The sequence below is a fragment of the Octadecabacter dasysiphoniae genome (genome assembly GCF_021532615.1).
Lineage (GTDB): Bacteria > Pseudomonadota > Alphaproteobacteria > Rhodobacterales > Rhodobacteraceae > Octadecabacter > Octadecabacter dasysiphoniae.
The window spans coordinates 399,960-457,630 of record NZ_JAKGAQ010000001.1; the positions used below are offsets into that span (position 1 = coordinate 399,960).

At 57.7% G+C, this 57,671-nt stretch carries 54 protein-coding genes (2 of these 54 cut by a window edge); 31 read left to right on the forward strand and 23 right to left on the reverse strand.

The window, feature by feature from the left end:
- The 5 genes from L0664_RS01910 to L0664_RS01930 all read left to right on the forward strand — a co-directional run.
- On the forward strand, positions 1-158 hold the 3' portion of the coding sequence (locus L0664_RS01910) for a M16 family metallopeptidase (protein WP_235223934.1). 1,108 nt of this gene lie to the left of the window's left edge; the window shows 158 of its 1,266 coding nt (coding positions 1,109-1,266); its start codon lies beyond the left edge, outside the window; its stop codon occupies positions 156-158.
- Positions 158-742, forward strand: a complete 585-nt coding sequence (locus L0664_RS01915) for a GNAT family N-acetyltransferase (protein ID WP_235223935.1) — start codon at positions 158-160, stop codon at positions 740-742. Before L0664_RS01910 ends, L0664_RS01915 begins: the two co-directional genes overlap by 1 nt.
- A gap of 122 nt (positions 743-864) precedes the next feature.
- Complete coding sequence (locus L0664_RS01920) at positions 865-2,271, forward strand: FAD-binding oxidoreductase (RefSeq protein WP_235223936.1); 1,407 nt, start codon at positions 865-867, stop codon at positions 2,269-2,271.
- A gap of 71 nt (positions 2,272-2,342) precedes the next feature.
- Positions 2,343-3,581, forward strand: coding sequence for an aspartate kinase (locus L0664_RS01925; protein WP_235223937.1), 1,239 nt, complete (start codon positions 2,343-2,345; stop codon positions 3,579-3,581).
- Entirely contained in the window at positions 3,578-4,015 is a 438-nt protein-coding gene (locus L0664_RS01930; protein ID WP_235223938.1) for a GNAT family N-acetyltransferase, read from the forward strand. Before L0664_RS01925 ends, L0664_RS01930 begins: the two co-directional genes overlap by 4 nt.
- Here the strand turns inward: L0664_RS01930 and L0664_RS01935 are convergent.
- Positions 4,012-4,797 (reverse strand): LysR family transcriptional regulator, encoded by a 786-nt coding sequence (locus L0664_RS01935; RefSeq protein ID WP_235223939.1) that lies wholly within the window; start codon positions 4,795-4,797, stop codon positions 4,012-4,014. The two genes, L0664_RS01930 and L0664_RS01935, sit on opposite strands and share 4 nt — an antisense overlap.
- A gap of 80 nt (positions 4,798-4,877) precedes the next feature.
- Here L0664_RS01935 and L0664_RS01940 point away from each other — a divergent pair, with 80 nt between their 5' ends.
- Both L0664_RS01940 and ptsP read left to right on the forward strand, forming a co-directional pair.
- On the forward strand, positions 4,878-5,861 hold the full coding sequence (locus L0664_RS01940; protein WP_235223940.1) for an aldo/keto reductase: 984 nt from the start codon (positions 4,878-4,880) through the stop codon (positions 5,859-5,861).
- An 80-nt stretch (positions 5,862-5,941) separates the two neighbouring features.
- The gene (ptsP, locus tag L0664_RS01945; RefSeq protein ID WP_235223941.1) at positions 5,942-8,182 is read left to right on the forward strand and encodes a phosphoenolpyruvate--protein phosphotransferase; all 2,241 of its coding nucleotides are present in this window, start codon (positions 5,942-5,944) and stop codon (positions 8,180-8,182) included.
- Here the strand turns inward: ptsP and L0664_RS01950 are convergent.
- Complete coding sequence (locus L0664_RS01950) at positions 8,179-8,988, reverse strand: EcsC family protein (RefSeq protein ID WP_235223942.1); 810 nt, start codon at positions 8,986-8,988, stop codon at positions 8,179-8,181. The genes ptsP and L0664_RS01950 overlap by 4 nt on opposite strands.
- Before the next feature lie 31 nt (positions 8,989-9,019).
- Entirely contained in the window at positions 9,020-9,493 is a 474-nt protein-coding gene (locus L0664_RS01955) for a GNAT family N-acetyltransferase (protein ID WP_235223943.1), read from the reverse strand.
- A 69-nt stretch (positions 9,494-9,562) separates the two neighbouring features.
- Here L0664_RS01955 and L0664_RS01960 point away from each other — a divergent pair, with 69 nt between their 5' ends.
- Complete coding sequence (locus tag L0664_RS01960; RefSeq protein ID WP_235223944.1) at positions 9,563-10,165, forward strand: flavin reductase family protein; 603 nt, start codon at positions 9,563-9,565, stop codon at positions 10,163-10,165.
- Positions 10,166-10,223: 58 nt separating this feature from the next.
- On the opposite strand, the gene L0664_RS01965 is transcribed toward L0664_RS01960, so the two are convergent.
- Both L0664_RS01965 and L0664_RS01970 read right to left on the reverse strand, forming a co-directional pair.
- The gene (locus tag L0664_RS01965) at positions 10,224-11,867 is read right to left on the reverse strand and encodes a SulP family inorganic anion transporter (protein WP_235223945.1); all 1,644 of its coding nucleotides are present in this window, start codon (positions 11,865-11,867) and stop codon (positions 10,224-10,226) included.
- A gap of 108 nt (positions 11,868-11,975) precedes the next feature.
- Positions 11,976-12,305: a hypothetical protein gene (locus L0664_RS01970; protein ID WP_235223946.1), complete on the reverse strand. Its 330-nt coding sequence runs from the start codon at positions 12,303-12,305 to the stop codon at positions 11,976-11,978.
- A 372-nt stretch (positions 12,306-12,677) separates the two neighbouring features.
- Here L0664_RS01970 and L0664_RS01975 point away from each other — a divergent pair, with 372 nt between their 5' ends.
- From L0664_RS01975 to L0664_RS01985, 3 genes are read left to right on the forward strand one after another with little or no spacing between them, the layout of a single operon-like run.
- Entirely contained in the window at positions 12,678-13,547 is an 870-nt protein-coding gene (locus tag L0664_RS01975; protein WP_235223947.1) for an S-methyl-5'-thioadenosine phosphorylase, read from the forward strand.
- On the forward strand, positions 13,544-14,197 hold the full coding sequence (locus L0664_RS01980; RefSeq protein ID WP_235223948.1) for a DUF2927 domain-containing protein: 654 nt from the start codon (positions 13,544-13,546) through the stop codon (positions 14,195-14,197). The genes L0664_RS01975 and L0664_RS01980 overlap by 4 nt, the downstream gene beginning before the upstream one ends.
- A gap of 21 nt (positions 14,198-14,218) precedes the next feature.
- Entirely contained in the window at positions 14,219-14,761 is a 543-nt protein-coding gene (locus L0664_RS01985) for an adenine phosphoribosyltransferase (protein ID WP_235223949.1), read from the forward strand.
- 4 nt (positions 14,762-14,765) lie between these two features.
- Here the strand turns inward: L0664_RS01985 and L0664_RS01990 are convergent, their stop codons facing one another.
- A complete protein-coding gene (locus L0664_RS01990; RefSeq protein ID WP_235223950.1) occupies positions 14,766-15,182 on the reverse strand; it encodes a DUF1178 family protein in 417 nt (138 codons plus the stop codon).
- A gap of 1 nt (position 15,183) precedes the next feature.
- Positions 15,184-15,645: an NUDIX hydrolase gene (locus L0664_RS01995; protein WP_235223951.1), complete on the reverse strand. Its 462-nt coding sequence runs from the start codon at positions 15,643-15,645 to the stop codon at positions 15,184-15,186.
- 82 nt (positions 15,646-15,727) lie between these two features.
- On the opposite strand from L0664_RS01995, the gene modA reads away from it, so the two are divergent.
- The 3 genes from modA to modC are packed head-to-tail and all read left to right on the forward strand — an operon-like array spanning position 15,728 to position 18,200.
- Positions 15,728-16,471, forward strand: coding sequence for a molybdate ABC transporter substrate-binding protein (gene modA, locus L0664_RS02000; RefSeq protein WP_235223952.1), 744 nt, complete (start codon positions 15,728-15,730; stop codon positions 16,469-16,471).
- A complete protein-coding gene (gene modB, locus L0664_RS02005) occupies positions 16,468-17,163 on the forward strand; it encodes a molybdate ABC transporter permease subunit (protein ID WP_235223953.1) in 696 nt (231 codons plus the stop codon). Before modA ends, modB begins: the two co-directional genes overlap by 4 nt.
- Complete coding sequence (gene modC / locus L0664_RS02010) at positions 17,163-18,200, forward strand: molybdenum ABC transporter ATP-binding protein (RefSeq protein ID WP_235223954.1); 1,038 nt, start codon at positions 17,163-17,165, stop codon at positions 18,198-18,200. The genes modB and modC overlap by 1 nt, the downstream gene beginning before the upstream one ends.
- On the opposite strand, the gene L0664_RS02015 is transcribed toward modC, so the two are convergent.
- The 13 genes from L0664_RS02015 to L0664_RS02075 all read right to left on the reverse strand — a co-directional run bounded on the left by L0664_RS02015 (position 18,197) and on the right by L0664_RS02075 (position 33,581).
- On the reverse strand, positions 18,197-19,201 hold the full coding sequence (locus tag L0664_RS02015; RefSeq protein ID WP_235223955.1) for a P1 family peptidase: 1,005 nt from the start codon (positions 19,199-19,201) through the stop codon (positions 18,197-18,199). The two genes, modC and L0664_RS02015, sit on opposite strands and share 4 nt — an antisense overlap.
- 9 nt (positions 19,202-19,210) lie before the next feature.
- Positions 19,211-20,653 (reverse strand): aldehyde dehydrogenase family protein, encoded by a 1,443-nt coding sequence (locus L0664_RS02020; RefSeq protein WP_235223956.1) that lies wholly within the window; start codon positions 20,651-20,653, stop codon positions 19,211-19,213.
- A gap of 1 nt (position 20,654) precedes the next feature.
- A complete protein-coding gene (locus tag L0664_RS02025; protein WP_235223957.1) occupies positions 20,655-22,268 on the reverse strand; it encodes an ABC transporter ATP-binding protein in 1,614 nt (537 codons plus the stop codon).
- On the reverse strand, positions 22,265-23,080 hold the full coding sequence (locus L0664_RS02030; RefSeq protein ID WP_235223958.1) for an ABC transporter permease: 816 nt from the start codon (positions 23,078-23,080) through the stop codon (positions 22,265-22,267). Before L0664_RS02030 ends, L0664_RS02025 begins: the two co-directional genes overlap by 4 nt.
- Positions 23,077-24,021, reverse strand: a complete 945-nt coding sequence (locus L0664_RS02035; RefSeq protein WP_235223959.1) for an ABC transporter permease — start codon at positions 24,019-24,021, stop codon at positions 23,077-23,079. Before L0664_RS02035 ends, L0664_RS02030 begins: the two co-directional genes overlap by 4 nt.
- Before the next feature lie 142 nt (positions 24,022-24,163).
- The gene (locus tag L0664_RS02040) at positions 24,164-25,639 is read right to left on the reverse strand and encodes an ABC transporter substrate-binding protein (protein ID WP_235223960.1); all 1,476 of its coding nucleotides are present in this window, start codon (positions 25,637-25,639) and stop codon (positions 24,164-24,166) included.
- 14 nt (positions 25,640-25,653) lie between these two features.
- Positions 25,654-26,943 carry an acetylornithine deacetylase/succinyl-diaminopimelate desuccinylase family protein gene (locus tag L0664_RS02045; RefSeq protein ID WP_235223961.1) on the reverse strand — a complete coding sequence of 430 codons (1,290 nt, stop codon included), beginning with the start codon at positions 26,941-26,943 and terminating at the stop codon, positions 25,654-25,656.
- Positions 26,944-26,988: 45 nt separating this feature from the next.
- Positions 26,989-28,659 (reverse strand): sensor domain-containing protein, encoded by a 1,671-nt coding sequence (locus L0664_RS02050; protein ID WP_235223962.1) that lies wholly within the window; start codon positions 28,657-28,659, stop codon positions 26,989-26,991.
- A gap of 145 nt (positions 28,660-28,804) precedes the next feature.
- Entirely contained in the window at positions 28,805-30,085 is a 1,281-nt protein-coding gene (locus tag L0664_RS02055; RefSeq protein WP_235223963.1) for an FGGY-family carbohydrate kinase, read from the reverse strand.
- On the reverse strand, positions 30,082-31,047 hold the full coding sequence (locus tag L0664_RS02060; RefSeq protein ID WP_235223964.1) for a class II aldolase/adducin family protein: 966 nt from the start codon (positions 31,045-31,047) through the stop codon (positions 30,082-30,084). Before L0664_RS02060 ends, L0664_RS02055 begins: the two co-directional genes overlap by 4 nt.
- Before the next feature lie 3 nt (positions 31,048-31,050).
- Positions 31,051-31,890 carry a TIGR01459 family HAD-type hydrolase gene (locus L0664_RS02065; protein ID WP_235223965.1) on the reverse strand — a complete coding sequence of 280 codons (840 nt, stop codon included), beginning with the start codon at positions 31,888-31,890 and terminating at the stop codon, positions 31,051-31,053.
- A gap of 3 nt (positions 31,891-31,893) precedes the next feature.
- Positions 31,894-32,826 carry an N-acyl homoserine lactonase family protein gene (locus L0664_RS02070; RefSeq protein ID WP_235223966.1) on the reverse strand — a complete coding sequence of 311 codons (933 nt, stop codon included), beginning with the start codon at positions 32,824-32,826 and terminating at the stop codon, positions 31,894-31,896.
- An 86-nt stretch (positions 32,827-32,912) separates the two neighbouring features.
- Entirely contained in the window at positions 32,913-33,581 is a 669-nt protein-coding gene (locus L0664_RS02075) for a GntR family transcriptional regulator (protein ID WP_235223967.1), read from the reverse strand.
- A 131-nt stretch (positions 33,582-33,712) separates the two neighbouring features.
- On the opposite strand from L0664_RS02075, the gene L0664_RS02080 reads away from it, so the two are divergent.
- From L0664_RS02080 to L0664_RS02115, 8 genes are all read left to right on the forward strand, one after another.
- Positions 33,713-34,801, forward strand: coding sequence for an ABC transporter ATP-binding protein (locus L0664_RS02080; RefSeq protein ID WP_235223968.1), 1,089 nt, complete (start codon positions 33,713-33,715; stop codon positions 34,799-34,801).
- A gap of 30 nt (positions 34,802-34,831) precedes the next feature.
- Positions 34,832-36,172, forward strand: a complete 1,341-nt coding sequence (locus L0664_RS02085; protein ID WP_235223969.1) for an extracellular solute-binding protein — start codon at positions 34,832-34,834, stop codon at positions 36,170-36,172.
- A 110-nt stretch (positions 36,173-36,282) separates the two neighbouring features.
- The gene (locus tag L0664_RS02090; protein ID WP_235223970.1) at positions 36,283-37,197 is read left to right on the forward strand and encodes a carbohydrate ABC transporter permease; all 915 of its coding nucleotides are present in this window, start codon (positions 36,283-36,285) and stop codon (positions 37,195-37,197) included.
- Between the two features lie 4 nt (positions 37,198-37,201).
- Positions 37,202-38,137 carry a carbohydrate ABC transporter permease gene (locus tag L0664_RS02095; protein WP_235223971.1) on the forward strand — a complete coding sequence of 312 codons (936 nt, stop codon included), beginning with the start codon at positions 37,202-37,204 and terminating at the stop codon, positions 38,135-38,137.
- A gap of 3 nt (positions 38,138-38,140) precedes the next feature.
- Complete coding sequence (locus tag L0664_RS02100; protein WP_235223972.1) at positions 38,141-39,265, forward strand: Tm-1-like ATP-binding domain-containing protein; 1,125 nt, start codon at positions 38,141-38,143, stop codon at positions 39,263-39,265.
- 10 nt (positions 39,266-39,275) lie between these two features.
- Positions 39,276-39,950, forward strand: coding sequence for a class II aldolase/adducin family protein (locus L0664_RS02105; RefSeq protein WP_235223973.1), 675 nt, complete (start codon positions 39,276-39,278; stop codon positions 39,948-39,950).
- Between the two features lie 199 nt (positions 39,951-40,149).
- Positions 40,150-40,710 (forward strand): hypothetical protein, encoded by a 561-nt coding sequence (locus tag L0664_RS02110; RefSeq protein ID WP_235223974.1) that lies wholly within the window; start codon positions 40,150-40,152, stop codon positions 40,708-40,710.
- A 15-nt stretch (positions 40,711-40,725) separates the two neighbouring features.
- The gene (locus tag L0664_RS02115; protein ID WP_235223975.1) at positions 40,726-44,223 is read left to right on the forward strand and encodes a hypothetical protein; all 3,498 of its coding nucleotides are present in this window, start codon (positions 40,726-40,728) and stop codon (positions 44,221-44,223) included.
- 45 nt (positions 44,224-44,268) lie between these two features.
- On the opposite strand, the gene L0664_RS02120 is transcribed toward L0664_RS02115, so the two are convergent.
- The 3 genes from L0664_RS02120 to L0664_RS02130 form a co-directional block, all read right to left on the reverse strand.
- Positions 44,269-46,776, reverse strand: a complete 2,508-nt coding sequence (locus tag L0664_RS02120; RefSeq protein WP_235223976.1) for an ATP-binding protein — start codon at positions 46,774-46,776, stop codon at positions 44,269-44,271.
- Positions 46,777-46,818: 42 nt separating this feature from the next.
- A complete protein-coding gene (locus L0664_RS02125; protein ID WP_235223977.1) occupies positions 46,819-47,322 on the reverse strand; it encodes a putative pterin-binding protein in 504 nt (167 codons plus the stop codon).
- Between the two features lie 121 nt (positions 47,323-47,443).
- Positions 47,444-48,331 (reverse strand): UTP--glucose-1-phosphate uridylyltransferase, encoded by an 888-nt coding sequence (locus L0664_RS02130; protein WP_235224882.1) that lies wholly within the window; start codon positions 48,329-48,331, stop codon positions 47,444-47,446.
- Positions 48,332-48,556: 225 nt separating this feature from the next.
- Between L0664_RS02130 and L0664_RS02135 the strand changes: the two genes are divergently transcribed.
- The 9 genes from L0664_RS02135 to L0664_RS02175 all read left to right on the forward strand — a co-directional run.
- Positions 48,557-49,171, forward strand: coding sequence for a response regulator transcription factor (locus L0664_RS02135; RefSeq protein ID WP_235223978.1), 615 nt, complete (start codon positions 48,557-48,559; stop codon positions 49,169-49,171).
- 352 nt (positions 49,172-49,523) lie between these two features.
- A complete protein-coding gene (locus L0664_RS02140; RefSeq protein ID WP_235223979.1) occupies positions 49,524-50,726 on the forward strand; it encodes a PP2C family protein-serine/threonine phosphatase in 1,203 nt (400 codons plus the stop codon).
- Positions 50,704-51,048 (forward strand): STAS domain-containing protein, encoded by a 345-nt coding sequence (locus tag L0664_RS02145; RefSeq protein WP_235223980.1) that lies wholly within the window; start codon positions 50,704-50,706, stop codon positions 51,046-51,048. The genes L0664_RS02140 and L0664_RS02145 overlap by 23 nt, the downstream gene beginning before the upstream one ends.
- 17 nt (positions 51,049-51,065) lie before the next feature.
- Positions 51,066-51,467, forward strand: a complete 402-nt coding sequence (locus L0664_RS02150) for an ATP-binding protein (RefSeq protein ID WP_235223981.1) — start codon at positions 51,066-51,068, stop codon at positions 51,465-51,467.
- On the forward strand, positions 51,464-53,191 hold the full coding sequence (locus L0664_RS02155) for a DUF3131 domain-containing protein (RefSeq protein WP_235223982.1): 1,728 nt from the start codon (positions 51,464-51,466) through the stop codon (positions 53,189-53,191). Before L0664_RS02150 ends, L0664_RS02155 begins: the two co-directional genes overlap by 4 nt.
- A complete protein-coding gene (locus tag L0664_RS02160) occupies positions 53,188-54,336 on the forward strand; it encodes an acyltransferase (protein WP_235223983.1) in 1,149 nt (382 codons plus the stop codon). The genes L0664_RS02155 and L0664_RS02160 overlap by 4 nt, the downstream gene beginning before the upstream one ends.
- Positions 54,337-54,339: 3 nt before the next feature.
- Positions 54,340-56,166 carry a glycosyltransferase family 2 protein gene (locus L0664_RS02165; protein WP_235223984.1) on the forward strand — a complete coding sequence of 609 codons (1,827 nt, stop codon included), beginning with the start codon at positions 54,340-54,342 and terminating at the stop codon, positions 56,164-56,166.
- Positions 56,163-57,488: a DUF3131 domain-containing protein gene (locus L0664_RS02170; protein WP_235223985.1), complete on the forward strand. Its 1,326-nt coding sequence runs from the start codon at positions 56,163-56,165 to the stop codon at positions 57,486-57,488. Before L0664_RS02165 ends, L0664_RS02170 begins: the two co-directional genes overlap by 4 nt.
- Positions 57,488-57,671, forward strand: partial view of a peptidoglycan-binding domain-containing protein gene (locus tag L0664_RS02175; RefSeq protein WP_235223986.1) — the start only. 518 nt of this gene lie beyond the right edge of the window; 184 of the gene's 702 nt are visible here — the first part of the coding sequence; its start codon is at positions 57,488-57,490; the stop codon falls past the right edge of the window. The genes L0664_RS02170 and L0664_RS02175 overlap by 1 nt, the downstream gene beginning before the upstream one ends.

Genomic DNA, 57,671 nt, shown 5'->3' on the forward strand with positions numbered 1-57,671 from the left:
TTGAAGACACGATCGAGCGTATTGACGCCGTGACGACAGGGGATGTGCGCAGCTTTGGCGAAGGTCTGATCACGAACGCAGGGTCTGCGATGGCGCTTTATGGTCCTGTGGATGATGCACCCGCGCTGGAGGCATTGCGGCGTAGGCTGGCTGCATAATGCTGCGGAACCGTAACAAAATCAGGCTCGAGACGGAGCGCTTGACGTTGCGCCCGCCCGCACATGCGGATTTTCGTCAATGGGCCGCACTGAGACAGGACTCCAAAGCGTTCCTGACACATTGGGAACCGACTTGGGCGCCAGATCATCTAACGCGCAAGAGTTTCACCAATCGGGTCTATTGGGCACAGCGTTCCATTGCCGCAGGTACAGCAGTGCCTTTGTTTATCGTGCGACGCAGCGATGAGACCGTAATGGGGGCGATCACGCTTGATCATATCCGGCGCGGGCCCGCCCAAGCAGGGACGACCGGATACTGGATCGGTGAAGCGCATGCGCGTCAGGGATATATGCGCGAGGCGATCGAGGCTGTCGTGCATTACGCATTTACCACGCTAGACCTGAGCCGGATCGAAGCGGGGTGTTTGCCGGAAAACACACCGTCGCGTGGATTGTTGGAGAGCTGCGGCTACAAGTATGAAGGCGTGGCGCAGGCCTATTTGCAAATCAACGGACGGTGGCGGAATCATGTTTTATACGCCAACTTGCGCCATGATCGACGTGGTAAGACGGACGTGGGATGACCTTTGGTCAGCGCGTGCCGCGGGCGGGGGCGCCCCTGCGGGGCACATATAGGGGCTCTGCCCCTCGGCCTGCGGCCTCACCCCAGAATATTTAGAAACCAAAGACAACAGGAGCGGCTGAGATGGTTTTGCAAGAAGCGAACGGTGCGTTTTTGGACCATCTAAAGGCGATTTTGCCTGCAGCTGCGTTTGCCGCCGATCCGGCAGGTTTTCTGACGGAGCCGCGCGGGCGGTGGAGCGGGCGCGGTGTCGTGGTGTCACCGGCCAGCGTTGATGAAATGTCGGTGGTGATGGGCGCGTGTCATGGCGCACAGGTGCCCGTGGTGCCCTATTCGGGCGGTACAGGATTGGTCGGGGGCCAAATTGTCGAAGATTTGGTGCCTGTGGTTGTGTCCCTTGCGCGGATGAATCGTGTGCGCGGGGTTTACGCAGACGAGAATGTGATGGAGGTCGATGCGGGCGTCATTCTGGCCGATGTGCAGGCCGCCGCAGCGGACGTGGGCCGGTTGTTTCCATTGTCGTTGGCGTCTGAAGGATCGGCGCGCATTGGTGGATTGTTGGCGACCAATGCCGGTGGGTTGAATGTGATCCGCTATGGAAATGCACGCGCGCAGGTTCTGGGGGTGGAAGTGGTGCTTGCTGATGGGACCATCTGGAACGGGATGAGCCGTCTGCGCAAAGACAACACCGGATATGATCTGCGTGATCTTATGATCGGGTCCGAGGGGACGCTGGGTATTATCACAGGGGCATCGCTGCGTATGATGCCACGTCCCGCACAGGAGGCGACGGCGATGTTTGTGGTGCCGTCCCCAAAGGCGGCGGTGTCGCTTTTGGCTTTGGCGGGTGAACACCTTGGCGAAACGGTGACAGCGTTTGAACTGATCCATCGGCAGGGCTTTGATTTCCTAGAGGAGGCGGGGCTGGCCTACAAAGCACCGTTCAAAGATGTGCCTGAATGGTCTGTCTTGATGAAGGTGGGGCTGCCAAAGGGCCAATCGGCGCAAGGCGCGTTGGAGGCGTTGTTTGAAGCGGCTGGCGATCTGGTACTGGATGGCGTGATCGCGCAATCCAGTCAGCAGGCCCGCGATTTGTGGAACATTCGTGAAACCATACCGGAAGGCAATCGCCGGATCGGATCTGTGTCGTCCCATGATATTTCCGTACCCATTTCCTGCGTGCCCACGTTTATCGAACGCGCCCCCGCAATCATTGCCGAAATCGGGGAATTCAGGATCAATTGCTTTGGCCATTTGGGCGACGGAAACCTGCATTATAATGTGTTCCCCCAAAAAGGGCGCACGCGCGCGGATCATGAAAATCAGCGCGATGTGATCAAAACGGCGGTGCATGATCTGGCCCATTCGTTTGGCGGGTCTGTCAGTGCCGAACATGGGATTGGTCGCCTTAAGGTGGCTGATTTGGAAACGTATGGTGATCCCGCAAAGCTGGCGATGATGCGTGCGATCAAGGATGCGCTGGACCCGCGTGGCATTATGAATCCTGGCGCAGTCCTGCGCGCCTTGTAAATCACGGGCGGTGTTGCGCCTGCGTCCGTAGCGCCGTAAGAGGGCGCGGACTAAGATTTTAGGACAGACCCATGCCCGTTTTGGTGATGAAATTTGGTGGCACAAGCGTTGCGACCGTGGACAAGATCAAGCGCGCGGCCAAGAAGGTCGGCGTGGAGGTGGCCAAGGGCTACGATGTGATTGTTATTGTGTCGGCCATGTCCGGTGAGACGAATAAGCTGGTTGGTTTTGTCAATGACACGTCGCCCCTGTATGATGCGCGCGAATATGATGCGATTGTGTCCAGTGGTGAAAACGTGACGGCGGGCTTGATGGCGCTGACGTTGCAGGAAATGGACGTGCCCGCGCGCAGTTGGCAAGGCTGGCAGGTTCCGGTGATGACGACCAGTGCGCACAGTTCGGCGCGGATCGAAGAAATCCCAACCGATAATATCAACGCCAAGTTTGGCGAAGGTATGAAGGTGGCCGTCGTTGCAGGGTTCCAAGGCGTCAGCCCCGAAGGACGTATTACAACGCTGGGGCGCGGCGGGTCTGATACGACTGCCGTGGCCTTTGCAGCAGCGTTTGAGGCAGATCGTTGTGATATCTATACCGACGTGGACGGGGTTTACACGACAGACCCTCGAGTGACCGACAAGGCCCGCAAGCTCGATAAAATCGCGTTTGAGGAAATGTTGGAATTGGCGTCACTGGGCGCGAAAGTCTTGCAGACCCGCAGCGTGGAATTGGCGATGCGATACAAGGTGCGCCTGCGCGTGCTTTCATCATTTGAAGAACAATCTGACACGGCGGGAACGCTTGTGTGTGCGGAGGAAGAAATCATGGAATCCAATGTGGTAGCAGGCGTCGCGTTCAGCCGTGACGAAGCGAAAATGACCCTGATTTCGGTGGCCGACCGCCCCGGAATTGCCGCCGCGATCTTTGGCCCACTGGCCGAGGCGGGTGTGAACGTTGACATGATTGTTCAGAACATCTCTGAGGAAGGCCGCACGGACATGACGTTCAGCTGCCCCATCGATCAAGTGGCGCGCGCGCAAAAAGCGATGGACGAAGCCAAGGCGCGTGACGACATCAACTTCCACGATCTTGTGGCTGATACGGATGTTGCCAAAGTGTCTATCGTCGGCATCGGAATGCGATCCCATGCGGGTGTGGCTGCAAAAATGTTTGCGACCCTGCGCGATGAAGGCGTGAACATCAAAGTCATCACCACATCCGAAATCAAGACATCCGTTTTGATTGATCGCAAGTACATGGAATTGGCGGTTCAAGCGCTGCACGACGCGTTCGAGCTTGAAAAAGCGGCATGATTGTTCGCGCTGCCACGGATGCGGATCGCCCGGAGTGGGACGCATTGTATGACGCCTATGCGCAGTTCTACGAGGTTCCCCAAACGCCAGAAATGCGCGCAAAGGTCTGGGGTTGGATTGCCGATCCTGCCAATGAAGTGAACGCCTTTGTGGCGGACGCTGATGGCGTGCTTGTCGGTATTGCCCACTACCGCGCGTTTATGCGGCCGCTGGCGGCGGCGTCGGGCCTTTTTCTTGATGATTTGTTCGTGTCACCTGCGGCGCGCGGGTCTGGTGCTGCGGCTGCGTTGATTGGCGCGGTAAAGGATGCGGCAAAATCGCAGGGCCATTCCGTTGTGCGCTGGATCACGGCCGCTGACAATGCGCGGGCGCGGGGGCTTTATGACAAAGTCGCGCAAGCGGGCGACTGGGTGACCTACGACATCAACGTCTAGAGTTTCAGAACACTGACAAGGCGGTCAATCGTGCGCCGAACCTCGGGAATAAAGCGGTCTGTATTGTGGCTGACGACCCACTGATCGTGGGTCAGGGCGGCAATATCACGGCTTTGGCGGGTTAGGTTTGGTTCAGTTTCACCGATAAATGTAGGCAACACCGCCTGCGCTGCCCCTGCGCGGGCAAGGTCGAGCGCATGGGTTGGGTGCGTCACCTCGATCGTGCCATGTGGTGCGTTGTCTTTGACCCAAGCCGCCGAAGGTGTCGCCCCGACCACCTGAACCCAAGGCGTGCCCGCTTGCCCATAGCGCGCGAATTTGATCGAGGCGACCCGTTGACCCGCAAGGCCGACGTGATCGGGGCGATGATTGCGCACGCCGATCAAGGCCTCGCGGTGTGGAATATCAAGCACGTGATCTGCCGCCACAAACCGCAACGTCACATTGTTCTGCGCAAGGGCAGCCGCGTTTTCGCACAGCAATCGTGTCGTCCAGACCCCCGCTGAAATCTTGACCAAACGATTGTCGCGCGCTGTGGTCATCCCATCGATTTGCCCGGCAAGCCCTGTAGTCTGGTGCAATAATTCTGTGCCCTGCGTGGTCAGGTCATAACCCTTGGCATGGCGCACAAACAGCTCCTGCCTGAGGGCGCGTTCAAGCGTCAGCATACGCCGCCCCAATGTCGGCGCGCTTAGGCCTGTCGTGCTGGCAGCGCCGGACAATCCGCCCGCATTTGCCACGGCGATAAACAGACGCAGATCGTCCCAGTTCATTTCATTCATGTTCTTATCATTACATATTCAATCATTTTTGTAATGGCTTTGTCCTGCGATGATGGCGTTCTAATCACGAGGAGACCATCATGAAAATATCATCAGACACCCCGCGTCTTGGCCTTGGCTGTTGGCCGCTTAGTGGGCCGTTCTATCAAGGCAACCGTGCTTTGGGTTATGCTAACGCTGACCCCGCCGAAAGCCTGCGTGCACTTGATGCCGCTTATGCCAATGGCATCCGGATTTTCGATACGGCCGCTGTCTATGGCGCCGGAAAAGGAGAACGTCTGGTCGGGGCGTCCATCGCGCAAAAACCGGACACGACCATCATCAGCAAAATAGGGCTGAAATTTGATGAGGACAGCGAACAACTGATCGGTCCGGACAGTGATCCGGCCAACGTGATGGCCGCGATTGACGCCTGTTTGGCGCGTCTGAACTGTGATCATATCGATTTGATGTTGCTGCACCAAAACGAACTGCCTGTGGAAGACGCCGCGCCCCTTTTCGACGCGATGGAGGCTGCCCGCCAAGCGGGTAAAATCGGCACCTTTGGGTGGAGTACGGATTTTCCCGACAGCGTCGCGGCGATGGCCCCGCGCGATGGATTTAGTGCGGTTGAACACGCCATGCATGTTTTCCTGCCCGCGAGCGATGTCAGAAAAGAAATTGAAAACAATGGCTTGATATCGCTTGCGCGGTCTCCCTTGGCGATGGGGCTGCTGTCGGGGAAATACGGCGCATCGACGAAATTGGCGCAGGACGACGTGCGCACGGGCGATGAAGATTACAACGACTACTACGTCGATGGCCGTGCTAACCCTAAATACCTTGATCAGATTGCGACGGTGCGTGATTTGCTGCAAACGGGCGGGCGTAGTCTGGTTCAAGGCGCATTGGGATGGGTTATGGCCGCAGGGGGAACCACGGTGCCATTGCCCGGTGCACGCACCGTGGCGCAAGTTGAAGAAAACGCCAAAGCCTTGGTGCATGGCCCGCTGCCGGATCAGATCATCGCAGATATCGAAGCGGTATTGACCCGCCCAACAGAAGGACCAGCGCGAGCGCGGTAAATGTCACAACCCTGTCGTGTGTTCGCCATTGCGACCCCGTCAGCGCGCGGGTAGTCTTGTGCTGCGCGGTGGGGGAACAGATGCCAGAGCTTTTCGAGACACAAAGCCGCAAATTGTTAGGCCGCCTGCGCGATGTCATGGCAAGTGGCGAAGCAGGGCAGGCGCGCCTGAATGAAATCGTGCGCCTGATCGCGTCTTCGATGCGCGCCGAGGTGTGTTCGATCTACCTGTTTCGAGACGCTGAAACGCTTGAACTTTGTGCAACCGAAGGTCTGGAACAAGAAGCGGTGCACCAAACGCGGATGCGTCTTGGTGAAGGTCTGGTGGGCCGCGTCGCCAAGACAAAAAGGGTGGTAAACACTGCCGATGCGCCAAATTCCAAGGGCTTCCGCTACATGGCGGAAACGGGCGAGGAACGGTATTCAAGTTTCTGCGGTATTCCCGTGCAGCGTTTGGGCGAAACGATGGGCGTGCTTGTTGTGCAATCGCTTGAGTCCCGCGAATTTACCGCAGATGAGGTCTATGCGCTGGAAGTGGTCGCCATGGTGTTGGCCGAAATGAACGAACTTGGTGCCTTTGCGGGCGAGGGTGCGGCCTTGCGGGCCCGTCACCAAGATCCGCTGATGGTGCGTGGCACCGTGGGCCAAGAAGGTGCGGCGGGTGGCAATGTGTACCTGCATGAACCGCGCGTTGTTGTGACCAATCTGATCGCCGATGACCCTGACGCCGAACTTAGCCGTTTGCGCGAAGCCGTCGACACATTGCGCTTTTCCGTTGATGAAATGCTGACCCAGACGGCGACCGTGAACAAAGACCAAAAGCAGGTGCTTGAGGCCTACCGGATGTTCGCAAATTCACGTGGTTGGATGAAACGGATGGAGGCGGACATCGCCCAAGGTCTATCCGCCGAAGCCGCAGTTGAAAAAGAACAATCACTGGCCCGCACGCGGATGGGGCAGGCCGATAGTTATCTGCGCGACCGTCTGCATGATCTTGATGATCTGTCCAACCGTTTGCTGCGGATTTTGACAGGCCAAGGCAGCAACACGGGGGCGGAAATGCCCGAAAACCCGGTGCTGGTTGCGCGCAATATCGGCCCCGGAGAGCTGTTGGAATATGGCAAAGCCCTGAAGGGTATTGTGCTTGAGGAAGGGTCTGTTGGCAGTCACGCGGCGATTATCGCGCGGGCATGGGCGATCCCGCTGGTGATCCGCGCCGAAGGGATCGTGACGGCGGCGTTGAACGGCGATCCCATCCTCGTGGACGGCGAACAGGGCATCGTGCATTTGCGCCCTGATGACACCGTTCAGGCAGCCTTTCGCGACAAAGTCGCAATGCAAACAGAGGCGCAGGCGCGGTACGCCAATCTTCGCGAATTGCCCGCACAGGCCAAATGCGGATCTGTTATTGATCTGCATATGAATGCGGGCTTGATGGCTGATTTGCCGTCGCTGGAAAGTTCCGGCGCGGAAGGGGTCGGGCTGTTTCGCACGGAATTACAGTTTCTTATTCGCAGTCAGATGCCAAAACGTGCTGAGTTATCGGCGCTGTACGCCCGTGTGATGGATGCGGCCAAGGGGCGGCGCGTGGCGTTTCGCACGCTTGATATCGGATCAGACAAAGTGCTGACCTACATGAAGCCGAACGACGAACCCAACCCCGCGATGGGCTGGCGTGCGATCCGCGTCGGCCTTGAAAAACCCGGTGTGCTGCGCATGCAGTTGCAGGCACTCATCCGCGCGGCAAATGGTCGTTCGCTGACGGTCATGTTCCCGTTTGTGGCCCAGCTCGAAGAGTTCCGCATGGCACGTGCCGAGTTTGACAAAGCGATGGAGCGTGAACGTATCCTCGGTCATCCGCTGCCCGCAGATGTGCAAATTGGCGCGATGCTGGAAACGCCGAGCCTTGCGTTTGCACCAGATATTTTCTTTCAAGAGGTCGATTTTATCTCGATCGGGGGCAACGACCTCAAGCAGTTTTTCTTTGCGGCGGATCGTGAAAACGAACGTGTGCGGCGGCGCTACGACACGCTGAACGTCAGCTTTCTGACATTCCTTGAACAGCTGATTGCACGCTGCAAGGCCCACAACACCCCCGTCAGTTTTTGTGGCGAAGACGCCGGCCGCCCGATCGAAGCGGTTGCATTTGCGGCCCTTGGTCTGCGCAGTTTGTCCATGCGGCCCGCGTCCATTGGGCCCGTAAAACACTTGTTACGGCGTTTGAACCTGGATGAGGTGAAGGTCGTGATTGATGAGGCCCGCAGGCGGGGTGATCAATCGGTGCGTGGTGCCATCAGTGACTACCTGCGCACGCAGGTTTAGGCTTTCATAAGCGGACGTTTGAGCAGGGCAAGGTCTGCGTGAAACGCATCAACAACGGCCTCTGTTCCGTGGATACGCGCCAATGCCCGCAGACCGAAATGCACATGCGCCATGTCAGTGTAGTAACTGACGAAGGTGTAATTTGTGCCCGCCCCAGCAGCGGCCCCAAGGATCGGAACCGTCTGCGAGGCGAGCTTTTGGCCCAAAACCGTTGCGAATTTCGGCGCGACTTTGCTGATCAATTTGTTGATCGCAGCACCGGACAACCCGATGCGCGCGCCAACAAAACTGGTATCCACACCGTCATCGCCATCCTCAGGCCCGCCCTTGCCAAAGACGTGCAGACATTGGGCGCGGGTTTCAACCGTCAAAGGATCTTCGCCATGTTCTGCCGCGATGCGTTGGACCGCGCGGAAGATGACAGTGGTGGCCAGCGGCAGTTCTGCGAGGGCGGTTGGAAGCCCGCCAAACCCGCCAATGGCACCTGACATCGACGCCAAAGCTTTGTGCGCGCGGTCCGTTGCGATAAATCGGCCCATGCCGCCCATACTGCGCCCCGCGGCATCATAGCTTGCGCGCAAACCGCGTGTGGCAGCCGCGTCTAGTCGTGCGCGGGTACTGTCAGGCAGCAGTTTTAGCCCGTCTTCGACCTGCCCGCCAAGGAAGGACACGACCTGCATCAAAACACCTGATGCCGCGTGTTGGCGCTGCGCAAGGGCTTTGATCTGAACGCGCGCGGCGTCCGTTAGCGGGGCAGGCGGATCAACTGGATTGATCACGCGCATGAAATCGGGGTCTTTCGTCATATGATCGATATGGGGGCTGGCTTGTGGTTTTTCAATCAAGGCTCTTGCGGACGCGGCCGCGAATACCGGCCCACGCCCCATGTCCCAGCACGCGGTCCGGGTTCGTGGGCGGCGGCATGACGACGCCGTTCAGCCGGTTGAATCCAAAGCGTTCGTAGTACGGCGCGTCCCCGACCAGTAGCACGCGGGGCCATCCTGCGGGGGCGGATCGTTCCAACACATCGCGGATCATCAGTGATCCCAGGCCTTCGCCTTGACGGGTCGGGTGCACGGCGACGGGGCCTAGCAGGAGGGCGCGGTGGTCTTCAATTCTGATGGGCCAGCAACGGATCGCGCCACCGATGCCGCCATCGTCGTAACGCACCACGCGGCAGAACGCAGGCACAGCAGGCACATCATCGCGCAAACGATAGGACGACAACGCCTTTCGGCCCGGCGCGAACGTCAGATCATAGAGAGCTTCAATCGCCCACCAATCGTCAGGGGTTTCATCTGCGAGTTCCATGGGTTCGGTTGAACCTGTGTTTTGCTTTCAATGCAAACAGGATATTGGAGCGGCAAAAGGGAACCTGAAATGTTTTACGAACCAAAAAACGGCCACGGATTGCCGCATAATCCGTTCAATGCAGTTGTAACCCCGCGCCCAATCGGTTGGATTTCGAGCCGCGGCGCGGATGGGACCGACAACCTTGCACCCTACTCGTTTTTCAATGCGGTGGCGTATGAGCCGCCCCAGGTGATGTTTTCGTCCACCAGTGTGAAAGCGGATCGCGGCGATACGAAGGACAGCGTTGCCAACATTCGCGAAACAGGTGTGTTTGCTGTGAATATCGTCGAATACGCGATGCGCGATGTGATGAACCGCACATCGGGGCTGTGGGGCCGTGAGGTTGATGAATTCGTCGATGCAGGGATTGAAAAGGCGGCGTGCCGTATGATTGATTGCGCGTCTGTGGCGGGCGCGCCTGCGGTGCTGGAATGCCGTATGACGCAAATCATCAAGATCGAAGGAGAGGCGAATTTCGCGGTCTTCGGCGAAGTTGTCGGCGTAAATTTACGTGATGATTGTATGGTGGATGGGGCGTTTGATGTGACGACGTTCCACCCCCTCGCGCGCGGGGGATACAAAGACTATTCGGTGGTGCGGGACGTCTTTCAACTGGAACGGCCTGAATAGAAGGTATGGCGGGGCGGGACTGTTTGGCTATGCCAAATGCGCCCGCCCGCCAACCCGATCAGTGCCCGCCGATGATTCCGGTCCTAACCGAATAATCGACAGCGATTTCGTAATCCGGATCGTCATCACTATCCACGACCAAGTGACCGGCTTTGGACAGCAGCGCGTGGCAATCATGGGTCAGGTGGCGCAACTGGATGGCTTTGCCTGAATCCTCGTATTTTAGCGCGACCGCTTCGATGGCTTGTAGGGCGGACTGGTCTGCCACGCGGGAGCCTTCGAAATCGATGATAACAGCCATCGGGTCGTTTTCTGCGTCAAACAGCTCCATGAAACCTTCAGCTGATCCAAAGAACAGCGGGCCGTTGATCTTATACACTTTGGCGCCTTCCGGTGTGACGTAGGTCGATGCATAAATCCGCGTGGCGTTGGACCACGCATAGGCCAGCGCGGACACGATCACACCGACAACAACGGCTGTCGCAAGGTCTGTCATGACTGTCACGACCGTCACCAACACGATCACAAACGCGTCCATGCGTGGTACTTTGGTCATGATTTTGAACGAGTTCCACGCGAACGTGCCGATCACGACCATGAACATGACACCCACCAATGCGGCCAGAGGGATTTTCCCGATCAGGCCGGACGCAAACAGAATAAACGCCAGAAGGAACAACGCAGCGGCGGTGCCCGCAATCCGGGTACGTCCGCCAGATTTTACGTTGATCATCGATTGACCAATCATCGCACAACCGCCCATGCCGCCAAAGAAACCTGTCACAGTGTTGGCCACGCCTTGCGCGATACATTCTTGGGACGCCCCACCGCGTTTGTTCACGATCTCACCGACGAGATTCAGCGTCAAAAGGCTTTCGATCAGGCCGATGGCCGCGAGGATGAAGGCATAGGGCGCGATGATATACAGGGTTTCCAACGTGAAAGGGACGGACGGGATATGAAACGCGGGCAGGCCGCCTTCGATGTCCGCCAGATTTTCGACGACCAAGATGCGTGTGCCGAAATTGAAATATTCGAGGGCGATTGCGATCAGTGCAACAATACCGATGCCAGCCAAAGGGGCCGGAATCAGGTTTGTGACCTTTGGCCAGACCCAGATGATTGCCATGGTCAGCGCTGTCAGCGCGAGCATCACATAAAGCTCTGTGCCATGCAGCCAGTCCCCGGATGCCATGCCGTGTCCGCCACTCGCGCTTGCTGAGCCGGGTTCTTGAAACTGCCCCAATTGTGCAAGGAAAATCACAATAGCGAGTCCATTTACAAAGCCCAGCATAACAGGATGCGGCACAAGGCGGATGAACTTCCCCCAGTGCATAAACCCGACGACAAGTTGGATCAGCCCCATCAACACCACGGTCGCAAACAGATATTCCACGCCGTGCACCGCCACGAGGGACACCATCACAACGGCCAAAGCACCTGTTGCGCCGGAAATCATGCCCGGACGCCCGCCAATCAATGCGGTGATCAGTCCGACGATAAAGGCCGCGTACAAACCGACAAGTGGATCAACCCCGGCCACAAAGGCAAAGGCCACCGCTTCGGGGACCAGCGCCAAGGCGACAGTCAGGCCGGACAGAACCTCAATACGCAGGCGGTCCGGAGTGAGGTTGGCCGCAGACGGCTTAAGATCGGCATCTTCAAGACGGCCTACGAGATTAGCGAAAATGGACTGACGCAAAACGGGTCACCTGAGGGTTTGAGTGGATTTGTTGCCCTCCTAGCGGAGCCATCGCGCAGTGTCACCCCCGCGCGTTGGATTAGCTGCGTGCGCCGTCGTCCGGTTGTGTTAAAGCCAAAGAACCACGACCCATGCATTCAGTAAATAATAGACAATTACGCCCCCTGACATCAGCGCGACCCAAGCCACGATCGCGCCTTGCCCGATCAACGCAGCAGATGCCAACGCAAGGACCAAATGGCCCGCCGCAAGGATGGTTTGAGTCCCTTCAAGGTGCTGCCCCATGCGTGCAAATTTGTTGGGCATTCGCGGCAAGTCTTCGGGTGAAAAGACGACAAACCACAAGATGCTAATGCCTTGAAATGCAATGAAAACAGTAAACGCTATTTGCGCGATCCGATCAGACCCGAAAACAAGCGCATTGAACGGCCAACCCATTATCAAGACCATTGCCCAGAGAACATAGCGCCTGTCGGTTGCCCATTGCCGCTTCACTCGGGGGTTCAGTGTGAAATTCAGGATCGCTTGGGCACCAAAGCGCGCAAGTCATCCCAAAGCGACGGGCGCCAGTGCCTGTCCGAATGCGACTGGTTGCAGTTGGTCGGCCAACCACCAGACACACCAAGGCAACAGCGCCAGGGCGACACTTACAACGCCGGGCATCGGCACCAGCCGAAAAGAACGCAACACCTTCATAATTGGGGCATAATCCCCCCAGTTGGCGAAATTATGACTCAGGTTCGGGGTAATCGAGCCTTCACAACCGTCGCTGCGCACGGCAAAGTTGCAGAGCGGATCAGGGGATTTGGTATGAAAGCGAAAATTGGAATCATCGGCGGGTCGGGTCTTTATGACATTGACGGGCTGGAGGGGGCCGAGTGGGTCAGCGTTGAAAGCCCATGGGGTGCCCCGTCTGATGCGATTTTATGCGGCACGCTGAACGGGGTGGACATGGCGTTCTTGCCCCGTCATGGGCGCGGGCATGTTCATTCGCCCAGCACCGTGCCGTATCGCGCCAACATTGATGCGTTGAAACGGTTGGGCGTGACGGATGTAATAAGCGTGTCGGCCTGCGGGTCGTTTCGCGAAGAAATGGCACCGGGCGATTTCGTGATCGTCAGTGATTTCATTGACCGCACCTTTGCGCGTGAAAAATCGTTCTTTGGCACCGGATGCGTGGCCCATGTCAGTGTGGCCCATCCGGTCTGTGCGCGGCTTGGCGATGCCTGTGAGGCTGCGGGACGCGCCGCGGGCGTTACAGTGCACCGTGGTGGCACCTATCTGGCGATGGAAGGGCCGCAATTTTCCAGTATGGCCGAAAGCAAACTGTATCGTGATGTGTGGGGTTGCGACGTCATCGGCATGACGAATATGCCCGAAGCAAAACTCGCCCGCGAGGCTGAGCTTTGTTATGCGTCCGTCGCGATGATCACTGATTATGACAGCTGGCACCCCGATCACGGCAGCGTTGATATCTCTGACATTATCGCCACGCTGGGGGCCAATTCAGCGGCGGCCAAACAAACTGTCGCCGGGCTCGCTCCGCGCCTTGCTGGCCCGCGCGAGGTCTGCCCGTGCGGTTGTGATCGTGCCTTGGAATTCGCGATTATGACAGCGCCTGATGCGCGCGATGCGGCCATGTTGGCCAAGCTGGATGCGGTGGCAGGGCGGGTTTTGTGATCAGACTGTTGGCCGCCACCGTGCTGGCCACACCCTTGGTCGCGCAGGAATATATCGTCACGGATGGCCCACTGTCTGACGTCGATTTTTATCAATTGGTGTCGTGTGCGGCCACGCCGGGGCTGGGCTGCAATGAACCCATCGTGAAATGGGACAAATCGGTTGTCACAGTCACCTTTGCGCCGATCCCCGTGACCTATCCGTCAGAAAAGGCGCGCGAAATGAACCGCGTGCTCGATACAACAATCATCCAAATCAATTCCGCCGCGCCGGGGTTGAACCTGCAACGTGTGTCCAAAGCCACCTCCGCTGACATTGTTATTCATCTGCAACCGATCCGCGCGGGCGACGCCATTCGCGGTACGGGGTATCCCGATATGGATGGAATTCCGATTGGTGCCGCACAGGTGCAGGTGTTTTGGGATGACAATCTAAACTTGACCGAAGCCGCCATTGTGTTTGCGTCCGACATCCCGATCGAACAATTGGGCCCCATCATGGTCGAAGAACTATCACAGGCGATGGGATTGATGACCGACATCCGAAATCCGTACTACGAAACCCGATCCGTATTTTCCGAAGACAGCAACAGCGTTCAAAAACTCGGGGTGCAAGACCGCGCAGCCCTTCGTTTTCATTATCCAGATTAATCGCGCCCTTAAGGAGCCCATATGAAACCCGCTAAAAAGACCGTTCAAGATTACATTCGCACGATCCCGGATTTCCCCCACGAAGGCATCATGTTTCGCGATGTCACGACGTTGTTTGCCAGCCCGCGCGGGTTTCGTATGGCGGTGGATCAGCTGCTGCATCCATATGCAGGTGAAGACATTGATGTCGTTGTCGGCCTTGAGGCGCGTGGTTTCATCCTTGGCGGGGCAATCGCGCACCAGCTTGGCAAGGGTTTCGTTCCGATCCGCAAACAGGGCAAATTGCCCGGCAACGTCATCAGCCAGCCCTACACGCTGGAATACGGCGAAGCGGTGATGGAAATCCACGATGACGCGATCGAGGCGGGCGCCAAGGTTTTGGTTGTCGACGATCTTTTGGCGACGGGCGGCACCGCCGAAGCGGGCATCAAGCTGTTGGAAAAACTGGGCGGTGAGGTCGTGGGCTGTGCCTTCGTCATCGATCTGCCGGAATTAGGCGGACGCGCAAAGCTGGAAAAAATGGGGCAAGACGTCCACGTGCTTTGTGAATTTGACGGGGAGTAAACGCCTAGTTCGCTTTGCGTTTGGGCATAAAGGGCAGGGGGGCGACGGGAATACCGTCATCGATCAGCTTTTTCGCCTCTTCAAGTTTGGCGGTGCCGTGGATCGGGCGTTCCGGGACGTCACCGTCATGCATCTTGCGGGCTTCTTGGGCAAAGCTAAGGCCCACATCGTCGCTGTTGGCCTCAACGTCCGCACGTAATTTAGCAAGGGCGGTTTCCGCGTCAGACTGCGGCGTTTTCAGATCAACCTTGTTGCCTTTCGCCGGAACGGACGGGGCCATCATCGCCCGTTTGACGTCGCTCGATCCGCAGATCGCACAGGCCAGATGCCCCGATTGCGCCAGCGCATCAAACGCGTCTGACGACTGGAACCAGCTTTCGAAACGGTGGTCCTGATCACATATGAGGGTATAGCGGATCACGTCACACCGTGCTCGGTTCAAAATTCAGGATGATCGCTTTTAGTTCGTCATCATCGACCATGGCGGCGGCTTTCTTGCGCGACACCCACTTTCGTTCCCGTTCTTTATCTTCGGGCCAGCGTTTCAGCACCTTTTTCACCTTGAGCGGATAGACCACGGCCATGCAGGGCAATTCATCCTCTGAGCGGACTTTGTAATAGCTGAAAACCCCGATCGGACGAGGGTAGATTTTACCCCGCACGCCGGCCTCTTCGTAGGCTTCGGTGGCGGCGGCATCCATGGGTGTTTCGCCGTTCATCGGCCAGCCTTTTGGCACGATCCATCGCTTTGAACGCCGTGATGTGACGATGCAAAACTGTACTTTGTCGTCTTTAATCCGATAACACAGCGCTGCAAATTGCGTGCGAAGGCCGGTTTTGCCACCGGTGCCCAATTCGATTTCCTGTGTCTGCAAACTCTTCATGTTTGCGATCCGCCTGTTGCCCTTCTGCTGCGTTGATGCGCAGAGTTCTGTTATGTCAAAACCCTACCAAATACCGTCAGCAATGAAAAGAATTCCACGCCGTGCGCTGTGGATAGCGGGGTTTTGCATAGGGGTTCCATGCAGCGTAACGGCCGACGATATCACGGTTTTCGCGGCCTCAAGTTTGCGCGACGCGTTGGGGACAGTGGCTGCGGAATATGAGGCAGAAACAGACGTCACGGTGACATTGGTTTTCGCGGCGAGTTCTGCAATCGCACGCCAAGTGGCGCAAGGCGCACCGGCTGATGTGGTGCTGCTGGCGGATCAGGCGTGGGGGCATTGGTTGATTGACGAAGGCATCGTGCAAAAGGTTGATCCCTTTGCCAGCAACCGTTTGGTGATGGTGGCGCGGGATCAAATTCAGGTGGATCGGCAAAACTTGGCGCAAATCATTGGCGATAACCTGGTGGCGATGGCACAGGTTGATGCGGTGCCTGCGGGGCGCTACGCTCGGGCGGGGTTGGTGTCATTGGGGGTCTGGGACCGGATCGAACAACAGGTCGTTCAGGCCGCCAATGTCCGTGCCGCATTGCGGTTCGTGCAGCGCGGTGAAGTCAGGTTTGGTGTGGGCTACGCCAGCGATCTTGTTGCGTTGCCCGACCTTGTGGAAATATACGCATTTGCCCCTGACACACACGAGATGATCCTTTATTCGGGGGCACATCTAACGCAGCAGGGCAATGATTTTATGATCTACCTTCAATCGGTTACCGCCCAAGACATATTAGGCGATTGGGGGTTCGCGCCCCTGCCGGATCTACCATGACCGACTGGCTGGGCCCCGCAGAATGGACCGCGTTGTGGTTGTCGCTAAAGGTCGCATTCTGGGCGACGGTGTTTAGTTTGCCAGTTGGATTTGTAGTCGCCTATGCCTTGGCACGTGGTCGGTTTTTCGGGCACGGCGCGTTGAATGTGCTGGTGCATTTGCCACTGGTCATGCCGCCTGTGGTCACGGGCTATCTTTTGTTGCTCGGCTTTGGGCGCACGGGCCCGTTGGGCGCAGTGTTTGAGGATTTGTTCGGGTTGGTTTTTGCGTTCCGCTGGACGGGCGCGGCGCTGGCGGCGGCGATTATGGGGTTTCCTTTGATGGTGCGTGCGATGCGCCTGTCGCTTGAGGCCGTGGACAGCGGGCTAGAGGAAGCAGCAGGCACTTTGGGCGCATCGCGATTGCGTATTCTACGCACAGTGACGTTGCCGCTGGCGTGGCCGGGGATACTGGCGGGCGCGGTGCTTGGATTTGCCAAAGGCATGGGCGAATTCGGCGCGACTGTCACCTTTGTGTCCAACATCCCGGGGCAAACACAGACGCTTGCGCTGTCCATCGACACGCTGCTGGAAATCCCGGGAGGAGAGCCATTGGCCCTGCGCCTCGCGGTGGTGTCCATCGCCATTGCCGCCATCGCATTGGTGCTGTCCGAAGTGTTGGCGCAGCGCGTCACCCGCCAAAGGATGCGCTGATGTTGAAGGTTCATATCATCAAAGCATTCGACGGTTTCACGGTGAACGCCGCCTTTGAGGCCCCCGCCGGTATCACGGCGATTTTCGGCCCCTCCGGATCAGGCAAAACAAGCGTGATCCGCGGTGTGGCCGGGCTGTTGGACTGTGACACTGCGGATGTGGATTTGTCAGGCGAACAGCTGGGGCGGCTTGCCCCAAGTAAGCGAAAAATCGGTTACGTTTTCCAGGACGCGCGCCTTTTCCCACATATGACTGTGCTGAAAAACCTGCGCTACGGTGGCACCCATGACGAGGCGGCGGTGATTGCCGTGCTGGGTCTTGCCGATCTGTTGGATCGGTATCCGGCATCCCTGTCCGGCGGGGAAAAACAGCGGGTTGCGCTGGGCCGCGCCCTGATGTCCGCGCCTGAAATATTGCTGCTGGATGAACCATTGTCCGCGTTGGATGGCCCACGAAAGGCCGAAGTCCTCCCCTATCTTGAGGCGCTGCGCGACCAGACGGACATTCCGATCCTCTACGTCAGTCATGACATGGGTGAGGTCACGCGATTGGCCCGCCACATCGTTGTGCTTGATGACGGACAGGTGGTTTTGTCCGGGCCCCTCGAAGATGTTTTGGCTGATCCCGCCGCCGTTCCGTTTCTTGGGGTGCAGGACACAGGATCAGTGTTGACAGGGCGGGTTGTTGGCCATGCGGACGATGGATTGACCAAGATCGAAACAGGGGCGGGCGCGCTTTGGGTGCCGGGGTCAGTGGGGCGTGCTGGTGGCATGTTGCGCGTGCGCATCCCCGCGCAGGACGTGATCCTGTCAACTAGCCCCCCAACAGGCATGAGCGCGCTGAACGTCCTGTCTGTCACCATCGCAGAACTGCAACGCGGCGTTGATGCAGGCGTAGTCGTGGCGTTGCGTGCGGGCAACGACCGGCTGCTTGCGCGGATCACAAAGCGGTCTTGTGACGCGATGGGACTGGCCGAGGGGATGCAAGTTTTCGCAATCTTGAAGGCCACAGCCATCGCACCCGATGATGTGGGTTAGCGATAGGTCGCGATCAAGTCCCCTGCCATAGGCGTCGCCTCGTAGACGGCGCGGGCGATAGCGCGGCTCAGGCATGTGGCGGCCGCAGCACCGATGGGCGCGTATCCGGCGTGATCGATGGGGGCGGCAGATGACGTGGACACACCAAACACCAAATCCCCGTCCAGCGGTGTGTGGGACGGCACAATGGCACGGGCCATCCCGTCATGTGCGTTGACGGCCAATCGGTGGCATTGCGTTTTGCTTAGCGGTGCGTCGGTCGCGACGATTGCGATGGTGGTGTTGGCGCCCTGCGCTGCATGCAGGCCCATGGCCTGTTCTTTCAGGCTGGTGTCAGGCGCTGTGTACCCACCCTTGGGGTCTGGCCCCAATCCGCCGAATTCACCGTTCATCTCAAACGGGGCGGCCCAGAAATGGTGATCCCCGGGGGTCGTGACGGACCCAAGCGCGTTAACCACGACCAAGGCGGCAACTGTCGTTCCGTCCGGCAGCACAACTGACGCTGATCCAAGCCCACCCTTCTGACGCGCGGCCATCGTGCCCGTGCCCGCCCCGACACTGCCAAGGTCAAAATCCGTCGCGGCAGCGTCCAACGCCGCGCGGCCCAACGCGGGGTAGGGATTTGTGCCCCACGCCTTGTCGCCACCGTTGATCAGATCAAACACAATCGCGCCGGGCACGATGGGAACTGTGACGTCGCCGATTGTAAAACCCCGCCCCATGGCGCGCAGACCATCCGCCACACCGCTGCATGCATCCAGCCCAAAGGCCGACCCGCCCGACAACACCAACGCATCGACCTGCTGCACGGTTTTGTCCGGTGCAAGAAGGTCAGTCTCACGGGTGCCCGGGCCACCGCCCATCACGTGTACGGACGCAGTAAACGGCACGTCACCAATCAAAACAGTGCTGCCGGATTTAAGGGCCGCGTCTTGTGCATTGCCCACACGTAGCCCCGCGATATCAGTGATGAGGTTCTTCGGGCCTGTCTTATAAGTCATTGTTTTACCTTACCCATGCCACGCAGCGACAGTTTTCAGGGTTGAAAAGCCGTAAAGCGCCTCAAAGCCTTTTTCACGGCCGTGGCCGGATTTTCCGACACCGCCAAACGGTAATTCAACGCCACCCCCTGCGCCATAATTATTGATGAAAACCTGACCTGATTTAAGGGCCTTCGCCAGTCGCATTTGCCGCCCACCGTCCGCTGTCCAGACCGATGCGACAAGTCCGTAGTCGGTGGAATTCGCGATGTGCAGCGCGTGTGCTTCGTCGTCAAACGGGATCAAAACCTGCACGGGGCCAAAAATTTCGTCCTGTGCCAGCGGATGATCGGGGGGCACGTCGGCGAACAATGTGGGGGCCACATAGTGCCCGCGTGCATCCGTTGTGATTTGCCCCTGCGCGACCATGTTCAGACCCGCGCCAGCGTTCAGAAACCCGTTCACAATGTCTTTTTGGCGCGCCGAAATCAGCGGTCCGAGGTTGAGATCGTCCAGCGCGGGACCAACTTTGAGGGCGCGGTAGGTGCTTGCCATGCGGTCGCGCACTTCGTCATACACGCCGCGCTGCACCAGTATCCGGCTTGATGCTGAACAGGTTTGACCTGCGTTCTGGATGCCTGCGTTAACCAAGAACGGCAGCGCGCGGTCAAGATCGGCGTCGTCAAACACCAGCTGCGGGGATTTCCCGCCCAGTTCCAGCGTGACGGGAATGACGTTTTGCGCGGCGGCGGCCTGGATCAATTCGCCGGTGCGCACCGATCCGGTGAATGACATATGTGCGACGGCGGGATGGGCGGACAACGCGGCACCGGCCTCAGCCCCCAGCCCCGTGACCACGTTCAGCGCGCCTGCCGGAAGGCCCGCATCTATCGCGATTTGCGCGAAGGCCAGCGCGGTCAAACAGGCCTCCTCGGCGGGTTTCAAAACGCAGGCGTTGCCCATCGCCAAAGCCGCCCCGACAGAGCGCCCGATGATCTGCATCGGGTAGTTCCACGGCACGATATGGCCCGTCACACCGTGCGGTTCACGAAGGGTGTAGACCGTGTAACCATCAAGGTAAGGTATTGTTTCACCTGTGATTTTATCAGCAGCGCCGCCGTAAAATTCCATGTAGCGGGCCAGTGCGGTGGCGTCGGCGCGGGCTTGGGTTAGGGGCTTGCCGACGTCGCGGGATTCGAGGTTCGCCAAGGCGTCGACGTGGGTCAGCACGGCCCTGCCAATACGGGTGAGGATGCGGCCACGGTCCAGTGCCGTCATCGCGCCCCATTCCCCGTCCAGCGCGGTTTGGGCTGCGGTCACGGCGGCGTCGATGTCTTGCGCTTTACCGCGCCCAATCGTGGTTAATTCTGCGCCGGTTGACGGGTCCGATACGCTGATCACATCTGCGGCGGGCGTCCAGATGCCGCCAATCAAATGATGTGCCTGTGGGATGTTGAAAGGCGTCAGTGGCATATCAGACCTCAATCAGATCGGGCAGGCGCGGGGCGGCGGCCAGCAGGGTTTTTGTGTAAGGATGGGCGGGGGCCGTGAACACCGTTTCGGTGTCGCCCTGTTCCACGATTTGCCCTGTTTTCATCACCAAAACGCGGTCGGTGACGCTGCGCACAACGGTCAGATCATGGCTGATGAACAGATAGGCGAGGTCGCGTTTTTGGCAAAGATCGGCAATAAGATCAAGAACTTGCGCACGCACAGACACATCGAGTGCTGACACGGCTTCGTCGAAAATGATCAGTTCCGGTTCGATGATCAGCGCGCGCGCGATGGCGATGCGTTGGCGTTGGCCGCCGGAAAATTCGTGGATGTATTTGTCTGCATCGGACGCGGTAAGCCCCACATCTGTCAGCGCGCGTGCGATGTGTTCTGCACCGTTTGCGGGGGGGGTATCGAGCAGGTGCCATGGTTCTGACACCAGCCGCGCTACGGTGTGGCGCGGGTTGAACGACCCGTAGGGATCCTGAAAAACGACCTGCATTTTTCGGCGCACATCCAGGTTGGGGCGGTTGGCGGAAAACACCGGTTCGCCGTCCAATGTGATGGCCCCGCCTTGCACGTTTTCAAGGCCGAGGATCGCACGGGTGAGGGTGGATTTTCCGCATCCGCTTTCCCCGACAAGCCCCACACGTTCGCCCTTTGCGATGTGAAAACTGACGTCATTCAAGGCGCGAAATTTCGGACGCGGCCCGAGGATGTTTTTGCGCGCCAAATCATAGGTTCTGACAACGTTTTCAACCACTAACCCCTGCGGTTTCGCGGAAATTGCCCCTGATATGGGTTTGGTATGGGTCTGGTATGGGTCTGGTATGGGCGGCGTGTGGCGCGATGCGGCGAACAGCGCACGGGTGTAGGGGTGCTGCATGTCGCCCAAAAGCTGCGCTGTTTGGGCGGCTTCGACCACGCGGCCCTTTTGCATGACGATGATCTGATCGGCGATATCTGCGACGACGGCCAGATCATGGGTGATGATCAAAAGACCCATCCCGAATTCGCGCACCAGATCACGCAGAAGATCAAGAATGCGGGCTTGGGTGGTGACATCAAGCGCGGTTGTCGGTTCGTCCGCGATCAGAAGTTTGGGGCGCAGGGCGATGGCCATGGCTATCACAACCCGTTGGCGCTGCCCGCCGGACAACTCGTGCGGATAGCGGGTTGGTGGCACGTTTAGCCCGACTTTTTGCAGCATCGCGGCGGCGCGTTTGTGCGCCTCTGGCTTGGTTGTGTTTTCGTGGATCAGGATCGTTTCGGCGACTTGGGCCCCGATGGTTTGCACGGGGTTGAGTGCGGTCATTGGTTCCTGAAAGACCATTCCCATCGTGTTGCCGCGCAGGGCGCACATTTCGGGTTCTGGCGTTTGGAGGATGTCGGTGCCGTCCAGCGTGATGGTGCCTGTCGTCTGCGCGCGGTTCGGCAGAAGCCCCATGACCGACAGCGCGGTCATGGATTTGCCCGATCCGCTTTCGCCCGTGATGGCCGCGATTTCGCCGGCTTGCATGGACAGATCGACGTCATGCAAAATCTCTGTTTCGCCAATCGACAGGGTCAGGTTTGTGATCGACAGCAGCGTCATGCGCGTGCCCGCCTGATGCGGGGGTCAAGCAGGTCGCGCAAACCATCGCCCAACAGATTGAGGCCGAGTACCATCAGCACGATCGCCAATCCGGGGATCAGGGCCACGTGGGGCGCGATTGAGGTGAGCGTTTGTGCATCCGCCAACATGCGCCCCCAGCTGGCCGTGGGGGGCTGTGCGCCAAGGCCGATGTAGGACAGCGCGGCCTCTGCCAGGATGCCCAGTGAAAACTGGATTGTGCCCTGGACGATCATCAGGTTCGTGATGTTGGGCAGGATATGTTCATAAGAAATGCGGAAGGATGATTTGCCGGACACGCGCGCGGCGAGGATGAAATCGCGTTCCCAAATTGGCAGGGCTGCGCCACGCGACAGGCGGGCGAAGACGGGGATGTTGAAGATGCCGATGGCGATGATGGCATTAATTGCCGAAGGGCCGAAAATGGCGGTGATGAGGATCGCGATCACGAGGCTGGGGAAGGCGAACACGAGGTCATTGCCGCGCATGATGATTTCATCAAGGAGCGATCCGCGACGCGCAGCGGCCAAAAGGCCAAGCGGCACGCCGACGCAAATGCCGATGCCCACGGCGAGGACGGCAACAGCGATGGAGGTGCGCGCACCCATCATGATCATCGACAGGATATCGCGCCCGAAGTGATCCGTGCCGAGCCAGTTTGTGCCGCTGGGCGTTTGCAGTTTGTTCGGGATATCAAGGGTTTGGATGTCGTGCGGCGTGTAAAGGAACGACACGAGCGCGAGGGCTGTGAACAGCGCGGTGAGGAGACCCCCGAGGGCGATATTGCGGCTCATGATTTTGCCCTGAGGCGCGGATCGACGGTGGCGTAGGCCAGATCAACGGCGAAGTTTACCACGATGACGACGAAGACCAGCAGCATGACGACGGATTCAACGACGATAAGGTCGCGTGCGCTGATCGATTGGAAGATCAGGCGACCGAGGCCGGGGAGGAAGAAGACCTGTTCGATGATGATGCCGCCCGCCAGCAGGAACGAGAATTGCAGGCCGATGATGGTCAGCACAGGGATCAGCGCGTTGCGCACGGCGTGGCGCCACAGGGCTTGGCGGCGGGTCAGACCCTTGGCGCGGGCGGTGCGAATGTAATCTTCGCCCAAGTTATCGAGCAGCGAGGAGCGCATGACCCGCGCAAGGATCGCGGCCTGTGGCAGGGCCAGCGCGATGGCCGGAAGGGTGAGGGATTTGAGCGCCAGTGCAGGGTTGTCCCAACCCGGAAATCCGCCCGCCGAGAACCAGCGCAGGTTGATTGCGAACACCAGCACAAGGATCATGGCGAACCAGAAATTGGGGATCGCAACACCGAGCTGTGTGGCGCCCATGATAGAAATATCCGCAGGGCCGCCACGGCGGCTGGCGGCGATGATACCCGCGGGAAAGGCGATTAGGGTTGAGAGGAGCAGCGCGTAGATTGCCAGCGGCAACGACACCCAGATGCGATCGTTGATGAGGTCGGCGACGGGGGTTTTATACGTCCAGGACGTGCCGAAATCACCCGTAAGCATACCGCCGATCCAGTTGATATAGCGCAAGGGGAGCGGGTCGTTCAGGCCCATCTGGTCGCGCAATGCGTCTAAGGTGTCAGCGCGGGCGTTCACGCCGAGCATGAAGGACGCGGGATCGCCTGGAATAACCTCAATCACCGCGAAAATCACGATGGAGGCCGCGATGAGGCTGAGGATCAGGGAGAGGAGACGTTTGGCGGCAAAGCGGATCATAAGGTGTGTACTGCGCCTGCGGCGGGCGGGTTAGGGGGGCCAGCCCCCCGTCCTGCGGACTCCCCTCGGAATATTTTTGAACCAAAGAAGGTTAAGAAAGTGGGGTGTGGGGGGCACAACGTGCGCCCCCCGTTGGTGCGCATCATTCAGACCAGCTGACGCCGGTGAGGTCCACGGCGGCGGTCGGCTGATCGAGCCACAGACCGTTCAGACCTGCCTTGGCCACAGTGGGAACGGCGAGTTGGAACAGGTAGCCGTTGACGTAATCTTCTGAGATCAGCGTTTGGGCGGCGGCCATCAGTTCGCTGCGCATATCTGGATCGGTGGTTGTGTTCAGCTTTTCCATGACCGCCTGAAAGACGATGTTGTCATATTGGAAATAATAATCCGGATTGGCGTAGATGCCGATGTCCATGGGTTCGGTGTGGGACACGATGGACATGCCGAAGTCTTTGGCTTTGAACACGTCTTCGAGCCACTGCGCCCATTCGAGATTAGAGATTTCAGCGGTGATGCCGACCTCGCGCAGTTGGGCTGCGATGATTTCGCCGCCGCGACGTGCGTAAGACGGGGGCGGCAGTTTCAGGGTGGTGGTGAACCCGTCGGCAAAGCCTGCTTCGGCCAGCAGTTCGCGGGCGCGATCGGGATTGTGGGACGAGTTTTCAATCAGATCCACGTAGTCGGGATTGTGGGGGGCGAAATGCGTGCCGATGGGGGTGCCATAGCCGAACATCGCGCCGTCGATGATGGCCTGTCGGTCAATCGCAAGGCTGACGGCCTGACGCACCAGCACGTTGTCGAACGGGGGCATCTGGTTGTTCATGGACAGGATTGTTTCGCCTTCGGTGTTGCCAACGAGGACCTGGAAGCGCGGATCTGCTTCGAACTGGGGGAGGTTTTCGGGCGCGGGGAAGCCGACAAACGCGTCCACGTCTTCGGCCATGACGGCGGCGAAGGCGGCCGTTGGATCGCTGATAAAGCGGAATGTGGCGGATTCGAGCGCGGGGGCATCGCCCCAATAGGCGTCATTGCGGGTCAGTTCGAGACGGTCGCCCTGCACCCAATCCGTGAAGGTAAACGCGCCTGTGCCGATTGGATTTGAGGCGATGGTTTCAATGGATTCAGGCGCGACGATCACCGCGTCACCCCATGCCATGTTGAACAGGAAGGACCCGTTGGGCTGCGCCAATGTGACGGCGATGGTCGCCGGGTCGATGACCGTAACGTCAGCGATGTCGGCAAACAGGCCTTTTTGGGCATTTGTGCTGTCTTCGGCGCGCGCACGATCCAGCGAGAATTTCACATCTTCGGCGTCCATTGTGGTGCCGTCATGGAACATCACGCCGCTTTGCAATGTGAAGGTGTAGGTCAGCCCGTCTTCGGAAATGTCCCAGCTGGCCGCGAGGCCTGGCACGACGGACCCGTCAGCCATGAACCGTGTCAGGCCTTCGAAGACGTTAGAATAGAGAACAGAATCAATGGCTTGTGCTGCGCCGCCTGTGGGGTCAAGGTTCGGTGGTTCCAACTGGATCGCAACCGTGATGTCGGTTTGGGCGGATGCCATGCCCGCTGTGAGGGCGAGCACGCTGGCGGACAGCAGTTTGGTGAAGTGGGTCATGTTGGTCCCTTTGGTTAATCGTCGGTGGGCAGCAGCAGTGCTGCCAGACTTCTGGCCATAATCTGCGCGCTGACCATCATATCGTCAACGCCGATGTATTCATCCGGTTTATGGGCGAGTTCGAGAATGCCCGGACCATAGGCCACGCAGTTCTTGAGTTTGCCGATCCGGTCGATGTGTTTTTGATCATATGTGCCGGGGCTGGCGACAAATTCAGCCGGTTTGCCCAGTACTTTTTCGATTTGCCCTGCAAGCGTCGCTGCGATGGGCGCGTTGCGATCTGTCATGGAAGGCAGGACGTGGTTAATTTCGCGCAGGTCATAGCTGAATTTATCGCGCGAAGATTTGAGGCCATCAAGAAGGGCCGTGACTTCGCCGCGCACCTGATCAAGCGGTTCTTCGTCAAGGAAGCGGCGATCGATGACGATGCGGCAGGAATCCGGCACGCAGTGGGCGGGCAATCCGTTGAAATCGTCGTTTTGTTCTTTCTGGCCGCCATGGATCGAGTTGATGTTCATAGTGGATTGGCGTGCGCCTTCGGGGACGACGGGCATATCGGTGCGGCGCGTGGCCATGGCGGGAAACAGGTCGGTTTCGAATTTATCGAGGACCGCGCCCATGTGGCGCACGGCGCAATCACCCAAGAAGGGCATGGAGCCGTGGGCGATTTCACCGAATGTTTCGATTTCGGCCCACCAGCCGCCACGGTGACCAAGACAGACGCGGTCTTTGTTCAGGGGTTCTGGGATGATGACGTGTTGGACTTTGGCGGGATTGAAATAGCCCTTTTCGGCGAGATAGGCGACGCCGCCGTAGCCGCCCGATTCCTCGTCTGCGGTGCCGGAAATTTCGATGGCGCCGGCAAAATCGGGAAAGGTTTCAATGAAGGCTTCGGCGGCGATGATCGACGTGGCAAGGCCGCCTTTCATGTCGCAGGCGCCACGCCCGTAGATTTTGCCATCGATCAGATCACCGCCAAAGGGGTCCGTCGTCCAGCCGTTGCCGACCTCGACCACGTCGGTGTGGCTGTTGAAATGCACACAATCGCCCGCGCTGCCGCCGCTTTTGTGGGCCACGATGTTCCAGCGGGGGTATTTTTCGCAATCACCGGGGGTGCCGTGGGCGCGGATTAGTTCGGTAGTGAAGCCGGATTTGGACAGGCGGCGATCCAGATAATCGCAGATGTCGCGGTAGTTTTCGCCCGGCGGGTTGAGGGTCGGGATGCGGATCAAATCTTGGGTCAGGGCGATCAGATCATCGCGTTTGTCCGCGATGCGCGCGAGGAGGGGGGTCAGGTCTGTCATTGCACAACTATCGGCGCGGCTGTGGGAACCTGCAAGGGGGGACGATCAGGCGGCCACTTCTTTGGTGTTGTGGACGCGAAAGCAGTTTCGCCCTGCGGATTTCGCCGCATAAAGGGCGGCGTCGGCGTTGCTGAAGACCTTGCCTTGGGTTCGGGTCGGGCCGGTCTGGACTGCGCAGCCGATGCTAACCCCGATGGCGCAGGTGGTGTTGGCGAAGGCGATTGGTTTTTGCACGTCTTCGATGATCGCGGTGCATGTGGTTTCAAGGGACTGCTGGGTCGGGGCGGTTTCGAAGAACACCGCGAATTCGTCGCCGCCGATCCGTGCGACAAGGCCCGTGTCTGCGATAATGCGCCCAAGGGTCGCCGCAACAGAGGCCAAGACAGCATCCCCCGCCGCGTGGCCCAATGTGTCGTTCACCTTTTTGAAGTGATCCAGATCGAGGTGAAGCGCGGCATAGGTTTGATCGGGCCGCAGGTTTTCAAAGAAGGTTGCGGCGGTTTCATCCAGCATCCTTCGATTGGCCAGACCTGTTAGGGCATCATGGCGCGAATCGTGCAGCAGCTGGGCCTTTGCATCTTCGAGTTCTTTGGCGCGTCCGTAGTCTTCGGTGACGTCGATGTTGACCCCGATCAGTTTGGGAAGTTTGCCGGGCACATCAACCTGACTGGCGCGACTGCGGACATGGCGTACGCCGCCATCTGCGTGGATGACCCTGTAATCGCGCCGGAAATCGAGCCCGTTTTTCTGACAATGGTCCGAATAGGCGAGGGTATCGGCAAGGTCATCGGGGTGAAGGTAGGTTTCCCACAATTCACCGCTGCGTTTGTTTTTACCATCCGTGAGCCCGTACATCTGAAGCATAGTGTCGTCCCAAAAGACGGTGCCGGTGTTGGGATCAAATTCCCAAATGCCGATTTCGGATGCATCAATCGCCAGCCGCAGCGTTTCGACCAGCTGTGTGATGTCCGCCTCGCTTTGGCGCAGGGCGGTGATGTCTGAATCAGTGCCAACAATCCGTGTCGGCAGGCCGGTGTCATCGCGCGCCATCACCTTTGAGGAGCACAAAACCCAGAACCAATGGCCGTCGGCGTGCCTGCGCCGGTATTGAATGTTGACCGTGTCCGAGGTGCCGCGGGTTTGCCTGCCAAAGACATTTTTCAGGGCCTCGCGGTCATCGGGATGGATTTGATCCAGCCAATCGGCCCCGAAATTGTTAACGTCGTCGTCAGGGGACAGGCCGCGCATGCGCCGCCATGCCTGCGAGACGATGAAGGTGTTTGACCGCGTGTTGTAATCCCAAACCCCTTGATCGAGGTGATCCATCAGATATTTGAGTTTCAGATCGTCGTGTTGTGGCGTCGCATCTGCCTGACACAACAGGCCCGAAAACGCGCCATCCACCCAAAGCCCGCAAACGCACAGATCCATCGTCGTTCCGTTGTCGTCAATTGAGCAGTGCAGGCGGTCGTCAGGCACCGCATCACCACGCTGGCAGCGGGTGAGAAACCGGGTGAAGGGGGCTTTGTGCGGTTGCGTTAGCAGATCTGTGAAGGGGCGGCCCGATGCTGGTTTGGAATCCTGGCTGGTTTGGCGATCAAACAGCGGGTTCGTGAGCCATATTTCACCCTGTGGTCCCAACAGAAGTGCGGGCAGGCTGAGGTGGGTTATGACGGCGCTAAAATGGCGGCGGGTTGCACAGGCATCCAGTGTCATGGTTCGTCGCGTCCTTTGGATCGAATCGATGGCTGCGGTCGTGATTTTTGCCACCGTAAACGAATTTCGGGAACGAAGGGTTACCGCGAAAAATGTCGCGTGTTCTGAGTGCTACGGCCTGCGGGGGCGTCGCTGGGTGCGCAATTTACTGTGCGTTGGCCAGTATCAGGCGCGCGGTGCCGATCGCGGCATCTGTGTGGTCTGCTTGCGCGATATCACGGCCCATGACGCGGGCGCGGATGGCCGTCCACACATCGTTTGACGCACCTCCGCCCGCCGTGACCAAGGACACAGGGGCAGGGGCGCCGCGCGCGGCCATTTCAGCGTAACAGCGCGCTTCTATGCGGGCGATGCTTTCGAACAATCCGTGCAGGAATTCGGCGTCATCCGCGGGCCGTGGCGTCATGCGCGGGGCGAGGCTGGGATCGTTGATCGGGAACCGTTCGCCGGGGGTGGTCAAGGGGTAGTAGTCCAGCGCGCTGGCGTGGGTCGGGTCGATCTGTTTGGACAGATCGACAAGTTGGGGCACCGTGAACAAAGAGGCCAAAACGCCGCCCCCCGTGTTGGACGCCCCCCCGACAAGCCAGCCATCGCCCAAACGGTGCGAATACAGACCGATATCAGGGGCATCGATGCGCACATCGCTGAGGAGTTTCACCGCGAGCGTCGTGCCGATCGATGTGACCGCCGCCCCGATTTGTAGGGGCGCCGCCGCCAGAAACGCGGCGATGCTGTCGGTCGTGCCAACGTGGATCATGACATCGTCGGCAAACCCGAACGTCGTGGCGATTGTCGCGGCGATGGGGTGAACGGGCGTGCCTGCGGGCAGAACGTCGGGCAACAGATTTGCCGGCAGACCTGCGGTTTCAAACCACGCGGGCCATGCGTTGGTATCGGGGTCAAACCCTGTCTTGAGCGCGTTGTTGTGATCCGAAAACCCGCCACGCCCCATCAGTTTGGCGGCGATAAAATCCGCCTGATGGAGGAGGTGGCGCGCGCGGTTGTCGGTGTCTTGTGACACCAGATACAGCGCGCGGGCCGCGGCGGAACTGGTGCCGCGTGTGATGTGGGGATCGGGCGCGAGGGCGGCGATGGCATCTGCCTGCGCATTAAAACCGCCGGAATTATACATCAGCCCACGGGTCACCGGGGTCAGGTCGGCCGCACACAACACCATGCTGCCCGATGTGCCATCCACGCCGATGCGTTTGATGGTGCGCGGGTCATGGCCGTCAGCGCGCAGCGTTTCCATTTGCGCCGCAAGGCAGGCGGCAGCACCGTGCCACCACGCCATTGCATCAATGTTGTCGGGGTCTGTCGCAGGATAGGGTGCGCGGGCCATGGACACCACGTTGCCCGCATCATCCAAAACAGCCGAGCGCACGCCCGATGTGCCCAGATCAAGACCAAGCGAAAGCTGGGTCATGAGCGCGCGGCCAAGGCCTGGCGGTATTTTTCCGCGTCCCAGTTCAGCAATTCTGCTTCTGCGTCGTTGCCGATGGGGGTGGCTGTCCAATCATTGGGCAGGCGCGACAACACATCTGACAGACATTTCAACATGGCGCGCTGGGAGGGTGTTGCATCATCGCGAAGGGCAACGCCAACACCCGCAAAGACCACAGCAGGTGGTTTGCCATCGTGATCCGCGCGCGGCAGGGCGGGGCCGAGGAACACGACGTGGTCGGGGTAGTATGACCCACCCGTCGCATAGGCGGTGGCGATGGGATCTGTCGCGATCCAGCTTTCGGCGGCCCAGTGAAACCCGTCGGGCGCTGATGTTGTGGGCAGCGCTGCGGGCCGCGTTTTTACGGGCATCGCCAGCAGTGTTTCGACGTTTTCCATAAGGGCTGTCACGTCTTGCACGGTTGCGCCGCAGCAGATCAACCCGTGGTTTTCGAGCACGATCACCTGCGTTTCGGGCGTGATCCGCGCGAGAATTTCCCGTGTCAGCGGCAGGCCCGGTTTCGCATAAGGCACAAAGACGGCCGGCATCTGCGACAGTTTTTCAGCGGCCACGGCACGCCCTTGTGGGGTGATGCTGTGGGTCAGGGATGCGATGGAATGGGTGTGCGCGACAACGGCCCAATCCAGTGCCGCGTGAAAGGTGGTTTCGATCGACGGGCGCAGGGTGTTGGCGGGATCAAGAACGGTGTCTTTACAGCTGCCATCCCCATCACCAAAGGCCTGCGCGCGGGCCGCGTCGCGATCAACCGCGACGAAAATATCGGTTTGTTCCGCATCAGCCAGTTCGGTGCCCGATGCCTTGATCCACATGACCGCGCCGTCCTTTATGGATGTGTTTCCACCCGGGCCCTGAACGCGCAGTGGATCAGACCCGAGGGCGGCGGACAGGGTGCAGAAGGCGGCGAAATCGGTCGGTTTGTTCATCGGTCAACTCAATCGGGTCAGGGTGTATGTGGGCAATGGGGCGGTGTCTTTGCGGGCCAGATCGTGGATCGTTTGTATCACATCGCCGGATCGGAACGCCGATGCATGAAGCCCGCCCTGGATAAACAGGGTCGACCAGCCCGCGCCGTGCCCCCCTGCAATGTCGTGTTCCAGACTGTCCCCGACCATCAACAAGCGGTCGGTTTGCAGGGTTTCGGCGATGGCGGTGAAAACGGGTTGATGCGGTTTGCCGTAAAATCGGGTGTCGCCGCCGCGGTCTTGATAATCATGGGCCAGCGCACCGGGGGACAGCACGACAACGCCGTCCGCGCGCGGTGAGGCGCGATCAGGGTTGGTGCACAGCATCGGCAGGCCGCGTGTTTTGGCGTCAGATAATATCTGGGCGAAGTCATCTGCGCCCGCGCCGTCCGGCAATCCCATAAGCAAGACGGCATCGGCCTGCGCTAAATCGTCGGTTAATGTGATGTCCAACCCCTTGGCCCAACCCTGCGCGTCGCCGTGGGCGCGGGTGATCGGATAAAGGGATGTGTAGGCAAGGCGCTGTGCTGCGATATCACGCCAAAGCGCTTCGCCTGATGTCATGACCGTTTCGAACAGGTCCGCATCAAAGCCCATGGCAGTGATCCTGTTGGCATTCGGGGCGGATCGTTTGCCCGAATTGGACAGAACGGCAAGGCGCACACCTTTGGTTTTCAGGGCGCGCAGGGTTTCTATCGCCAGAGGATAGGGCGCGCTGCCATCATGCAGCACGCCCCATTGATCCAGAACAATCGCGTCAAACTGATCGGCGATGTCATGCAGGCTTTGGATGGCCTGTGTCATTGCCTATTTCGGGTCTGCTTTGGGTGCGACGAGGCTGGCGATATAGGCGTCGACCTCATCCGGTTTCAGCCCAGGCGCGGCCTTTTCGACCATGCCCGGTGCCATATCACCGAAGTAGAATTTATAGCCCGGAATGTGCTGGCGGCGTTTGCGCAGCGGCATGCCGTCGTAAGGAAACACGTCAGAGCGTTCGTTGGCCACTTTGTCATGACACGCGAGGATGTAATCGGCGCGCTTGTCGAGTTCTTCGACGGATTTCCATCCCTCAAACGAGTTCACGAAACGCGCGGGCACCCAGTAGCGCCAGCCTTCGTCGGGGTTGGGTTCCATGTTGCGTTCCTGAAAGATCGCATCGCCCGCGACAACGATGTCGCCCATGGCGGTGGCGACGGTGACGGCCATGTGGCCGACGGAATGGCCGGGGGTGTGGAACATGGTGATGCCGGGGAGGACTTCTGTTTCGTCCTCAATCGCTTCGAACGCGCAACCTGCATAGGCGGGTTCAATATCCAGCACGCCAGATTCATAGGTGCGGTAGTACAGCGGCAGCGGGTTATAGGCCATTTCGATTTCGGCCTTGGGCGCGATGTAGCGCGCGTTTTTGAACTGTTTCATGTTCTGCACATGGTCCCAGTGCAGGTGGGTGAAGACAATCGCGTCAATTTCATCGGGGTGCACGCCGAGCTTTTGTTCAAGGTGTTCGTGCACTTGAAGGCAGCCGCGTTTGTCGCATTTGTGGTGGTATTTTGTGGCGCGTTCTTCGTCGCACAATCCGGTGTCGATCAGGATTTTGTGGGTGCCTGTGTCGACGTAGTGGCAATACACGGGGTTCCAGATTTTCTGGCCCGCGGGGCCCTTCCAGAAGATGTAAGTGCCAAGGTCGGCCTCAAGCCAGCCCGTGTTGATTGGATAGATTTTGGTTTCCTGTACGCCCATTTTGGCCCTCCATGTGCTGCGACTCGTCTTTGTATACAAATGACTAGTCTTGTGTGCGAGGGCAACCCGAAAGTTGGCGGGGAGGTCTAATTTGCGGCCAGTGTCTGGCGAAAGCTGACGGCCATGTGGGCGCGCATCCCGTTTGATGCTTCGTCCGAATCCTCTGAAAAGATGGACGCAATCAGCTTTTCGTGGCTTTGGGCAGAGGCGACAAGATCAGCCTTGGTTGCGAATTTTTTGGCACGGAACGGGCCGGTGCGGCGGCGGAATTCACTGGCCAGTTCGGCCATGTAGGGGTTTCCGGTTGCGCGATAGATCGCCTCGTGGAGGTCTTCGTTGGCGCGCTGATAGGCGGATCGTTCGCCGATTTCGGCGGCAGCGATGCAGGCGGCCTGTGCGGCCTCAATTTCAACCCGTGCCAATAAACTAAGGCGCTGGGCGGCGATGCGGGCGCATGCTGCTTCAATTTCATGCATGGCTTCAAAGACTTGGCTCAATTCCTCGCGTGTATATTGCGCCACGCGCACGCCGCGTTTTTCGCCCGGTATAAGAATGCCTTGTGCGACCAGACGCGACAGGGCTTCGCGCACGGGGGTGCGGGACACGCCGAAACGTTCTGTCAGTTTCACTTCGTCCAGACGTTCACCGGGGGCCAGGGCGCCTGCCGCGATGTCGTTCATCAGTTCTGTTTCGATGTGTTTGACTGTGCTGCCGCGTGGCGCGCCATTTGGTTTTGCGTCAGAAGTGTTTGCCATGGGCCAGATCGCCTTACGTATTGCTATTCTGCTTCTCTATAGCAGATTTGGTGAACAAATTGCAAATTTGGATATTTACATTCAAGTTTGTATACAGAATGATCAATGCAAGACGAAATGTGAGGGAATCAATGCCGACTATACGCCTCGAACGACTGGTGAAGCGCTATGGTGCTGTTGAGGTCCTGCATGGGATCGATCTGGATATGGCGGAGCACGAGTTTACTGTGCTGGTCGGCCCGTCCGGCTGCGGCAAGTCCACGACGCTGCGGATGATTGCAGGGCTTGAGGACGTATCGGACGGCGAAGTCTATATGGACGGTAAGCCGATCAGCAATCTGGACCCAAAGGACCGCGACATCGCGATGGTGTTTCAGGACTACGCCCTTTACCCGCACATGAACGTCGCCAAGAACATGTCGTTTTCACTGCGTCTGCAAAAGCGTCCACAGGCGGAGATCAACAAAAAGGTCATGGAAGTGGCCAAGATGATTGGCCTTGATCAATTTCTTGACCGCAAGCCTGGTGAATTGTCCGGCGGTCAGCGCCAGCGCGTCGCGATGGGGCGTGCGCTGTGCCGTGATGCCAGCACGTTCCTGTTTGATGAACCGCTGTCCAATTTGGACGCAAAGCTGCGCGGGCAGATGCGGGCGGAACTGGCGTTGATGCGTCAAAACGTCAAAAAGAACATGATTTATGTGACCCACGACCAGATCGAAGCCATGACATTGGCGGATCGGATTGTCGTGATGAACGGCGGACATATCCAACAGCAAGGCACGCCAGCGGAGTTGTTCAAAAACCCCGTGAACAAATTTGTGGCCGGTTTCCTTGGATCCCCGCCGATGAATTTTCTGGACGCTGAGTTGGTCGACGAGGGTGGCACGCTGATGGCGAAGGGCGACGGGTTTAACATCGCGCTGCCCGCTGAACTGGCAAACCGCGCGCAAAAGCTGGCGCTGGGCACCGCGACCTTGGGCATTCGCCCGTCCGATCTGGAATATTCTGCCGACGCGCCCGATGCGGCGTCGTTTGACCTGAATGTTGTGATTTCCGAATATGTAGGCGCGCAATCCGTGCTGATCTGTTCGTGTGGCGATGCCAAAATCACCGTTGAGATCAAATCTGAAACACCCATTGCGCTTGGGGAAACCCTGCGCTTTGCAGTGCGCCCCGAGGGGCTGCATCTGTTCGATCCAAAGACCGAAATGGCAATCTAGGCCATCAATTTTAGCATCTGGGAGGATAAAATGCTGAAGTTACTAACATCAACCACGTTCATCGCGGGGGTTGCGCTGACCAGCGCCGCATACGCCGATGGACATGCTGAGGGGCCATATGCGGCCTATGAAGGCACGACATTGATCGTGAACTTCCCCAGCCACCCCCACTATAACGCCGTGCTTGAGGTTCTGCCGCAGTTCACCGAGGAAACGGGGATCAATGTCGAAGTCGACATGCTGCCCTACCTTGATATGCGCGAACGTCAGACGCTTGAATTGTCGCTCGACGAGGGCGCCTATGACATGATCGCCTATGTGGTCTTTTCAAAGGCCGATTACGTTTATGCGGATCAGATCTACAACCTTGCGCCGTTCTTTATGAACCCGCGTTTGGCTGATCCGAACTATGACGCAGGCGATCTGATTGACGGCTACGTCCAGAACATCGGTGTTGCTGGCGGCGAAAAGGGATACCTTCCCGGTCCGACTGGGTCTTTGTACGGTTTGCCGTTCGGGTCCGAGACATCGGTGATGTATTACCGCACGGACGTGTTCGAAGAACTGGGTCTTGAGCCCGCAGCGGATTACGACACGCTGTTGGAACAGGCTTGCGCCATTCCAGAAGCCATGCCCGGCATGGGCGGGGTCGCATCACGTGCGGCATCCGGTCACCAGGCATCCCACGCGTTCCTTTTGCACCTCGCGCCTCTGGGCGGACGTGTGTTTGACGCGGCTTGGAACCCGATCATCAACTCTGCTGAGGGCGTTGCAGCCGCAGAAGCGTTGAAGACAATCGTGGATTGCGGACCTGAAGGGTCTTCTGCGTTCGGTCCGTCCGAAGCAGCAAACGCATTCGCACAAGGCCAAGCGGCCATGTTCATCGACTCCATCGCATTCGCAGCTGGATTTGAGGACGAAAGCCGTTCGACCGTTGCAGGCAATGTTGGTTGGGCCGCACACCCTGCGGGCACGCGCGCTGCGTCCCAGACAGGTGGTTTTGGTATCGCGATCCCGCGCAATGCTGAAAACCCTGAGGCTGCGTTCTTGTTGGCACAGTGGTTGACCTCAAAAGAGGGCGATCTGGCTGTGGCGATGGCAGGCGGTAACCCGTCGCGGTTCTCGACCTACGAAAACGCTGAGCTGAACGCGAAGTACCCATGGTCCGCATCCTTTGGTGAGGCTTTGGCCGACGCCGATCCGGACTGGCGCCCGATCATCCCACCGTGGGGTCGTATCAACGCTGACATCGGTACAACCATGTCGCAGGTTCTGACCGAAGGTCTGGACATTCAGGAAGCTCTCGATGGTATCGCCGAGCGCACACAGACCCTGATGGCCGAAGAAGGCTATTACACCTGGCAGCAGTAAGTTTGTCATGAGGTTCGCGCCGATGGTGCGGACCTCCTCCCTGACCTTCGGGCACCCAGTATGTCCGAAGGTCGCCCCCACGTTTCAAATCCAATTCCGAAAGCAGCCCCATGGCACAGCGCACGTCCCTTAACCGCATCACGCCTTATATGTTCGTGGCCCCTGCGGCGCTTGTGATGATCCTCGCGCTGTTTTACCCGATCAGCTACATGATCTGGGGCAGCTTTCGCGATTGGGACCCGAGCCAATCGTTGTCCGAGACCGAGTTTGTAGGCCTCGCGAATTACGCGAAACTGTTGGTCGATCCCGCGTTTCATGCGTCTTTCTGGGTGACGATGATCTTTGCCTTCACGGTTGTGACGGTTGAAATGATCCTTGGTGTTGGCCTTGCGCTGCTGTTGGATCGCAACATTCGCGGCATGTCCGTGCTGCGGACCTTGTTCATCTTGCCGATGATGATTGCGCCCGTCGTTGTGGGCCTTGTGTGGCGGTATATGTATCACCAGACCTACGGCACGTTTAACAGATTTCTGGAATCCATCGGGCTGGAAGGGGTCAACTGGCTGGGTCAAAATCCGCTGTTGTCCGTTATCATGGCCGACATCTGGCAATGGACGCCGTTTATTTTCATCCTGTCGCTGGCCGCGCTGCAATCGCTGCCCAAGTCCGCGCTTGAGGCCGCGCGCATTGATGGCGCGACGGGCTGGCAGCAGATTATCTATATCAAACTGCCGCTGATGATGCCTGTTCTGATTGTCACCATGCTGCTGCGCCTGATTGATGCCTTCAAAGTGCTTGAGGTGATCCTGGTTCTGACGGGCGGCGGCCCCGGCCTGAGCACTGAAATCCTGGCCCTGCGGATTGCCCGCACGGCCCGCGAATTCCGCGAACTGGGTGAGGCGGCGGCGATGTCAAACTATCTGCTGATGCTGCTTATGGTTCTCACGCTTGGCATGTTTGCCTTCACCCGCTGGCAAGAGGCGCGTGCGCGTCGTCTGAAATTTGCCGCCCAAGAGGAGGGTTAACCCCATGGCCGATAAAACCTACGAACGCCAGAACCCTGCCTATTACGCGCTGATCGGGTTGTTGATTTTCATGTCGATCGGGCCGGTGATCCTGCTGTTGGCCAATTCGTTTAAGTTGGATGTGGATATCCAGTCGGGCGTGGGCGGCTTGTTGTTTATGCCCACGATCCGCAATTACGAAACGGCGCTGTGCGATATCCTTTGGTACGAACCCGAACACCTGCGGTTCTGCACGATCCGGTTTGGTGGGGCGTTTATCAATTCGATCATCATCGCGCTGGTCAGCACGGTTCTGACATTGGTGTTTGGTTGCATGGCGGCCTATGCGCTGGTGCGGTTCCGGTTCATGGGGCGCGATTCACTGTCGCTCAGCACGCTTGCCGTGCGGATGATCCCGCCTGCGGTTTTGTTGGTGCCTGTGTTCGGCCTTTGGAACAATGCGTTCTGCCTTGATAACGATTACGGGCTTGGCATGTGGATACGCGACACGTTTGGCGGGCGCGGGGATGTTTGCCTTGCGGGGACGCACAGCGGGATCATCCTGATTTATGTGGCGATGAACCTGCCGTTTGTGATCTGGATTTTGCAGTCCTTCATCGTGCAGGTGCCGCCCAGTTTGGAAGAGGCCGCGCGCGTTGACGGGGCGGGGCCGTTCCAGACATTTTTCCTTGTGGTGTTGCCACTGATCAAGCCGGGTTTGGCTGCCGCATCGATCTTTACGTTCCGCATCGCGTGGAACGAATATCTGCTGGCGTCCGCGCTGGCGGATCGTGACACGATGACAGTGCCGATCCTGATCGTGAACAACGCATCCGAATTTGACGGGTTGGGCACGATCATGGCGACGGGGATGTTGTTGGCGATTCCGCCGATCCTGTTTACGCTGTTCGCATCGCGCCAGATTATCACCGGCATGACCGCTGGGGCCGTGAAAGGCTGACCCATGAACCGCGTCCTACTGATCGGTACGTTTGAAACCAAACGTGAAGAACTGGGCTATTTGGCCAGTGCCCTGCGCAAACACGGGTTGGATGTGATGCTGTTGGATGTGTCGCTGGCCAACAATGGTGTCATCTGGTCGGGTGCCGAAAAGCTGGCGCAAATGGCCGCCAAGGCCGAGGCGGCGGCGGCCCATATCACCGAGCACAGCGCGGAATGTTCCGTCGCGATTGGTGTTGGCGGCGGCACGGGCGGAGAGATTGTGCTGGCGGCAATCAAGGGCTTGCCGTCGACGTATCCTAAAATCCTGATCACCACGCTGGCGTTTGATCCGCGCCCTGCGCTGGCGGACAGTTCCATCACCATTATTCCCACATTGTGCGACATCGAAGGGCTGAACACCCAGCTGCGTCAGGTGTTTGAAAACGCCGCGGCGGCAGTGGCGGGACTGACGCGTGCGGATAGGGTCGAAGGAACGGGCCGCCTGAATATCGCGATCACAACCTTGGGTGCCACCGGGCGGGCGGGATCCGAAATCGCGCGCGGTTTGGGGGATGCGGGGTATGAAACCACAGTGTTTCACGCCAACGGATATGGTGGTGCGGCGTTCACCCGATTTGTCGCAGAAGGTCATGCCAGCGGTGTGATTGATATGAACGTGCATGAATTGGGCCGTATCCGTCTTGCGGGGGCGCATGTTGATATGCCGGGGCGGTTTACCGCCGCATCGCATTTGCCGCGTGTCGTATTGCCCGGCGCGCTGAACTTTATCGGGCTGGGGGCGGTGGACACGATCAGCCCTGAACATCTGCGCCGCCCGTATTATCGCCACACCAATCAATTCACCCACATCAAACTGACGGCGTCGGAAATGGCGGACCAAGCGCAGGCATGGGCCGATAAACTGAACCAGAGCACCGCGCCCTGCCACGCGATTGTGCCCATGGGCGGGTTCAGCCACGAAGACCGCGACGGCGGCGCGATCCATGATCCCGAACTGCGCGATATTGCAGCGGATATTCTTGAACAGAACGCGGCCAATTACACCGTGACGCGGCTGCCCCATCACATCAACACCCCTGAAACTGCGCAGGCCGCCGTGGCCGCCTTGCGCGCAATAATGCCCTAAAGGAATTCGCATGGACCTTGCCAACTACACCGATCTGCACAGTAAAATGGACGAACTGATCGCCATGGCCAAACGCTGCTTTGATGGCGGATTGCAAACCAATGCGGGGGGCAATCTTTCGGTGCGGCTGGATGCGCGGGATGCGATTGTGATCAAGCCAAGCGGCGTCGGGTTCAATGAATGCACGCGCAAAAACCTGCAAGTGGTGCATCTGGACGGCGCAATCTTGTCGTCAGCCGAGGGGTTGAAGCCGTCCAAGGACCTTGATTTTCACCGCGATCTGTACCGCATCCGAGACGACATCAACGCCATCGTCCATTGCCACAGCCCGTGGGCGACGGGATACGCCAGTGCGGGCATCGAAATTCCGTGCCTGACCGTTCAAACGATTGAAAAGATCGGGCGGATGCCGTTGATTCCGCTGTCGGCCGAGGGTGGCCCGCAAACCGAGGTCGATATCAGCCCGTTTTTCAAAGACCCGACGATCCGCGCCGCTGTTTTGGCCAACCACGGAACGATCGGGGCCGGGCCCACATTGATGGCCGCGCAGTACCTTGCCGAGATCATCGAAGAAACCGCACATATCGCCTATGTGCGCGACACATTGATGGCCGCCCATGGCAAAACAGCCGCCGATCTGCCGCAATATGGCACGGCGGCAGATGCGCGGGCCGCGAACGCCTAAGGCCGGGCGCGCGCGGGGTCGAACCCGCATTCGCCAAAACCACCCTTGCGCGGCATGTGATCAAGTGCTGCGCAAGACCTGTGAATTTTCCCCCTTTATTTGAATTAAAGTTTAGGTGATGTTTGGGTTGAGTTTGTAACGAGTTGAGCACCCATAGATTGTGTTGTCGGTGTCAGCGTCCAGGTCGGGGTGACGTGAAGTGAACCAGAAAAAGCTGCCCGTTATTGTGTTGGCCTGCGCTGCGTTGGCGTCGTGCACGGCGGGGTCGCGGGACGCGGTTCTTGCGGCTTTTCCCGCCGCTTTAACGGTTCAGGACGTGACGTATTTTCGCACGAACCGCACCAAATGCACCTTTGCGCAGGTGTCCATTTCACCGGACGTCACGATTGATGGCGCCGTATTTGATGCATCCAGCGCCAATCTAAAAGATCTAGCGCACGCCAATCAAACTGATTTTGACGCGACTTATGCTTTCCCGCAGGGCGGGTTTGCGATGTTTCGCGACGTGAGCCTTGTGGACGTTGTTTCAGATTTTGACGTCGCGGGCGACACGCGCATCAGCACGACAATCAGCGAAACGATGACCCAAGGTCGGGCGTGTCTGAACCTTGAATCCACGCCGGATGACCTTGAGCTTCGACGCCGCGCCAGCGCGTTGATCGCGGACGCATCGGGGGTCGTGATCATTGGTGCGACCCATCCCCATACGACAATTTTGTACCTGAGCGATGAAAACGTCGCTTTCTATTTCGGCCCGTAGTGAAGGAAGAGTTCCATGCCAACCACCCACCAAATCGTTGACCCCGCAACCGGTCTGACCGTCGAATATATCAACCCGTGGACCTATGACCCGATTGCGAATGCATGGCGGTGTGATGACGTGCGATACACGTCCGGTGGGGATTTCAACAATCTGCTGCAATACGGGCAACCCTTTGATCCCAATAACAATATCACAGGGCAGTTTTTCATTCAGGAGATTGCCTACAATGTGCCGGCGGCGGGGCCGACGGTGATTTTCCAACAAGAAAACGTCCTGACCATGGGGTTTGGCAAGAACATCACGTTTGATGATTTCGACGTCGTCAAAAACATCAAGGCGGGGCTGCATGATGACACGCTGGTCGAAGGACAGGTCTATACTTTGGCTGAGCTGAAGACGCTGGGCGTTTCGCCCGAGGTGATTGGCGCGAACGGGCAGGATTACGGGGATCATGCGCTGTCCACGAACCTATACGGGACAGGCACGCCGTACCCCGGAACGAGCACCTATCCCGATGAAATGGCGTATATTTTTGGCAGTGTGCGGTTCCAGATTTCTGACGATTCCACATTCCAGATTGTAGATGGAGAACTTGTTACATCCGGTCGGGTTGAATTGTTTTCCGATGACTTCAATCATGAATCGTCCAGCCTGTCGCCTTGGCTTTCGGCATTCGTCGCGGTGATTGCGGGCGAAGCGGTAAACTGGGAACGGGTCGAAATTTTGTACGAAGGGCAGGGCGCGACGCGGTCTGACACCTATGACATTGATGTGCCGGATCAGTGTTTCCCTGCGGGTACGCCGATCACGCTGTTTGATGGCACCACCAAACCGATTGAGGCGATCACGCAGGCCGATACGGTTCTGGCATATGACGCGGATGGCAAAGCGGTTGGCGGCAGCGTGCGCGCGCTGTTCACCAACACAACGGCTGAATTTATCCGCCTGTCATTCAGCGACGGGCGCGATGATCTTGTGGTGACCCCGGGCCACCGTTTCTTGACGCAGACGGGCGATTACATGGAAATCGGTCATATGCTGCGGCTGGGCGGGGGCGCTGTTCGGGTTCTTGATCTGGATGGTACGGTGGTTGACGCCACGGGTGAGGCGCTGGCCTACAGCGCTGAAACCGCGCATTTGTTTGAACAATCTGCGACCAAAACGATCGCGTTTGACGGCACTGCGGTGCGAAAGCACGACGTTGAAACCGGCTGGACGACATATAATTTTGAGGTCAGCACGCATCACAATTACGTCGCCGGCGGCGTGCGTGTGCACAACGATTCAATTTTGAATGCGGTGCAGGATGGCGATGCCTTGGTTTCGCTGAACGCCGATCTGACGAATGCGGCGGTTCTGCGGGATGTTGACGGAAACGGGACGGCTGATTTTGTCACGCTGGACGGCTTTCGCGACCCGGCCAGCGGTGTGTTCAGCACCCAGATTGAAATGGTCCGTGTCAAATATTGGGATGCCGCCAACGGTGATCTTGCCACGTTGCTGGCCAATGTCGTGGCCAACAGCCCCGACGCGTTGGACACGGTGTTTGACCCCGGAAATGGCAACACTTGGAACGACGGAACCTGGGGCGATGACATCGAAGAAGCCTTCTTTGATGATGTTCTGGGCGCAACTGGGTCTGGCCCGACGGGCACGCCCACTGGCACGCCACCTTACGACGAAGTCATCGCCTATGTTGACGGCGTTCCGGTCGGTATTCCCGATGTGTCTGGTGCGAGTGATCCGATCACGCTGCTGGCCAGCCTGTCTGGCCTGATTGCCATCGTTGACGGGCTGAAACCTGCCACCGTGAACTACGCTGCGGGGGGCGGTAATGTTACCGCGCCCGCGTTTGAGGGGATCAGCGGTGTTGCAGCGATTGCGTTTTTGCTCGGGATTGACCTCGGGTTTGAGCTGATCCCCGCGGTTACTGTGGATGGGCCGTTTGGCCCGATTGAGGTGTCTGCCGCTGTCACGCTGGGCAGTCTGTTGGACGGGCAAGTGGGGGATCAATCCCAGTTTAGCATTGCCTTCGGTGAGGGGATTGCCCCCGAAGACGTCAGCCAAGCGCAGTATGGTGATGATCTGATCCTGACGATTGATAACGGGGATGGCACATCAGGCATCATGACGCTGGAAGGCGTGTACGCCGATGGGACCGCGGATGAGGTTGCGGGGCTGACCTTTGCGGATGGCACGACGCTGAACCTTGATCAGATCCCCGAAACCGCGACGGGCAACGGGACTGTTGAGGGCACTGCTGGTGATGATCTGATCGATGCGGCCTTTGTCGACAGTGACGGTGATGGTGTCAGCGCGCAGGGGGATGTGATCCTTGCCGGTCTTGGGAACGATACCTTGGCGGGGGGCGAAGGCCACGACACGCTGGATGGCGGCGCGGGGACGGATACGGTTCTGCTGGATGGTGCATGGGATGAGTTTGTTTTTGTGGCAGATGGCGCGCTGAGCGTGACTGATACCAACACGGTGTCCGGCGTAAATGAGGGCATTGATACGTTGGTTTCGATTGAGGCTGTCAATTTCTCGGATCGTAATACGGCGCAGATCGTGGAGGGAGAAACCCGCACCACGGTTAGTGTTTTGGACGGCGACGGGGGGCAACTGCTGTCGCGGACAGTGATGGACACCGCCGATGATGCGCTGTGGACGAGCCATACGCAGACGTTCGCGGCCGATGGTGTCGCGCGGATTGACCAAGTTCATGTTTATGACGACGGGCGTATTCTGGACACGGATTATGACGCGAACGGCGTGCGCACAGAACGTACGATGACGGACGTGGATGATGCGCATGCGTGGACGAGTTACACGCAGACCTATGCGGCGGATGGTGTTGCGCGGGTCGATCAGGTTCATGTTTATGATGATGGTCGGACGTTGGATACGGATTTTGACGCGAACGGTGTGCGCACAGAACGGACGATGACAGACGTGGACAACGCGCACGCGTGGACGAGTTACACGCAGACGTTCGCGGCGGACGGTGTTGCGCGGGTCGATCAGGTCCATGTTTACGACGACGGGCGCATGCTGGACACGGATTATGACGTGGCTGGGGTGCGGACGGAACGCACGATGACGGACGTGGATAATGCCCATGCGTGGACGAGTTACACGCAGACGTTCGCCGTGGACGGTATCGCGCGGATCGACCAGATCCATACCTATGATGATGGTCGGACGTTGGATACTGATTATGACGTGAACGGTGTGCGAACCGAACGCACGATGACAGATGTGGATGATGCGCACGCGTGGACGAGTTACACGCAGACTTTCGCCGCGGATGGTATCACGAAGACGGACCAGATTCACACGTACGACGACGGGCGTATTCTGGATACGGATTATGACGCCAACGGGGTGCGGACCGAACGCACGATGACAGATGTGGATGACGCCTATTCATGGGCCAGCTACACCCAGACGTTCGATCTAGATGGCACTTTGTTGAGCACGGTTTACGTCGACGATTTGGGCATCGTTTAACGCCCTGGTGCGCCCCTAATCGAGGGGGCGCGCCGAGCTTGTGGCTTAGTTCTGCACGAGGTCTTTTTTGGTTTTCCGCCACGTGTGCATGCAGTCCTGAATTGTCGCATTGATGGCGGTCGTGTCGCCAAGTTTTGCGGCGGCTTCGATGGATTTTAGCGACTCTCGAAGGTGATCAGCGCCAAATACTGACGCGCTGCCCGCGACTTTATGGGACCGTGCCGCGATCTCGAGGAAATCCTGCGCGTCAGGTGACATGAACCAGGCGTGCAATTCATCCACTTCCGTGACGAACCTCGCCTTGAGTTTCGCGAAGGTTTCTTCGCCAAGTGCGTCGCGCGTTTCCGCGATGTGGGCCGCGTTGATGTGGTTTGACGGGCCAAGCCCCGGCGCTGTGCCGGATGTCTGGCGCAGCAGGGCGCGCAGAGAGTCGCGAGACAGCGGTTTGGTCAAAATGTCGTTCATCCCGTCTTCGAGGAATTCTTTTTGTTCTTCGAGCATCGCATTGGCGGTCAGCGCGACGATGGGCTTGTCCGCCGATGCGCCACCACCGCTGCGGATCGCACGTGTCGCTGTGCGCCCGTCCATGACGGGCATGCTGATATCCATCAAGATGAGATCGAAACTGCGCGTGTTTGCGACGTCGACACCTTGTTGACCGTCGTGTGCCTCGGATACTGTGTGCCCGTCGGCCTCAAGCATTTCGCGCGCAACGATGCGATTGATTTCGTTGTCTTCGACGAGCAGGATGTTCAGCGGTTTGCTGTCTTGTTGGTGTGCGATACCGGTTTGGGATTGTGCGGGCGCGTCTGCGGTTTCGACAGGCAAGCTTACCCAAAATGTGCTGCCTTTGCCCACGCTGCTGTCGACGCCGATCTTGCCGCCCAGTGCGGTCACAAATCGTTTGGCAATGCTTAGCCCGAGCCCCGTGCCACCAACATCGCGATCATAGGATGTGTTGCCCGTTACGAAATCGTCGAACACACGTTTGGCGAGGCCTTCGGACATGCCCGGACCGGTATCGGTGATCTTCACCATCAGTTCAGCGGCGTCCGGTGTGCCCAGATTTTCAATCGTCACATGGACGCTGCCGCGGCGGGTGAATTTCACTGCGTTGCCGATCAGGTTCATCATCACATGCTGAAGGCGGTCGTGATCGGAGAGAACCCAGTCAATTGCTTCGCCGCGCCAATTCCACGCAAGCGACGTTTCGTTTTCCGCAGCGGTGCCGCCCTGATTGTCGATGATATCTTGAAGAAGTTCAGAAATATTGACCGTTTCGGATCGTGTGTTCAGCTTGCCGGCATCATAGCGGGTGATGTCCAGCACGTCTGAAATATGGCTCATCAATAGGCGGCCCGATGTTTCCATATGCCCTAGGTATCGGTCTTGGTTCTGGCTCAACTCTGTGTCGCGCAGAAGGTTCATATTACCGAGCAGACCGTTGAGAGGGGTGCGGATTTCATGGCTCATGGTTGATAGGAAATCGGTCTTGAGCTTTTCACCGGCCAGCGCTTTGTCGCGGGCTGAGACCAGTTCGGCCTCCGCGGCGACGCGCAGTGAAATGTCGCGCAGAAAGGCGATGAAGACTTCGCCCTGATCGGTGGTTGCGGATTGAATGGCCAGTTCCACCGGGAAAATACGCCCGTCGCGGTGCTTGGCTTCAAGTTGGACGCGCCCTTTGCCAACGACCCGTTTTTCGCCCTTGTCGCGCATCCGTTCCATGCCTGCATCATGGGCGTCGCGCATGTGGTCGGGCACGATGACTGACCCGATGTCCTTGCCCAGAACTTCTGCTTCGGAGTGGCCAAAAATTCCTTCGGCGGCGGGGCTGAATTCGAGGATATTGCCGTGCGCGTCGCATACAATGACGCCATCCAGTGATGTGCTCATGACTGTGGCCATGCGGGTGGTGGTTTGGTTGTTCTCACGCTCTCGGCGATAGATTTTCACATTCAGCCGGTTGAGGTACAAAATAGCCAAGGTCAAAACGCCGATCAGTGCGGCAATGGCAATGGCTAGCTGGGTCAAGGTGCGTGCGACGGCCTGGCGTTGCGCGTCGGCGGTCTGGGCAAAAAGTTCCAGCCCCGAATTGCCCAATGCGCGGACGTCTGAGGCCGCTTCGTCGGTCAATGCGGACAGTTGCGGGAGTTGGGCAATCAGTTGGTCATCGGGCGCATCGATAAGAACAACCGCATCGTCAAGAAACGCAACGATCCTGTCCAGATACCCTTTCGACGTCGCGTTCGCGCGCAAGCCTTCGAAAACGGTGGCCTGTTTGACCGTCGTGACACGGCTGAAAAAGACGTCGAATTCCTGCCGCAGCTGGGCCAGATCGACAGGCGTTCGATCAACCTGCTTTTGGAATTCCAGAAATTCGACCTGTGTTTGCACAAGGGACCATTGGACATTGTCAGATCGCGCGGACCCGAGCAGCCGGATTTCGCGCGATACATTGAACGTCAGCAAAGCAATGGCCAAGACCGCCACAACCCCCGCGATCAGCGCAAACGTCCGGCTTCTGATCGCGCGTTTTGGTAATTTGGCTGTCACGTCAACATTCCCTGATCGGAGCACCGTAAAACACCCAAAGAGTTACTGGACCGCTTCGAGCCTGTCGAGTTGCCAAATGCTGCGGGAATAGACCACTTCGGAGCGGTATTCGGCATCGCTGTCATAGGGATAGATCACCCACAGTGGGCCTTTGTCGCGCACTGTCATTTCTTCGCCGTCCATCAAATAGGCAATGATCGGCCCGCCTTCGACGGCATCTGACAGCGGGATTTCAACGGCGTAGTCATTGATGGCGGTGGCAATGAATTGTCCGTCCTCAATGCCGAGTTCTTCTGCCAGATCGGCAAGGGAAACGCCGGTAAACGAGTGCACGCCGTCCGTCCAGATCGTGCTGGTTTCAAACGTGGATACAGGCAGGTCCATCAGTGCGTCGAGGTCCAGCGACAGTGTGTCGTCCCCGCTTGGCAGAGTAATTTCGCCAGAGATTGTCAGCAGTGTCGAAGCGCTGTCTTGGGCCATGGCGGATTGGGACAGGCCAACGGCCAGAACGGCCCCAAGTGAAACGTGTACGAATTGCATAAGCATGAGATGATCCTTTGGATTTGAAATGGCGTTATGTCACCCTTTGGTTTTCAAATCATTTGGGCATACGGATAATGTCCTATCCGAACGGATAGGTTTCGGGTTTCGCCCCATGTTTTCTGGATCAGGCGACCAGACGCAGGGGGCGGCGGGTTTCATTGAGGAAGGTGGAATAATCGTCCTGCAAATCTGCGCGATCCATAGCGAAAGCAGCCGTCGCCTGAACGTAGCCTTGCACGGACCCGCAATCAAATCGCTGACCTTCGAACGTGAAACCATGGACGCCGACGGTTCCGACGTCTGCATTGATGGCATCGGTCAGTTGCAATTCGCCACCAGCACCGGGGCGCAAATTATCGAGCCGGTCAAAGATCGCGCCATCCAGAATGTAGCGACCAATCACTGCTTTGGTCGAAGGCGCGAGGTCGGCGCGTGGTTTTTCCACCATACCGCGTGCCGTCGTGACGCGGCCATGTTCAGACGAAACGTCAAGAACGCCGTATTTGCTGACTTCGGACAATGGCACATCCAGTGCGGCAACCATGTGGCCGCCGATGTCGCGGTGTGCGGCAACCATTTGTGCCAATGCGCCTGTTTCGCCCTTTATCACATCATCGGGCAGGATCACGGCAAAGGCCTCATCTCCGATCAGTTTTTTGGCCTGTCGCACTGCGTGCCCAAGACCCAAGGGCTGCGCCTGACGCAAGATGGTCAACGCGCCTTCGGGCATTTGTGTGCGTTCAAGTGCGGCCAGTGCATCTACTTTGCCTGCCGCCGCGAGCCGTGTTTCCAATGCTGCGGCTGTGTCAAAGTAGTCTTCTAACGCGCCTTTGCCTGCGGCCGAGACAAAGATGAATTCTTCGATCCCTGCTTCGCGGGCTTCGTCGACGGCGTATTGGATCAAGGGGCGATCCACGAGCGTCAGCATTTCCTTGGGAATGGATTTCGTTGCGGGGAGGAAACGGGTCCCCATGCCAGCGACGGGGAAAACGGCTTTGCGAATATGGGACATTGGATCGGCTTTCATTCATTTCGGTTGATGCCGTATCAACCATTGCTTGTGTTGCGATCAACATAACGGACGGACACGAACACAACGCAGACGGTGGAAATAATCTACTTTAGGATGCCGCAGCTATCCGAATGGATAGACGGTCTGTTCTATTCCCCTTTCATGGCTGCCTTTGAACCGTCATAGTTGCATCGTATGACGCCTCAAATGTACGAGGAATTGAAGATGCGAATTCTTATTGCCGATGATCACGACCTGTTGCGGGACACGTTGGTTCTGTTTTTGGAAAACGAAGGCGGTATCGAAACCGACGCCGTTGGTACATTTGATGATGCAGTTACAAAGATAAATGCTGGCCCTGCATTCGATCTTATTCTTCTTGATTATAACATGCCCGGGATGAACGGGCTTGATGGTCTTAGAACGGCCATGACTTTGGGTGACGGCCAGCGTGTGGCGTTGATTTCAGGTGAAGCAACCAAAAAGATTGCCGAAGATGCGCTGGAGGCAGGCGCGGCGGGATTTGTGCCGAAATCGCTGCCGGCGAAGTCGTTGGTCAACGCGGTTAAATTCATGGCTATGGGCGAACAATACGCACCGCTTGATTTCATGACTGCGACGCAAGACACCGTCGAAAACCCGCTGGCCACAAAGCTGACCGACCGTGAACAACAAGTTCTTAAGGGATTAACCGAGGGCAAATCCAACAAGGAAATTGCGCGCGATCTTGATATTCAAGAGCCAACGGTCAAGCTGCATATGAAAACGCTGTATCGCAAAGTGGGTGCCGCCAATCGCACGCAGGCTGCACTGATCGCACGCGAAGCCGGCCTTTTTTAAACCTATCCTTACGGATGGGCGCCCAGCCCTAATTCCCCACAAAGCAAGCCTTACGTCCTGATGAATGCGAAGGATGCGCATGTTATTTCCGTCTCAAAGGAGACGATGAAATGCACGACGGGCGAACCACACACAACCATCACATCAATGCGTTCATTGCGCGTTGCGATGTTGGGTCATGTTGTGACGCTTTGTGCGTGAAACTCCCCCGAAAATTTCGTGAAGACCCTGTTAAAGAAAACGGGACTATTATCGCGCCTGCCATCTTCTTGTCGGTTTGTCGCGCTATCCACGGTTGTGTCGAGGATCGACTTTTTCGGCAGCGAGACCCCAGTTTTGTGAGTATCTTGTCGTGACATCGCCGTTGAAAATCGTAGTTGCGGAAGACAGCGAATTACAGCGCTTGTATTTGTGCAGCCTTATCAACGGTCTTGGGTTTGAACCTATTGAGGCCGAAGACGGGCGCGCTGCGTTGGATCTGATCCAGAAAACCGGCGCGCAGATCCTGATCAGTGACCTTGAGATGCCCCATTTGGACGGGATCGGGCTGACCAAAGCAGTGCGGCATCTGGATCTGGATTATTACGTACACGTGATCATGGTGACGGGCGCGGACGAAGTCGAAGTGCGCGACGAGGCGCTAAAGGCGGGTGCTGACGATTTCATCACCAAAGGCAGCAGCACCGCGATGCTAAAGGCACGCCTGCGCACGGCCACCCGCCTGATTGCCCATGCATCGGAATTGGCAGAACGTACCCGCGTTTTGAAAGAAACAAACGAACGCATTCAAGAAGATCTGCGCGCCGCCGCCGCCGCACAACGGCAGCTTTTGCCGAACCTGCACGAAGACATCATGGGGTTCAGCGTGGCGTCGGCCTTTGTTCCGTCGTCGATCGTGTCGGGCGATATGTTTGGCTGTTTTGAATTGGAAGACGGCAACATGGGGTTTTACGCGGTCGATGTATCCGGTCACGGCGTTCATGCGTCGCTTTTGTCGGTCGCCATCGGCCACCTGATCACGCCCGAATATTTCCAAAGCCAGGCCTTTGCGATGGACGGCACACCAGACCCCGCCGCCCTGATCGATGCGTTGAACAAACGGTTTAGCGCATCCGACAATGACGACTATTTCACCATGTTCTGCGGTGTGGTCGATACATCAACAGGACGCATGTCCTACTGCCAAGCGGGCTATCCATCACCGTTTTACGTCACTGACAAAGGATCGGCCGAACCTGTTGGCGATGGCGGTTTTCCTGTCGGCCTGATCGGTGCCGCCTCGTATGAAAACAATGTCCACGATGTCGATATCGGCGGGGCCTTGGTGATCTGTTCGGATGCCGCGTCCGAAGCCGAAAATACCGCCCATGAGCCTTTTGGTAACGAACGTGTGCGCAAGGTTGCGGCGACGATTGCCTCTGCGCGTGCGGATGAAATTCCTGAAAAAATGGTTTTTGCATTGTCCGATTGGCGCAGTGGCAAACCCCTCGAAGACGATCTTACGATCTTCGCCCTCAAAAGGAGGACTACCCATGATACACACAACCACCGATGACGCCGGGATCACTGTGATCCGCCCCGGTTTTGAACGCCTGACAGCGGCCAACGCAAAGGCCTTCAAAGATGACGTCACCGCAATTATCGAAGGCGGTGAGGCCCAGTTGGTCGTTGATTTCAAAGACGTCAGTTTTGTGGATTCATCAGGTCTTGGCGCGCTGGTCGGTGTCCTGAAAAAGATCGGTTATCGCGGTGATCTGGCTGTGTCGGGTCTGAACGCTGATGTGGCCCAGATGTTTAAGATTTGCCGCATGGATCGTGTGTTCAAGACACACGCCAGTGTAAACGATGCCGTTGAAAAGATGGCAGAAAACCTGTGATCCAACAGACCTTTCATATGCAAAATGATCTGAACGATGTTGACCGAACGGTTGTGTCGCTGAAGGCGTTTGTGGATGAGGTGTTGGACCAATCCGGGCTTTTCAAGTTCGAGGTTTGCGCGTCCGAAGCGCTTACCAATCTGGTGAAGCACGCCAAAACCGATGACACAACCGCGCCCATAAAAATCGAGCTGACCGAAACCCCCGCTGCCGTCATTCTGAGGGTTTTTGACCCCGTTGGTGCGGCGCGTTTCGATCTGCGCGATCACGCGCAATCGCTCGATGATGTGGATCCATTGGCCGAAAGCGGCCGTGGCCTCGGCCTTATTATGCAATGCGCTGACCATGCAGATTACGCCCCGCAAGGCGATCGTATGTGTCTATCCCTCAAATTTTCGAAACTGGAGACGGATCAATGAAAATGGTCAAACCTATGCAATGGCTCTTTGGTGCAGCAGCGACATTTTTCACGCTGTTGCCACTATCCAACGTCGCCGCACAAGACACAGGTGACGATGTTTTGGCGATCACCATTGATGGAATAACCGTTGACGGTGAAGACTATCGCAGTGTGACGATCACGTCCGATTCACCCTTGTCGTTTCAATTTGGTGAACCGGTGGTGCCAACCTGTATGCGCGGATCGCTTGTTCAATCGTCCGCGCACTTTGGCCGCAGCGGGCCGCTGACCCCGCGTGAGTTCGCGATGGCCCAAACGGCCTGGTCCTATTTCGAAAGCAGCTATCAGTCCGAGACCGGTTTGGTGAATGCGGTTGGTGCCTTTCCGTCGACCACACTTTGGGACACGGCGTCTTATGTCAGTGCTCTCGTTGCGGCGTATGAGCTTTGCGTTATCGACAAACGTGAATTCGACAACCGTGCCACCCGCCTGATCGACACGCTGCGCAACTTGCCCCTGTATCGTGGCGAAGCCCCGAACAAGGTTTACAATGCCGCGACCGGGGCGATGGTGGATTACGCCAATGAACCAGGTGAGATTGGCATGTCTGCCAATGACATCGGCCGCTTGTTGGTTTGGCTCCAAATCCTAAAAGAACGTCATCCACATCTTGCCAACGGGGTTGATAACGTCCCGATGCGTTGGAATTTCTGTAATCTTATCAATGATGATGGCCGGATGTTCGGCTCTTTTACGCAAAGCAACGGGGAAACCCGTTATGTTCAGGAAGGCCGCCTTGGATATGAGGAATATGCCGCAAAGGGTTTTGCGCTTTGGGGGTTTGATGTGGCTCGCGCGATGTCGCCCGAGCCGCTGGATTACATTGAAATTTTCGGGGTTCGCGTCCCATTTGATGGCCGTGACCCACGGGTTTTCAAGAACCAGAACTATGTCCTGACCGAGGGTTATATTCTCGATGGCCTCGAAATGGGGTGGGACCTGCCGGATGATATGTCTAACGACGGATTGACGGCCAGCAATGGTTGGCGTGCCGAATTTGCCAACCGGATTTATCTGGTTCAGCAGCGTCGATTTGAACAAACCGGCGTCATCACGGCGCGGTCGGAGCACCAAGTGGAAGGCAGCCCATATTTTGTATACGACAGCATTTTCGCGAATGGATATCCGTGGAACACGCTTGACCCAACAGGGGAATACCAACCGGATCGCGCTGCGGTTTCAGCAAAAGCCGCTGTTGGCATGTGGGCGTTATGGGACACGGATTACACGGATCTTCTGTTTGAAACGGTCGCTGATCTTTCGCAGCCTGATCGTGGATTTTATGAAGGGCTTTATGAAAACGGCAACGGTTTCATTCCTTTGCAGACCGCCAACAACAACGGCATCATTTTGGCCGCTTTGCTTTATAAAGTGCAGGGCCCGATCCTTCAGCGTGTGAACGAGAACACCCATGTCTGGGATACCGCGTTCGTTGGCACGGACATTCGCGACAACAAATGTCACCCCAACCGCATGATCCAAGACGTGCCATGCTGCGCCTGTGCCAATGCCACCCGGATCGCACCGGTTATTCCGGTCGAGGCATTCCGTTATTGCCGGCCAGTTGTTGGCGGCTCTGAGGTTGGGGCGACAGATTGCAGCACGACCGAACACAATCTTGCGCTACCACAGGTGCGTCAGGTTCTGCCGTCCAGCTGCCCTGTTCCGGCGTCAAACCCATGACATCGTCATCAAAACCAAGACTTGTCTGGTTCGATGCAAATCGCGTTTTTGCGGCATTTGGTGTGGTTCTTATTCACTCATCGACTGATTTCGACGGGCAAGCCTTTCCAGATGCCGCGCAAGGGGACCGGTTCGTTCCGGTTTTCCTACGCTCGATTGGCGAATTTTCAGGATCAGAGATGTTCTTTATGTTCTCTCTTTTCTTGATGGCCATGCGGGTCGACAAGAAAATGCCGACATATGGCAGCGCCATCGCAACGCAGGCACAGCGCCTTTTGGTGCCGTTTGTTTTCTGGGCCGTTTTCTATGCTTTCTTCCGTCTTTTGAAAGCGGACACATTCGACTACGCGCCTGATATCTGGGATCAATTGGGACAGGCCCAAAGCTGGATCGGTTATCTGATACTCGGTCAATCCCAATACCACATGCATTTCTTGCCGACCCTGTTCGCGCTATTCTTGTTCTATCCTGTCATGCGCTCTGCGACCCGCTTCCCGATTTTGGGCCTTACTGTTGTGATCACCATTGGTGTCATGAACAACGCCCAAGGGTTTCTTTGGGCACTGGAAATCGATCCGGTCTTGCGCGACTACCTTGTTCGCGCGCTCAAGGTTCTGGGTTATGTCGGTTATGGAATGGCCGCTTTTGCGATTTACGGACTTTGGAACGATGGTATCCCACGTGGCGAATCCCGTCTGATCCGCCGATGCGGGTTCTACTTTGCTATTCTCGCTTATGTCGCAACACTGCCCTCTTTTCACACGGCATTCGAAACGGGGTTTTGGGGCGTTCGGGGAGGATGGGATTTCTACGGCCACTTCTTGATGCCGATCTTTGTGTTCTTCGTCTTTATCGGCGGGCAGTACCTGCAATGGTCGCCACGCTGGACAGTCTTGGCCAGCTACACGTTTGGCGTCTACCTTGTGCATCCGCTGGTTATTGACCTTTTTGACATCATCATTTTCGGGTCGGGCCTGTCGGTTGTGATGGATCCTTGGATGATCGTTGTTGCGCGGTTTGCCGTTGCTCTCCCCGCGTCGTTTGCCTTGGCTTATGGATTGTCGCAGCTAAAACCACTGGCGTGGACAATCGGGCTTGGCCCGACGCCTTGGGACGTTGTTCGATCCAAGCGGGCAGGGGCGTAGATCATGGATGACTATTTCCTCAAATACGAAGATCGCACACCAGAACCGCCGCTGGCCTATTCAGCTGTGCGCGAACTTGTGTGGCAGTTTTTGGCAACCGTCGCCTTGGTTGTTGGCGCATGGTATATTTGGTGGCGCTGGACGGCGTCTTTGAACACGGATGCAATGTGGTTTGCCATTCCTTTGGTGCTGGCGGAAACCTTTGCGTTTTTCGGCATGGTCTTGTTTGTTTTCAACCTCTGGAAAGATGACCCAATCGAGGTTCCTGTCGCGCCTGCAACGCTGGGCGATATCTCTCCTGATCATCCCGAACATGAACGTATTTTGTCCGTTGATGTGATGTTTGCGACCTACAACGAAGATCCGGAGCTTGTGCTGTTGGGCATTCTTGATGCCCAGAACATTACCTATCCGCATCCCATCGAAATCAACATTCATGTTCTGGATGATGGTCGGCGCGATGAAATGCGTGCTGTCACGCAGGCCGCTGGCGCAAATTACATTTCCCGCAGCACCAACGAAGGGTTCAAGGCTGGCAACCTGCGGCATGCGATGGAACAGACGTCTGGTGATATTCTGGTCATTTGTGACGCTGACACGCGGCCTTTCCCCACGATCCTCGAAAATACCCTCGGCTATTTCCAAGACCCTAAAATGGCCTGGGTGCAGACGCCGCAATGGTTTTATGACCTTCCCGACGGTGAGGCGCTGGACACCATGCTGGACCGTAAGATCGGGCCGAAAGGTGCAACATTCGGACGTGCCATCCAAAAGATTATTGGTCCTGTCCAGCTTGGCACTGATCCATTCGTGAGCGATCCAAAAATGTTTTACGACATCATCCAGCGGCGCAGGAATTGGGCGAACGCGTCGTTTTGTTGCGGGGCAGGGTCCATTCATCGCCGGGAAGCCGTCATGGAAGCGGCCTTGCGCAGCTTTGGCGCGCAGGTCGAAAACCGGATGCACGCCACCGAAGAAGTCATCACAGTATCCAGCAAGGAACGCGATATCGCGCCTGATATGATGGACGCAATCCGGACAGAGGCGGCCACGACAGAAATTCTGACGCCCTACCGTTTTCACGTGTCCGAAGACATCTACACCTCGATCGTGCTGCATTCAGATCGTGAACGGGGCTGGAAATCCAAGATGCATCCGATCGTCGAAAGTAAGATGCTGTCCCCGCAAGACCTTTTGACGTGGACCGTGCAGCGCTACAAATATGCAGGCGGAAGCCTTGATATCTTGGTGAATGACAATCCGTTGTTTCGTCGTGGCCTGACATTCCCGCAGCGGGTCATGTACGCCACGACGTTTTATTCCTACCTCGCGCCGATCTGGAACATGATCTTCTTGATCGCACCCATCATCTATTTGTTCACCGGTATTTCGCCCGTTTCGGCATATTCTGCTGACTTCTTTTGGCACCTGATTCCGTTTTTGGTCACGCTTGAATTGGCGATGATGGCGGGCACATGGGGCGTGTCGGGGTTCGCCGCAAAGGCCAGTTATCTGTCGTTCTTCCCGCTTGGAATGCGCGCGATCTGGTCTGTTGTTCGCGGGCAGACGATTTCGTTCAAAGTGACGCCAAAGGTCCGTCAATCGGGTAATTTCCTCGGGTTGGTGCGGCCACAAATTGCCGTCGTTGTTGCGACGGGTCTGGCCGCCATCTGGGCCATGTTTGGCTTCGGCTTTGGGATCACATCACATTCCGCAACGGGCGTTATATCAAACGTCCTTTGGGGCTTTAACAATTGTCTGGCCATGGCCGGCATCATCGGCGCGGCCCTATGGGTTCCCAGCGCCATCGAAAAGAGCGACGCATCATGACATTGAAAACAAACCTAATCAAAGCACGAAGCCACATTATTTTCCTGGTCGCACTGGGGTGCGGGCTTGCCCTTGTGACGGCGATTGATCGCAGTGCGGATACGAACAAACAGGGCGAACAGGTGGGAACGCAGATGGCACAGTTCGAAGACATCACACCATTGCCATTGGCGATCACCGGTGCGTCCGGGCCGGATGATTTGGAATACGCGCAGATCGCTTGGCGGTATTTTGAGAACAATACTGATCCCACGACAGGACTGGTCAATTCGACTGACAATTACCCGTCCACAACGATGTGGGAAACTGGATCCTATTTCGTGGCCGTCATGTCTGCCAACCGCCTTGGCGTTATCGACGAAGACGAAGCAATTGCGCGGATCGATCTGGCATTGGACACGCTTTACACCATGCGGTTGTTTGACGGGGTTTTGCCGAACAAGGCCTATAATGTCCGCACGGGTGAGCTTGTTAATTATGCGAACCAGCCGGTTGAACGAGGGCTGGGCTGGTCTGCGCTGGATATCGCGCGGATGGTTGCGGCACTGGGCCACGTAAATGCAAACTACCCCGCACTTGCCTCCAAAACCGCCCGTGTGCTGGAACGCTGGGACCTGTCGCAGATGATCGAAGATGGTCAGCTGATTGGCGGCAATATTGCCGATGGTGCGGTGCGCCGCGATCAAGAAGGGCGTGTGGGGTATGAACAATACGCCGCCAAGGCGATGATGCTGTTCGGGTTTGACACCTATCGCGCCTATGACGCGGAAAGCCATTTGATGGTGCGTGACGTTGAAGGCCAACCAATCCCTGTCGACACGCGTCTGCATCGAAATATCACGCCTGCCTTCACCGTCAGTGAACCCTATCTTTTTGACGGACTGGAGTTCGGGTTTGATGCCCGTTCTGCGCGGTTTGCGACATCGATCTACGCAGCCCAAGAGGCGCGTTATCGCAATACCGGTATCTTAACAGCTGTCAGCGAATCCCACATCGATGTCGCGCCGTATTTCGTCTACTCGTCCGTTTGGGGCGGCGGCGCGGAATGGGCCGTGATGACATTTAGCGGCGATCGTATGGACAGCCGACGGACGGTAACAACCAAAGTTGCGTTCGCTTGGGATGCCTTGTTCGGGACGGATTACACCCGCGAATTGATCACGGAAATCGCACCACTTGGTGATCCGGCCCGCGGATGGCCAGAAGGCATCTACGAAGCCGATGGAACGACGAATTCTTCAATCACTGTGAACACCAATGCGCTTGTCTTGGCCGCGCTTGCGTTTCGCGTTCACGGCCCCCTGATCCGGGCGCACCAATAATGCGTTTTGCGGGTCTTGCCATTTGCCTTTTGGGGGCGTCTGCAACGCCGGCGTTGGCCGCACCTTGCGTGTCGGACACCTTTGATGTGCCGTTGCCGGGCGCCACGGATGTTGTGTCTCATGTGACGGATGTGCCGTCCTCACAATTTCCGGGGTTCTGGCAAGAAGGACAATTGGACGGGT

What these genes read in the sequence shown, in the direction of transcription:
- L0664_RS01915 (WP_235223935.1), top strand. Translation starts at nt 158, where the DNA reads ATGCTGCGGAACCGTAACAAAATCAGGCTCGAGACGGAGCGCTTGACG.
- L0664_RS01920 (WP_235223936.1), top strand. Translation starts at nt 865, where the DNA reads ATGGTTTTGCAAGAAGCGAACGGTGCGTTTTTGGACCATCTAAAGGCG.
- L0664_RS01925 (WP_235223937.1), top strand. Translation starts at nt 2,343, where the DNA reads ATGCCCGTTTTGGTGATGAAATTTGGTGGCACAAGCGTTGCGACCGTG.
- L0664_RS01930 (WP_235223938.1), top strand. Translation starts at nt 3,578, where the DNA reads ATGATTGTTCGCGCTGCCACGGATGCGGATCGCCCGGAGTGGGACGCA.
- L0664_RS01935 (WP_235223939.1), bottom strand. Translation starts at nt 4,797, where the DNA reads ATGAATGAAATGAACTGGGACGATCTGCGTCTGTTTATCGCCGTGGCA.
- L0664_RS01940 (WP_235223940.1), top strand. Translation starts at nt 4,878, where the DNA reads ATGAAAATATCATCAGACACCCCGCGTCTTGGCCTTGGCTGTTGGCCG.
- ptsP (WP_235223941.1), top strand. Translation starts at nt 5,942, where the DNA reads ATGCCAGAGCTTTTCGAGACACAAAGCCGCAAATTGTTAGGCCGCCTG.
- L0664_RS01950 (WP_235223942.1), bottom strand. Translation starts at nt 8,988, where the DNA reads ATGACGAAAGACCCCGATTTCATGCGCGTGATCAATCCAGTTGATCCG.
- L0664_RS01955 (WP_235223943.1), bottom strand. Translation starts at nt 9,493, where the DNA reads ATGGAACTCGCAGATGAAACCCCTGACGATTGGTGGGCGATTGAAGCT.
- L0664_RS01960 (WP_235223944.1), top strand. Translation starts at nt 9,563, where the DNA reads ATGTTTTACGAACCAAAAAACGGCCACGGATTGCCGCATAATCCGTTC.
- L0664_RS01970 (WP_235223946.1), bottom strand. Translation starts at nt 12,305, where the DNA reads ATGGGTTGGCCGTTCAATGCGCTTGTTTTCGGGTCTGATCGGATCGCG.
- L0664_RS01975 (WP_235223947.1), top strand. Translation starts at nt 12,678, where the DNA reads ATGAAAGCGAAAATTGGAATCATCGGCGGGTCGGGTCTTTATGACATT.
- L0664_RS01985 (WP_235223949.1), top strand. Translation starts at nt 14,219, where the DNA reads ATGAAACCCGCTAAAAAGACCGTTCAAGATTACATTCGCACGATCCCG.
- L0664_RS01995 (WP_235223951.1), bottom strand. Translation starts at nt 15,645, where the DNA reads ATGAAGAGTTTGCAGACACAGGAAATCGAATTGGGCACCGGTGGCAAA.
- modA (WP_235223952.1), top strand. Translation starts at nt 15,728, where the DNA reads ATGAAAAGAATTCCACGCCGTGCGCTGTGGATAGCGGGGTTTTGCATA.
- modB (WP_235223953.1), top strand. Translation starts at nt 16,468, where the DNA reads ATGACCGACTGGCTGGGCCCCGCAGAATGGACCGCGTTGTGGTTGTCG.
- modC (WP_235223954.1), top strand. Translation starts at nt 17,163, where the DNA reads ATGTTGAAGGTTCATATCATCAAAGCATTCGACGGTTTCACGGTGAAC.
- L0664_RS02015 (WP_235223955.1), bottom strand. Translation starts at nt 19,201, where the DNA reads ATGACTTATAAGACAGGCCCGAAGAACCTCATCACTGATATCGCGGGG.
- L0664_RS02020 (WP_235223956.1), bottom strand. Translation starts at nt 20,653, where the DNA reads ATGCCACTGACGCCTTTCAACATCCCACAGGCACATCATTTGATTGGC.
- L0664_RS02025 (WP_235223957.1), bottom strand. Translation starts at nt 22,268, where the DNA reads ATGACGCTGCTGTCGATCACAAACCTGACCCTGTCGATTGGCGAAACA.
- L0664_RS02030 (WP_235223958.1), bottom strand. Translation starts at nt 23,080, where the DNA reads ATGAGCCGCAATATCGCCCTCGGGGGTCTCCTCACCGCGCTGTTCACA.
- L0664_RS02035 (WP_235223959.1), bottom strand. Translation starts at nt 24,021, where the DNA reads ATGATCCGCTTTGCCGCCAAACGTCTCCTCTCCCTGATCCTCAGCCTC.
- L0664_RS02040 (WP_235223960.1), bottom strand. Translation starts at nt 25,639, where the DNA reads ATGACCCACTTCACCAAACTGCTGTCCGCCAGCGTGCTCGCCCTCACA.
- L0664_RS02045 (WP_235223961.1), bottom strand. Translation starts at nt 26,943, where the DNA reads ATGACAGACCTGACCCCCCTCCTCGCGCGCATCGCGGACAAACGCGAT.
- L0664_RS02050 (WP_235223962.1), bottom strand. Translation starts at nt 28,659, where the DNA reads ATGACACTGGATGCCTGTGCAACCCGCCGCCATTTTAGCGCCGTCATA.
- L0664_RS02055 (WP_235223963.1), bottom strand. Translation starts at nt 30,085, where the DNA reads ATGACCCAGCTTTCGCTTGGTCTTGATCTGGGCACATCGGGCGTGCGC.
- L0664_RS02060 (WP_235223964.1), bottom strand. Translation starts at nt 31,047, where the DNA reads ATGAACAAACCGACCGATTTCGCCGCCTTCTGCACCCTGTCCGCCGCC.
- L0664_RS02065 (WP_235223965.1), bottom strand. Translation starts at nt 31,890, where the DNA reads ATGACACAGGCCATCCAAAGCCTGCATGACATCGCCGATCAGTTTGAC.
- L0664_RS02070 (WP_235223966.1), bottom strand. Translation starts at nt 32,826, where the DNA reads ATGGGCGTACAGGAAACCAAAATCTATCCAATCAACACGGGCTGGCTT.
- L0664_RS02075 (WP_235223967.1), bottom strand. Translation starts at nt 33,581, where the DNA reads ATGGCAAACACTTCTGACGCAAAACCAAATGGCGCGCCACGCGGCAGC.
- L0664_RS02080 (WP_235223968.1), top strand. Translation starts at nt 33,713, where the DNA reads ATGCCGACTATACGCCTCGAACGACTGGTGAAGCGCTATGGTGCTGTT.
- L0664_RS02085 (WP_235223969.1), top strand. Translation starts at nt 34,832, where the DNA reads ATGCTGAAGTTACTAACATCAACCACGTTCATCGCGGGGGTTGCGCTG.
- L0664_RS02090 (WP_235223970.1), top strand. Translation starts at nt 36,283, where the DNA reads ATGGCACAGCGCACGTCCCTTAACCGCATCACGCCTTATATGTTCGTG.
- L0664_RS02095 (WP_235223971.1), top strand. Translation starts at nt 37,202, where the DNA reads ATGGCCGATAAAACCTACGAACGCCAGAACCCTGCCTATTACGCGCTG.
- L0664_RS02100 (WP_235223972.1), top strand. Translation starts at nt 38,141, where the DNA reads ATGAACCGCGTCCTACTGATCGGTACGTTTGAAACCAAACGTGAAGAA.
- L0664_RS02105 (WP_235223973.1), top strand. Translation starts at nt 39,276, where the DNA reads ATGGACCTTGCCAACTACACCGATCTGCACAGTAAAATGGACGAACTG.
- L0664_RS02115 (WP_235223975.1), top strand. Translation starts at nt 40,726, where the DNA reads ATGCCAACCACCCACCAAATCGTTGACCCCGCAACCGGTCTGACCGTC.
- L0664_RS02125 (WP_235223977.1), bottom strand. Translation starts at nt 47,322, where the DNA reads ATGCTTATGCAATTCGTACACGTTTCACTTGGGGCCGTTCTGGCCGTT.
- L0664_RS02130 (WP_235224882.1), bottom strand. Translation starts at nt 48,331, where the DNA reads ATGTCCCATATTCGCAAAGCCGTTTTCCCCGTCGCTGGCATGGGGACC.
- L0664_RS02135 (WP_235223978.1), top strand. Translation starts at nt 48,557, where the DNA reads ATGCGAATTCTTATTGCCGATGATCACGACCTGTTGCGGGACACGTTG.
- L0664_RS02145 (WP_235223980.1), top strand. Translation starts at nt 50,704, where the DNA reads ATGATACACACAACCACCGATGACGCCGGGATCACTGTGATCCGCCCC.
- L0664_RS02150 (WP_235223981.1), top strand. Translation starts at nt 51,066, where the DNA reads ATGCAAAATGATCTGAACGATGTTGACCGAACGGTTGTGTCGCTGAAG.
- L0664_RS02155 (WP_235223982.1), top strand. Translation starts at nt 51,464, where the DNA reads ATGAAAATGGTCAAACCTATGCAATGGCTCTTTGGTGCAGCAGCGACA.
- L0664_RS02160 (WP_235223983.1), top strand. Translation starts at nt 53,188, where the DNA reads ATGACATCGTCATCAAAACCAAGACTTGTCTGGTTCGATGCAAATCGC.
- L0664_RS02165 (WP_235223984.1), top strand. Translation starts at nt 54,340, where the DNA reads ATGGATGACTATTTCCTCAAATACGAAGATCGCACACCAGAACCGCCG.
- L0664_RS02170 (WP_235223985.1), top strand. Translation starts at nt 56,163, where the DNA reads ATGACATTGAAAACAAACCTAATCAAAGCACGAAGCCACATTATTTTC.